Origin of the sequence: Flavobacterium sp., from assembly GCF_044341265.1 — a bacterium.
Lineage (GTDB): Bacteria > Bacteroidota > Bacteroidia > Flavobacteriales > Flavobacteriaceae > Flavobacterium.
The window spans coordinates 57,672-114,630 of sequence record NZ_JBIISA010000009.1; the positions used below are offsets into that span (position 1 = coordinate 57,672).

The window sequence follows — 56,959 nt, forward strand, 5'->3', positions numbered from 1 at the left end:
TGGATTTCTTTTTACTTTTGAAAATTTCTGGTGCAGGTGATGAATTACAAGGCATAAAACGTGGTATCATGGAAATGGCAGATGCAATTGTAATCAATAAAGCCGATGGTGATAATATTGCAAAAGCTAAATTAGCCAAAACGGAATTCAACAGAGCATTACATTTATTCCCAGCAAAGCAAAGTGGATGGATTCCAACTGCGGCAACTTGTAGTTCTTATACCAAAGAAGGAATTGATGAGGTCTGGAAAACCATTTCAGATTATTTCGAATTGGTAAAAACGAATCATTATTTTCAAGAAAAACGTCAAAATCAGAACCAATTTTGGATGATGGAAACTATAAATGAGCAATTAAAATCAAACTTCTACAATCATCCAGAAATTATTAAACAATTAGAAGAAAACAAAAAAGCAGTGCAAAACGATGAAATTTCACCCTTTGCAGCTGCTATGAATTTGTTGAAAAAGTATTTTAGATAATTACTCTTCGTAAGCTTCCATTTCTTTATCGTAGAATTCTCCTGCTAGTGTAATTAAATGTTCCATTTCCGATTCTAATTCGGTTTCGTCTTCTCCTTCTAAATCTTCTAAAAACTCCACTTCATCGTCTTTCAAATTGATTATAAAACGTGGAAAATCTAAATGTATAACGAATATATCATCTGGAAAATCGGAGTTGTCGGCTAGTACAAACTTTGGTAATTGCATAGTATTTATTTTTTAAACTTTAATGTGTCCCCAATTTTCACCGGTTCTTATGCGATATAATTGTTGGGTTGTGATATTGAATTGTTTTGCAATCATCACCAAACGAGTTTTATTGTCTGGTCGTTGCAACATTTTTTTTATTCTTATTACTTGTGTTGAAGTTAACTTAGCTCCATCAGCTTTTTTGTTAAATTCGATAATTCGAGCTTTATTTGCTATTACGTTAGGGTTTTTTGATTGAAAATCAATTTGTTCTCTTCTTGTTGCCCATATCAAATTTTCAACTCTATCATTGTCTTTACTAAAGTCTAAATGTATTACCATGGTTCGTTCTGGATTATCATTTGGAATAAAATATTGAGCTACTAATTTATAAACTAGAAAACCTTTGTCTTTTCGTTTGCCATTTTCTCTAGTTTGATACCTAAAAACTCTGAAACCTTCAGTTATCGCGCATTTTATTTCTCTTCCACTCAAAAAATCATCTGTATAACTAATGATTCTTCCTTGATTGGAAACAGCATATTTCTTTTGCAATGGATGTTCAATAATAATTTGTTTGAACTCTTCTCCTCTATTCAGTTGTATCATTTGAGGTTGATTTTAAACTATCTTTCAAAATTAATGATTTTGTTAGATAATGAAAACGAATGTACAAAAATAATGCAGCTGCTGTTAATCCTGCTAAAAGCCCTAACCAAACACCAACAGCTTTCAAATCAGTATATTCTCCTAAATAATAAGATATTGGAAACCCAATTATCCAATAAGCTACAAACGTAATATACATAGGAATTTTCACATCTTGCAATCCGCGTAAAGCTCCAAGAACCACCACTTGAATTCCATCAGAAATTTGAAAAACAGCTGCAACTAATAATAATTTAGCAGCAATAGTTACAACTTCGGTATTATCAACAAGTTGAACTTGGTCTTTCATATCCATAAATAATGGCGGTAAAATTTGATGAAAAGCTACAAACAATATGGCAAAAACTACTTCAATTATTATGGCTAATAAAAAAATAGAACGAGCAACCACAACCAAATTTCTATAATCTTGTAATCCTTTTTGATTACTAATTCTAATCATTGAAACTACGCTTAATCCCATAGCAAACATAAAGGTCATTGAAGCTAAACTCAAAGCAATTTGATTAGCAGCTTGACTCGTTTTTCCGATGTTTCCACAAAGCCAAATTGCTGCGGTAAATAATACTACTTCGAATAACATTTGCATTGCTGAAGGCAATCCTAGATTTACAATTTTGACAATGGTTGCTTTCTTAATTTCATCAAAACTAAATCCTTTAAAATACTGTTTCAAGCGTTCTTGTTTTGCCAAAATGAAGTGCATAAAAACTACCATCGCAATTCTGGAAATTACAGTTCCAAGAGCGGCGCCAATAATTCCCATTTTTGGAAAAATCCAAATTCCGTAGATTAATAAATAATTGATGATAACGTGAATAATATTTGCTCCAACAATGGCATACATCGAATATTTTGTCATTGACAAACCATCGGCAAACTGCTTGTATCCTTGATAAATTATTAGTGGAACTAACGAAAAAGCTACCCAATCTAAATATGGTTTAGCCAATTCAATCACTTCTTTTGGTTGGTGTAGCATTTCCATAATTGGTTTGGCCAAAACAACCATTCCGAATAATGCGAAACCTAAAATGGTACACAAAAGCATTCCGTGATGAAAAGCCGATCGAATTTTATCGTTATCTTTTTCTGCATCAGCTTCACCAACAATTGTTGTTAAAGCAGTTGAAAACCCTATACCAATTGACATCGCAACAAAAATTAAACTATTTCCAAGTGAAACCGCAGCCAATTCTGTTGAACCCAACTTTCCAACCATAATATTATCGACAATTCCAATCAACGTATGACCAAGCATACCCAAAATTACTGGATAAGCAAGTTGAAGGTTGTAACGAAACTCTTTGGTATATTGAGATAAATTCACGGTGCATTTTTTGAGTGCGCAAAGATAATAGAAAGGAACACAGATTTTAGAAATTTTAGAAATTAATAAAATCTTGTTTTTTTTAACCTTTCAATTGTTCTCTATAAACATCAATATTTGCTGCAACTTTTGGATCTAACTCTGGTTCGGTAATGTCTGTTAATTTTTGCATTTCTTCCCAAATGGTTTTCGCTACAATATAACGTGCAACACCTTTATCATCTGCAGGAATAACATACCAAGGCGCATAATCTTTAGAAGTCATGTTAATTGCTTCTTCGTAATACTTCATATAATCATCCCAACGTTCGCGCTCTTTTAAATCACCTGTTGAAAATTTCCAATTATCTTCTGGATTTTCCAAACGCTTTAATAATCTTAAACGCTGCTCTTCTTTACTCATGTGAAAATAAAATTTCAAAATTTTAGTACCATTCTGAGAGATATGTTTTTCAAAATTGTTGATTTGCTCAAAACGATTTTCCCAAAATTGTGGCGTAATATCTTCTACTTTTTCGATTCCAGGAAGGTTTTCAAATAAAATATATTCTGGATGAACTCTAGTCACCAATACGTTTTCATAATGTGTTCTGTTGAAAACAGCAAATTTCCCTTTCTCAGGTAAAGCCAAATAGTGACGCCATAAATAATCATGCTCCAACTCTGTAGAATTTGGGGTTTTAAAACTATGAACCACAACACCACGTGGATTAAATTCTTTAAAAACCTCACGAATCAAACTATCCTTTCCGCTGGTGTCCATTCCTTGCAAGCATATTAAAAAGGCATGACGATTGTGTGCATACATAGCATCTTGCTTTTTACTCAACTTTATCTGAACTTTGTCCAACTCTACTTCCTCTTGCTCTTTATCTGTATCAATATCTAATTTTGTTGGGATTTTTGACAAATTTATGTTTCCAACAACTTTAAAATCTTCTATGTTAATTGATTTCATTTTTAATTCATTTAATTATTGTAAAAATAGTATTTTTGGTTTCTCATACACTACACAAAATGGAAAAATTTCAACTTACACTATTATTTAAAATCATTGGTCTTGGCTCTGCTTCTGGATTGATTTATCAAGATAATACTATTTTTGCAATTGGAGACAATAGTTCGTATTTATATGAATATCAAATGTCTAACAATAAACTTGAACGCCATGCTTTGGCAGAAAACTCAGAAGAAAATATTCCTAAAAGTATTAAACCCGATTTTGAAGCCATTACAAAATATCAAGATAGTTTATACCTTTTTGGTTCAGGTTCAACAGCAAATAGAACTATTATGGTTCAAGTTGATGCTAAATCTAAAAGTGTAATTAAATCGCAAGATTTATCCGATTTATATTTGGCTATGCAATCTTTTGGAAAAATAGCAGAAGAAGATTTTAATTTAGAAGGTGCTATTTTTAATGGTGAAACTTGGTTTCTATTTAACAGAGGTAATGGAAAAACCAACAAAAATGTAGTTTTTACTATCGACGGAAAAAACTTAGCCAACGAATTTAGAATTGTAGCCAATGAATACAAACTACCTAAAATAAAAGGTATAAGAACCAGTTTTACAGATGCCATTTTGGTTGACGACAAAATATATTTCTTAGCAACTGCAGAGAATACTGACTCAACTTATAATGATGGTGAAGTTCTTGGAAGCATCGTAGGAAGAATTGATGTAAAGAAAATGAAAATTGATTTTACAAAGAAAATAACCGATACACAAAAATTTGAAGGAATAACGCTTTTCAAAAAATCGGAAAAAGAAATTGAATTTTTACTTTGCGAAGATAACGATACCGAAGTTTTAGAATCTAATATTTATAAGTTAGTGATTAGTAAATAGTGATTAGTTGTTAGTTGTTGGTCGTTAGTCAAGAGATAATCAGAATTTAATACTATAACTGAAAGTAAGGCGATTTTCTGAAAACTGAAAACCGTTAACTGAAAACTTTTTTCATCTCTTCCCAACCTTTTTATAAAAAATGTTCTCTTTATAATAAATACCTTTATTGTGATAAACGAAACGATACTTATTAACTGCCGAAAAATGCAACGCGATGCACAGCGACAAGTTTACGAACTGATGTCGCCTAAGTTGTATCGCACTTGTAAAAGGTATTTAAAAAAGGAAGAAGAAATTGAAGAAGTATTAGCCGATGCTTTCTACACTATTTTTACCAAAATGGATCAATTGAAAGAATTGGGTGCTTTTGAAGCTTGGGCAAGAAAAATTACTGTAAATCAATGTTTGCATCAATTGAAAAGAAATGTAAACTTTAATATATACATTGAAGACGCAAGTATCCAACTGCAACCTGAAACGTTGCCGGAAACTCATTTGGAAGAAGAAGATTTGTTGAATTTACTCAATTTTATTCCAGAAGGATGCAAAACTATTTTTAACCTCTTTGTGATTGAAGGTTACGGTCATAAAGAAATAGCAAACATGCTAAAAATATCGGAAGGAACATCAAAATCACAATTGAATGTGGCTAAAACCAAACTGAAAGAATTAGTCAACAATCATTATTATCAACAAGTAAAATAAGTCATGGACAATCAAGATAATTTATTCAACAAAATAAAATCGGCTGCTGAAAATGCTGAAACCAAAGATTTTCCCTCGATGGAAAAAGTTTGGTCGAGAATTGATGCAAAACTAGATACCAAAGTTGAAAAGAAACATAACAACAATTGGAAGAAACTTTTAGTTGCAGCCTCAATTGTATTATTAGTTACCATTGGTTATCAGTTTTTTAAAACCGAAAAAGAAATAGTTTCACCCAATAATGAAATCGTAACAAAAGAAGTTGAAAGGCCAATAATTCAAGATTCATTAGAAAATCAAAATGGCATAGTCTCTACAGAAATTGAAAATCCGAATATTAAAGAAAATGCGGATGAAATTTTGAAAGAGCAAATTGCAAAACCGAATACAGTAGTTATCGCTGATAAAGCCGAAGAAAAAGGTAATGCAAAGAGTTATAATGATGTTATGGAAGTACCAAGTGCAGTAAAGCATAATCAAGCTCCTAGAAATTCTAATACTACTTGGTATGGCAATAACAATTTTGAATCACGTGGAGTAACTTATGAAGAAGTTAAGGTTGAAAAGAAGGAGGATAATTTAAAAAAGAATAAGGATACTAAAAAACTAGATCCAATTGTTGTAGTAGATGGTGAAGTTACGAGAGATAAATTATCAAATATTACTGATGAAGATATAGAAATTATTTTAGAACTACCGGAACCTCTCTACATCATCAATAAAATATATTACACCGAGCAAGAATTATTTGGTCCGAATCCGACGAGTCCATATGCGCCTTTGAATAAACAAAAGATTGAAAGTATTTCTATTTTACCTCCAGAAAAAGCAGTTTCAATTTATGGAGAAAAAGGAAAAAAAGGTGTTGTAATTGTAACAACAAAAGACGGAAAACCTTTGCCTAAAAAGGAATAAACCATTTTATCATACTAAAAAAAATCAAACCATGAAAAGTCTTAAACTTATTTCATTAGCCATAACTATGTTTTGTTGTTTCCTTAGTTTTAGCCAAGAAAAAACAATAACAGGAACCGTTTCTGATGAAAACGCAGTACTTCCATTTGTAGTTGTTCAAATAAAAGAAACTAAAACGTTTACTCATACCGATTTCGATGGAAAATTTTCTATCAAAGCAAAGGTTGGAGAAACATTACTTTTTAGCTTTATCGGATACGATTCTGTTAAAGTAAAAATAAAGAAGCGAACAAATACCTTAAACATAGTTTTAATAAGTAATACCATTTTATTACAAGAAACTTATCCGATTGAGAGTTCCATTAGAAAACAAAAAAATCAAACAGAAATAATCAAAATTTCAAAAGAAGCTATTGAAAAAACGTAGCTAGAATAACACTTCACACATAGTCTAACCTTAAAATTTAATATTATGAAAAATTTAAAAGTATTTTCATCAGCCATTGCTATGCTTATATGTTTCTTAACATTTGGGCAAGAAAAAAACATCACTGGAATAGTCTCAGATGATTTAGTACCACTTCCTGGTATCAATGTATTTATAAAAAGTACAAATAAAAGTGTACAAACCGACGTTGATGGAAAATATTCCATAAAAGCTAAAGCAGGTGATATCTTAAGTTTTCAATACATCGGTTATGAAACAAAAAACATAACTGTTGGAAGTTCTGATGTAATTAATGTAAAACTAAATAAAAGTTCAACAGTACTAGAAGAAGTGGTTATAACACAAGGTTATCGTACAAAAATAAAAAAAACTGCTGCTGTTGCATCTTCTACCAAAGTTTCTTCTCAAACAATAGAAAATCGACCAAACAGTAACGTTATTAATACTTTACAAGGTCAGTTAGCAGGCGTAAATATCTCAACAGGGAATGGACAACCAGGAACTAAATCAACAGTAGTAATAAGAGGATTTGGTTCTACAGGAAGTAATATAGATCCTTTGTATGTTATTGATGGTTTCCCAGTTGATAGCAAAAAATTTAAATCTTTAAAACCAGAAAACATTGTTACTCTACAAGTTTTAAAAGATTCTAAAGCAATTTCAGAATATGGTTCTAGAGGATCGAATGGTGTTATAATTATTAGAACTGATAAAAATCTTTCTAAAAAAGAAATTGAAAAACTAAAATTAGAAGCAAATCAAAACTTACCTATTGATGTCCTTGCAAAATATGAAAGCCAAGAAGATTACGAATCATTTGTAGAAAACCCATTTGAAAGTCCGAAAACCGCACCGCTTTCAACTTTTTCTATCGACGTTGATAATGCTTCATATACAAATGTTCGTCGTTTTATTAATAACGGTCAAGTTGTTCCAAAAGACGCTGTAAGAGTGGAAGAAATGGTAAACTTTTTTAAGTATAATTACCCACAACCTTTGAGAGAAAATCCGTTTTCAATTAATACTGAATATAGTGATTGTCCATGGAATTCAAACAATAAATTGGTTCGTATTGGTTTACAAGGAAAAATAATTGAAACTGATAATTTACCATTATCTAATTTAGTTTTTTTAATTGACGTTTCGGGTTCAATGAGTGATCCTAACAAATTGCCATTACTAAAACAATCTTTAAAAATATTAGTAAAACAATTACGAAATGAAGATAAAATTTCAATGGTGGTCTATGCTGGTGCTGCAGGTTTGGTTTTACCTCCAACTTCAGGAAAAGACAAAAAAACAATCATCGATGCATTAGATAAATTACAATCTGGAGGAAGCACTGCTGGTGGTGCCGGAATTGAATTGGCTTACAAAGTAGCTCAAGAAAATTTCATAAAAGGTGGAAACAACAGAGTAATTCTTGCAACAGATGGTGATTTTAATGTTGGTTCTTCTTCCGATTCTGATATGCAAACGCTAATTGAAGAGAAAAGAAAATCAGGTGTTTACTTAACATGTTTAGGCTATGGAATGGGAAATTACAAAGACAGTAAATTAGAAACTTTAGCCGACAAAGGAAACGGAAATTATGCTTACATCGATAACATTCAAGAAGCTAATCGTTTTCTTGGAAAAGAGTTTAAAGGTTCCATGTTTGCCATTGCTAAAGATGTGAAAATTCAGATAGAATTCAATCCAAAACATGTTCAAGCCTATCGATTGATTGGTTATGAAAACAGAAAATTACGTGATGAAGATTTTACAAATGACACTATCGATGCAGGAGAATTAGGAAGTGGTCATACGGTTACTGCTTTGTATGAAATCATTCCACGTGGTGTGAAAAGTGATTTATATAACGAACCAACAGATTTAAAATACAGTGTTATGGCAGAACCATCATCTAAAAATTATAGTGAAGAATTAGCAACAATTAAATTCCGTTATAAAAAACCTGATGGCGATAAAAGTATTGAAATAGGTGCGATTATTGCCAATAAATCAAATGATTTACAAAGTACATCAGAAGATTTTAAATTTTGTGCTTCTGTAGCTTGGTTCGGATTAAAATTAAGAGATTCAAAACTAGTAGTAAATAAATCTAATGATGCTATTTTAGAGCTTGCTAATCAAGGTTTAACCAATGATACAGAAGGTTACAGATCTGAATTTATTAGATTAATTGAGAGTAGTACAAACTTATAAAAAGGCACAGTTATTGTGTAATAATAAAATTTAAAACAATTATTATGAAGTCTAGAATATTATTGTTAGTCATTCTTTTTACTGCTTCAAATCACTTTAGTAATGATTTTAATAAAAATAATAAATTGAATGATACTTTTTTAATTCAAAAATCAATTAAAATTTATTTATTAGGCGGAATAGTATCAGCTATTACTCAAAAAGAAATAGATTTTGCAAAAAAATATAACATTGTATTTCATGATTTTGGTTGTGTACCGCCAACAAATTTAGCTTTTTATGAGTCTGAAAATCAAAAAGCTTTTGACTTACTAAATTTAAAATTTGGAATTAAATGGCAAAACGAAATAAAAGAAAACGCATTAGGTTTTAAGAAATGGAAAGAAAAAAATAATTAGGTTAAATTGGTTAATTAAAAAAACCCGATAAGTTCATAGAATTTATCGGGTTTAATTTATAAGCTAGTCTTAATACTTAATACTAAAATCTTAATACTTAAAATTACTTCTCAATTTCTTTCAAAGAATCCATTTTCTTGTGAGCTAAGAAACCTTTTATGTCTTCAAAATGCTCTTTCACTCGTTTGTTTCCAAATTCAAATACTTTGGTAGCCAATCCGTCAAGGAAATCTCTATCGTGAGAAACTAAGATTAAAGTACCATCAAAATCACGCAAAGCATCTTTGATAATGTCTTTGGTTTTCATATCTAAGTGATTTGATGGCTCATCCAAAATCAATAGATTTACAGGTTCCAACAATAATTTTATCATTGCCAAACGCGTTTTTTCACCACCAGAAAGTACTTTTACTTTTTTGGTTGTATCGTCTCCATGAAACATAAAAGCTCCAAGAATATTTTTAATTTGAGTACGAACATCACCAACTGCAATGTTATCAATTGTTTCAAAAATAGTAGCGTTTTCGTCTAATAATGCAGCTTGATTTTGAGCAAAGTAACCAATTTGAGCATTATGACCAACCTCAACCGATCCACTATTGATTTCGATTTCTTTCATGATGGCTTTAATCATAGTTGATTTTCCTTCACCATTTTTTCCAACAAATGCTACTTTATCGCCGCGTTCAATTACGATATTGGCATCTTTGAAAATCAATTTATCGCCATACGATTTCTCTAAATCTTTAACAATTACTGGATATTGACCTGAACGAATTGATGGTGGAAATTTCAACTTCAAAGCCGAATTATCAATTTCATCCACTTCGATAGGAACAATTTTTTCTAACATTCTAACATGCGATTGAACGGCATCGGTTTTAGAAAAAGTACCACGAAATCTATCAATAAATGCCTGATTATCTGCTATGTATTTCTGTTGTTCATCGTATGCTTTTTGCTGGTGAACTCTTCTATCTTTTCTTAATTCTAAATAATGAGAATACTTGGCTTTGTAGTCATAAATTCTTCCCATTGTAACTTCGATAGTTCGGTTTGTAATGTTATCTACAAAGGCTCTATCGTGCGAAATTACCATTACGGCTTTAGCTTGATTGATCAAAAAATCCTCCAACCATTCGATACTATCCATATCTAAGTGATTGGTTGGCTCATCCAGAAGAATCAAATCTGGTTTTGTTAGTAAGATTTTTGCTAATTCAATTCGCATTCTCCAACCTCCAGAAAATTCTTTTGTTGGACGATTGAAATCTTCTCTTTCAAATCCTAATCCTTTTAATATTTTTTCAACTTCAGCTTCATAGTTTACTTCTTCAATTGAATAGTATTTTTCAGATAACTCCGAAACTCTTTCAATCAATTTCATATAGTCATCACTTTCATAATCGGTACGAATGGTCAATTGTTCGTTGATTTCGTCGATTTCTTTTTTCATATTCAACACCGCAGCAAACGCTTTTGATGTTTCTTCCATTACCGTACAATTATCTTCTGTTAATAAATGTTGAGGCAAATAGGCAACAACTGCATCACTTGGAGCTGAAATATTTCCGCGTGTTGGTTTATTTGCACCGGCAACAATTTTTAACAAAGTAGATTTTCCTGCTCCATTTTTACCCATTAAGGCAATTTTATCAGTTTCATTGATAGCAAATGTTACTTCACTAAAAAGAGTTGTTCCACCAAATTCAACGGCAATATCGTTAACTGTAATCATTTTAGATTGTTAGATTTTTAGATAATTAGATTATCAGATTTTTTTTTGAAGGTGCAAAGATAGATTAATTAAGGAATTTATCAATTTCAATATCAGAAAAAAAAGGTTTGTTTTTCAATGATTTATTAATTGAAATGCTAATTTTTTAAAGTTTAAATAATTCGGAAGATTTAGTTACACAATTTGAAAGGCAAAAAATAAATTTAGAGTAATTTTGAAAATCTAATGAACCCTTATGCCATTAATTGACTATAGTTTTTTAAGCAAAATTTTACCGAAAGCGAAGATTAAAAAATCCTTCCAAAAAGCGAAACAATCTTATCTTATTCGAATAAGAATAGCTACTTCATTATTTTTCTTCGGAATGGGTTTTTGCTTTGCAACTTGGGCAAGTAGAATTCCTGATTTAAAATTAAGCTTGAATTTAAGCGAATCTGATTTAGGTTCAATTTTATTTGCTTTACCGGCAGGTCAATTAATTGCTATGCCATTGTCCGGAATAGTTGTTGCAAAATATGGTAGTAGAAAAATAGCCATTTTAGGACTTTTTGTTTATGCTTTTTTCTTGACTTTATTGGGTTTACCGACAGAAAGTTGGCAATTAGCTTTAGGTTTATTTCTCTTCGGTTTTTTTGGTAATTTTTGCAATATTGCTGTTAATAGCCAAGGCGTTTTTACACAACAATTATTTGACAAACCTATCACAGGTTCATTTCATGGTTCATGGAGTTTAGCAGGATTTTCAGGAGCTTTATTGGCATTGTTGATGCTGTTTTTAAAACTAACTCCATTTCAACATTTCCTAATAGTTTTATTGATTATCACAATATTAATTGCAACTAATTATAATTATTTAGTAAAAGTCAAACCTCAAAAACCAGTAGAAAAAGAGAAAACCTCATTCTTCAAAATTCAAGATAAGACTTTGATTTGGTATGGATTGATTTGCTTTTTATGCATGGCAAGTGAAGGAATAATGTTTGATTGGAGTGGCGTTTATTTCAAAGAAATAGTAAAAGCTCCAGGCGCATTAGCTATTTTGGGTTACACTTCCTTTATGATAACTATGGCAATTGGACGATTTTTGAGCGATATTTTAGTTCGAAAATTTGGTTCAAGAAATGTGATTCTTACCAGTGGATTTGTGATATCAATCGGATTATATTGCGCTGTTTTATTTCCTTATTTGATTCCCTGTACAATGGCTTTTATGTTAGTTGGATTTGGAGTTTCCAATGTAATTCCGATTGTTTTTAATGCCGCTGGAAACAGTAAAAAAGTTACAACAAGTGTTGCATTGACAATAGTCTCAAGCATCAGCTTTGTCGGATTTTTAATTGGACCACCAATAATAGGTTACATCGCCGAACTTACAAGCTTGAAATATTCGTTTGCCTTTATTGGAGTTTTTGGCGTCTTAATTTCGACTTTATCCTATAAACTGAAGTTGTTTAGATAGAATTATTGAATATCCGAATTTTCAATTAATTTGATTAATTCTTCTTTCTTTTCAGAATATTTTTCAAAACCACAGTTAGTTCCCATTTTTGAATAATACTTTGTATAATTTTCAAATTGATTTTTATAATACTCAGATTTTAAATAAAAATATAAAGTTTCATTATCTAAAACATCTAATTTTTCTGAGGAAAGTTTGTTTAATTTGTATTCAGAATTAAGATTATTTATTTCTTTTATAAATTTGTCTTGAACAGTAACTTTCTCTTCTTTATTTTTTGACTTTAAGTCTATAAATAATTTATCAAGTTTTATTGTTATTTGATTTAATGTATCCAATTTCCCTGATTTATAACCAAAATCTTCTTGTTTTGCACTAATTGCTTCAGAAATTTGCTTAACTTGAATTTCATAAAAACTAGAAGTTTCTTTTAAATTTTCAAGAAGTAAACTTTCTGTAGTAAACTTTTCCTTCTTACAAGAAAAACATAGTAGAACTAAAAATAGAATTACAATTTTATTCATATATTCATAATTAGTTTTCTTTAAATAGCTTTTAATCAGCAACAAAATAATCTAAATCATTATGTCTTGGTACAATATAAACTCGTTCCCAAACATCTCCATCAAGAATTTTCCACGAATGACCTTCGCCATCAATATCTTTTGCAATTAGAATAATTCCTGGCTCAATTATAAACGTATTTCCTTCGGAAGTTGTGAACTCTAGTTTTCCTTTTAAAGTTACTACAAATTGTTCTCTTGGTGCTGTGTGTTGCTCTTGTTGCCAAGGTTCAATCTTGGTTTGAATGTTGAAATATTCGACTTCAATTTTATGGTATTCTGGCAAAGTTCCTGATTCAAAATAGGAATTTCCAAGATCATCATTTAGTAATCGAATTGCTTTCATATTTAATTTACAAACTCAATCTAAATTCCTCAATTACGGGACTTGCTTTTCCGTAATCAACTTCTTGGATAAATAATTCTGCTACTCTTGAAGTTTGAATACTTGGCAAAACATTCGCTTGATTGTTATGTCTTAAAACTGTATTTATCCCGACTGCTTCTATTTTTTCTTGTAATGAAATAGCTAGAACTTCTTCTCCTGAAAATATTTTGATTAAACCCATTTTTGTATTTTATATTGTATAGATGTATAATGTAAACTGCAACTTATTACTGAAAACTACTCCTCGTCTTCCATTTCGAAGAAAAGCGGTTCAATCATGATTTTATCTGCTAAAGTTTCTACTCTTTCAGTGATTTCTGAGCAAAAGAAAATGCGTTGTGTTTTCTCTACACTTGCAGAAAGTCTAAGAATTATTGCATCCATTCGGTTTCTGAATAGCATATCTGCGTCATCAACGATAAACATTTTTATTGTATTCATATTGAATCCTGCAGATGAAAATAAGGCGTTGATTTTATTTGGTGTTCCAATAAGTATATCTAAACCCATAGAAATTACATTTTTGTCATAATCGGTATCGCCTTTGTCATGAACTCCAAAAATACTTAAGTCAGTATAATTTCCGTATTTCAAGAAAAGCTCTTCCATTTCTAGAACTCGTTCTTTGTTTTCAACAATGATTAAGGCACGAGTACTTTCGTCGTGGGTTTTTTCTAATCGCTGAATCACATTTAAAACAATAGTTGTAGTTTTTCCTGTTCTGCTTGGTGATTGAATTACTGCGTCTTTTCCACTTTTAATAGTTGAAAATGTTTCTTGTTGCATTTCATTTGCTTCGATTAACTCGTTTTCAATTAGTGCTTGCTGTAAGTTTGGGTTTATTTTTTTTAATTGCATTTCTTTTAGTTGTCGGTTGTCAGTTGTCGGTTGTCAGTTCTTTTTAATGACTGATAACAGATAACTGACAACAATTTATTTACTTGCGAATAACTTCACGTCTGTTTCAGAAATTTCGTTTCCTCCTAATATTATTAAGCGTTCTACTACGTTTCTTAATTCACGAATGTTACCTGTCCAATCGTATTCTTGTAACAATTTGGTAGCTTCAGTTGAAAATGTTTTTTGAGCATTTCCTTGTTCTTCAGCTATTTTTGAGGCAAAATGTTCGATTAGCAAAGGTATGTCATCTCGTCGATCATTCAATGCTGGAACTTTAATTAAAATTACCGCCAATCTGTGGTATAAATCTTCACGGAAACGTCCTTCTTCAATTTCTTTTTTCAAATCTTTGTTGGTTGCAGCAACTACACGAACATTGACTTTTATATCTTTATCAGCACCAACTCTTTGAATCAAACTTTCTTGTAAAGCTCTTAAAACTTTAGCTTGTGCTGCCAAACTCATATCTCCAATTTCATCAAGAAAAATAGTTCCACCATCGGCTGCTTCGAATTTTCCTGCACGGTCTTTTACAGCTGATGTAAACGCACCTTTTACGTGACCAAACAACTCACTTTCAATCAATTCGGATGGAATTGCAGCACAGTTTACTTCGATTAATGGATAAGCCGCTCTTTCGCTTTTTTCGTGTAATTGATGAGCTACTAATTCTTTTCCAGTTCCGTTTGGACCTGTGATTAAAACTCTTGCGTCAGTTTGAGCTACTTTTTCAATCATCTGTTTGATGTGATTGATTGGTTCTGAATTTCCAATCATTTCGTAGTTTTTGCTGACTTTTTTCTTTAGAATTTTGTTTTCAACAACCAATTGTTTTTTGTCTAAAGCATTACGAACTGTATTCAAAAGACGATTTAAATCGGGTGGTTTTGAAATATAATCGAATGCTCCAAGACGCATAGTATTGATAGCTGTTTCCATATCACCGTGACCTGAAATCATTACGATTGGAATTTCGGGTTTGATTTTTTTTACGGCTTCTAATAATTCTTCGCCGTCCATTTTTGGCATTTTGATGTCGCAAAGTACCAAATCGTAATCTGAATTTTTTATTTTTTCAAGTCCTTGAACGCCATCTTCGGCTTCTTCTACTTGGTAAGTATCATTTTCTTCAGAAAGAATTTTGGTTAAAACTCTTCTGATGGATGCTTCGTCTTCTATTATTAATATTTTTGACATACTTTTTTATATGTTGTAAATTGGATATTGAGTGTTCAAAGGTAACAAAAATTAAAATGGTTTTTCTCTTAGCCCTGATTGGAGCAGTTACCTTGTAACGCGGAAAGCAGGAATAAGGATTACTGATAAAGCCCAAGCTATTCGCTTCAAATAATTTTACTTTTTCTTTATAACAGCAATACCTGAAAAGGATACCGCTTGAAAAGTTTGATTAGGTTCTGTTGTAAAAACCAATCCCATTTCTCTTGTTACATAACCTTTTTTAATTCCGATTACGGCATCACAACATTTTGATTTTGCTAGATTAGTAAGTGTTTTTAGTTGGTCTTCTTCTCTTCCTGTGTATTCAGCTTGTACCTCTATTAAACCTATTCTTTCATATTCAAAATTAACTGGTTCGCCTTCAAAAAGTAATTGAACTTCGGTTGGTGGTGATGGACAATTATCTTTGTAATCAGTTTTTAACGGAGTAAAAATTTCATGAGGACTATATCCAACACACGAATGAAGCAAAATAGATACAATTGCTAAAGAAAATAATCGAAAAAAGATTTTCATTTTAATTAATATTTAAGCCATTTATAAAGTTCTTTCCAAGATGGTTTTTTACCGTACATTAGAATTCCGACGCGGTAAATTTTACTTGCGAACCAAACTACACCAAGAAATGTACCAAAAAGTAAGGTCATTGAAATGGCAATTTGCCACCAAGGCACGCCAAAAGGAATACGCATCATCATTACGATTGGTGATGTAAGTGGAATCATTGAAAAAACAGTTGCCACAGTTCCGTGAGGATCGTTTATTACAGTGAAAAATCCAATATAAACTCCAAGAATTAAAGGCATTATTATTGGCAGCAAGAATTGTTGCGAATCAGTTTCATTATCAACAGCTGCACCAATGGATGCGTAAAATGAACTATAAAGAAAGTAGCCACCAATGAAGTAGAAAATGAACGAAACTAGAATGGTTGCTATTGGCAAATTCCACAACTCTTTGATATACATTTGAATATTGCTACCCATTCCTTTTTGAGCCATTTGCATTGCTTCTTGAGTTTGTGCCGATGATGTTGCTCCCATTTGAACTCCAAAAATAGACGACATTATAAACATCGCTGTCATACCAAGTAATGCCCAAATCATGAATTGCAAGATTCCTGCTAATGAGGTTCCAATAATTTTTCCCATCATTAATTGGAAAGGTTTTACTGATGAAATGATTACTTCAATAATACGAGACGTTTTTTCTTCAATAACGCTTCGCATAACCATATTTCCGTAGATAACAATGAACATCATGATTAAATATCCGAAAGCACCACCGATTCCTATTTTGATTTCGTTTAACCCTTTCAAGGCAGTTTCACCCGATGCTTTGTTTAGTTTTATAGAAACATCTGCTTTCGATTGATTGATTTTTAAGGTATCTAAACCTTGTTTTTGATAATTTTCAGCCGTAATTCTTTTAGCTATCACGTCTTCAATATCTTCAACGAACATCACACCTGGACTATCATTTGAAACATATTGAATGTTCTTTTGAAGTGAAGTATTATCAGTAGATTTTGGAATGATTAGAAGCCCTTCATAGCTTTCGCTGATGATGCTGTCTTTTAAAATTTTTAAATCTACATTGGATAGATTTAGGTATTTGTATTCGTCATCGCTTTTGAAATCATTGAAAAATCTTCCGGTTTCGTCGTGTATGGCAATGGTTTTTAAATCAGCTTTCATTTGACTCAGATAACCAACAAAAACTCCAATTCCGACAAATAACAACGGACTCAAAAACGTCATTACAATGAAGGATTTATTGCGAACTTTGGCAATGAATTCTCTTTTTATGATTAGTAGTAGCTTGCTCATTTTTTAGATTATTGGATTTTTAGATTATTGGATTATTGGATTTTTAAGCTTGATAAAGAAATCAGAAAATCCAAAAATCTAACCATCTATTCAGTAACTGTTTTAATAAAAATATCGTTTACACTTGGGATTTTTTCCATAAAATGGGTTACTTGTCCGCGTTGAATTAAGGTATTTAATAATTCATTTGGAGTTGCAGTTCCAAGGTTGATTTCTAGTTTTAATTCATCGTTTAGTGATTTGAAATCAGTTTGAGAAAGTGTGAATTTTTGTGATAAATCATACATCAAACCTTCGATATTGTTGCTTAGAATTCCGACTTCGTAACTGTTGGTTCTGAATTGTTTTTTGACATCGGTTAATTTTCCTTCAATCAATTTATTGGATTTGTGAATTAATGCAATGTAATCGCACATTTCTTCAACGCTTTCCATTCGGTGTGTTGAAAAAATTACAGACGTTCCTTGCTTGTTCAATTCGATGATTTCATCTTTAATCAAATTGGCATTTACTGGATCAAATCCTGAGAAAGGTTCGTCTAGAATTAATAATTTTGGTTTGTGTAAAACCGTTACTACAAATTGCACTTTTTGAGCCATTCCTTTGGAAAGTTCTTGCATTTTCTTATTCCACCAACCTTGAATTTCTAATCGATCAAACCAATAATCTAATTGCGTTTTGGCTTCTTGCTTAGTTAAACCTTTTAGTTGAGCTAAATACAAGCATTGCTCACCAACTTTCATAGTTTTGTACAAACCACGTTCTTCTGGCATATATCCAATGAAGGCAACGTGTTCTGGTTTTAAAGGTTCGCCATCTAGGATTACTTCACCACTATCGGGCATTGTAATTTGGTTGATGATTCTAATTAAGGATGTTTTTCCGGCGCCATTTGGACCAAGAAGTCCGTAGATGCTGCCTTTTGGAACTGAAAGAGAAACTTCGTTTAGCGCGGTATAATCACCATATTGCTTTACGACATTTTTTACTTCAAGTATATTGCTCATTATGAAAATTAATTTGTGTAAAAGTACAGAATTAGTAGCTATTTGAAAGTTTTTGTTACAAAAAAAACCCACCCTTATTTTGACACAAGGATGGGAAAAATTGCTATGAAAAAGAAATTACCTGTTTCCAAGTAATTAGTCAAATGTAGAAATAATTTTATAATTATGAAAACATATCTTTAACTTTTTCAAAAAAAGATTTATCGCTCTTTTCTGGATGCGGAATAAAGTTATCATCAGTCAGCGATTTCTCAAAGAATTGTCGTTGTTCTTTGTTTAATGTCTTTGGTGTCCAAACGTTTACGTGAACTAATAAATCACCACTTCCGTAGCTGTTTAAACTCGGAATTCCCTTACCTTTTAGTCGTAAAATCTTACCCGACTGGATTCCTTCTTCTAGTTTGATACGAACTTTTCCGTTTACGGCTTCAATTTCTTTAGAAACTCCTAAAGCGGCTTCTGGGTAACTTATATATAAATCATAGTGAAGATTTTCACCTTCACGTTTCAAAAATTCGTGTTCTAATTCTTCAATTGCTACAATTAAGTCACCTGCAATTCCGTTTCCTGGTGCGTCATTTCCTTTTCCAGAAACTTTAAGCTGCATTCCATCAACAACTCCTGCTGGAATTTTGATTGAAACAGTTTCATCTTCGAGAATCATTCCGTGCGCATCAGCATTGTTGGGTTTGCTTTCAATAGTTTGTCCTGCACCACCACATGTTGGACAAGTAGTAGCTGTTTGCATTCTACCCAAAATAGTGTTAGTAACTCTCAAAACCTGACCTTGACCATTACATGCCGAACAAGTTTTATATTTAACGCCTGGCGCTTGTATTTTTCTTTTAACTTTTACTTTTTTCTCAACACCATTGGCAACTTCTTCTAAAGTTAATTTAACTTTGATACGAAGATTGCTTCCTTTTACACGACGTTGTCCACCTGAGTTTCCACCGAAACCACCACTGAATCCGCCACCGCCAAAAGCACTTCCAAAAATATCACCGAATTGGCTGAAAATATCATCCATATTCATGTGACCGCCACCACCATAACCTCCAGCGCCATCGAATGCTTGATGTCCGTATTGGTCGTATTTTGCTTTTTTGTTTGGATCGCTTAAAACTTCGTATGCTTCTGCACAAAGTTTGAAATTTTCCTCTGCTTCTGCATTTCCTGGATTTTTATCAGGATGAAATTCTATAGCTTTCTTTCGATAGGCTTTTTTAATTTCTTCTGGTGTGGCACTTTTTGTGATGCCTAATATTTCGTAAAAATCTTTTTTCATGTTCTTGTATTAAGATTTAAGTATTAAGAATTAAGACCAAGTCAAAACCCAATACATAAAAATATATTATTGTCCTAAAATAACCTTTGGGAAACGAATTATCTTGTCTCCTAATTTGTAACCTTTTTCTATTACGTCAACGATTTTTCCTTTTAAATCGTCTGATGGTGCTGGAATTTGGGTAATTGCTTCTGCAAAATCGGCATTGAAAGCATCACCTGTTCTAATGTCAAGTTCTTCTAATCCTTTGGAAACTAGTGTTGATTTTAATTTTTCATGAATTAATTCAACTCCTTTTAATAAAACCTCGTCTTCAGATTTTGCTATTTGAATCATAGCTCTGTCAAAATCGTCAAGAACTGGCAACATGGCTTGTAGCACTTCTTGATTGGCAGTTCTAAATAAATCGATGCGTTCTTTTGATGTACGTTTTTTATAGTTTTCGAATTCCGCAAAAAGGCGTAGAAATTTATCTTTTTCTTTTGCTAATTCTTCTTCTAATTTTTGCTCAACGGTTAATTCTTCAGCGGCTTCAACTCCTGGAGTTGCTTCTTCAGTAGGATTTCCTTCTGATTGGGTTGCCATTTCATTTTCATTTTCAAGAATTTCTTTATCAGTATTTTCAGTACTCATTGTGCTTTTATTTTTAAATATATTTTTGATGTTCATTGTTGGTTTTTTGTTCCGAAGAATTTGGTTGCAAAAGTACTGCCATTTCTTTAAAAATGTCAAATTGTCACATATTTTTTACCACAAAGTCACGAATAAAATACAAAGAGCATAAAGTTAAAATTTGTTATTTTATGAAAATATCTTGTAGAAAACTGAATTTAGAAGCCTAAAGATTGAGTTTAGCCGTGATGGGATCTCGTCTATTGGGACGAGAGGACAGCGCGAAAATGGATTAAAAAATGCCTGAAGTGATGCTTCTTAAAAACTTTAATAAAACTTTAAGAGTTTTGCTACTCGAAATCGTTATATTTGGATTTATAAAAGGTTATGATTCGCTGAAAAGCAAAAGATATTATTAATTCAAGTTGAAAAAAGTTCTAGTAAAAGCTAGAACTTTTTTTATTTTATGATATTTTCAAGCGCTTCTTTAACTGTTGGAAATTGAAATTTGAATCCTAATTCTTGTGCTCTTTTTGGAAGAATATTCTTGTTGTTGAAAAGCAGAATATGCATTTCACCAAGGATTAATTTCATTACGAATTGAGGAACATTTGGCAAAAACAAAGGTCTTTTTAGCTGTTTTGCAATGGCTTTAGTTAACTCTTGATTGCTAATTGGATTTGGTGAAACTGCATTGATAATACCTTCTGTTTGATTTTGAATCACAAAATAATAAAGATTGGCAACATCGGTTAAATGAATCCATGATTGCACTTGTTTTCCGGAGCCAAAACCTGAACCAACATACATTTTGATAGGTTTTATCATTTCGATAAGCGCACCACCTTTTTCGGAAAAAACAACGCCAGTTCTAAGTTTAGCTACTTTTAAATTTAATAGTTTGAATTGATCGGCGCTTTCCTCCCATTTTATAACAACATTACCTAGAAAAGTAGTGTCGATTTCTGTAGACGACTCATCATATATTTTAGAATAACTATCAGGATAAATGGCTGTTCCTGATGCTGAGATAAAGTGTTTTACTTGATTGGGTGCTTTCCTTATCAGATTGAAAAGTAAATTAGCAGATAATACACGACTTTCTATCAACTCTTGTTTGTAAGCATTTGTCCAACGTTGTGAAATAGATGCACCAGCAAGATGCACAATAGTATCAACACCATCGAGGCAATTGTCATCGATTTTTCCTTCTTGTGGATTCCAATAAAAGCCGTAATAATTGGTTTTATTTTGGATTTTTTGTGGTGACGTTGTAAGATAGTGAACGACATGATTGTTTTCAAGAAGCAACGCTACCAATTCTTTACCTATTAAACCTGTTGCACCTGTAATTAAAACTTTCATTTTCTTTTTTATTCAAAATTACGATTTATGATTCTAAAATGTACGTTAATTGTTATTGGTTTAACTTTTGTTGAATTATTGAAAATAAAAAATCCCAACTTTCGCTGGGATTTTCGTTACAACTAAAACTATAAATAAATTCTAAATACTTGAAGAAACACTTCCTCCTGAATCTTCTTTTTTGATGATGGTTTTGGGTTTGGAATTGTATTCAATTGAACCTCCACTATCGGCATCAGCATTTAAACTTACAATTGGATGAACAGTTATTGAAGCTGCGCTATCTGCATGAGAAGTTACTTCGTTTGCTAATAAATTTGATGCATCAATGTTTGCACCACTATCAGCATGAGTTTTAAGTTTTAATGCTTTTCCTTCTGCTTTAATTTCAGCACCACTATCGGCATGAAGTTCTATAGCATCATATTCTAAAACAACATCTATATTTGAACCGCTATCTGCTTCTAATTTGATAGTTGTATTTCCTAGCAAAGTGTTTTTGCTTGTAACTTCTGCTCCACTATCTGCAGAAATACCTTCAATTTTAGGCATACGAATTCTAACAGTTTCAGCACTTGTATTATTGATACTTCCTTCAAATTTTACAATTAATGTTCCATTTTCAACTTTGGTAATCAATTGTTTCTGAAGATTTTGATCGGTTTCTACCTCAACCATTATATTTTCTCCTTGCTCTAAAATAAGTTCAATTCCGTGACTAACATCAACTTTAGTGAATTTATCAGATATGATTCTTTTCTCTTTAGTCACATTTCCATTTCCCTCAATTCCCATTTGATATTTACAAGAGGAAAACAATACTGCTACAACAGCTGCGACCAATATTTTTGTACAAAAAACTATAAATTTTATCATAACTATTTAGTTTTAATGATTATTCCGTCTTTGTTGATTGTTAAGCTTCCTGGCTCATTTTTTCCTGTAGTGGTTTGAATCACTTCTTTACCATTTACTTTTACAGAAACCGTTTTGATAGAATCATTTTCTTCAATTACACTAATGTCTTCTGTTTCGCCTTCATTGTTTTGAGAATCATCATTTGGACAATTTAAACAATCTAGTTCGGTACCTTTTACTTTATATTTATAACCTTCTGGACCATAGTAGTAATCGAAATCTGCATTGTGTCCGCTTAAATAAGCTTGTACATTTTCGTTTGGATAATAAACAATTCCTTCAGGTAAATAAAGATAAACCTCAACCATTTGACCTCTAAATTTATTTTTTGTTTCTGTAGTAAAATAGTTATCTAAAATTAATTCATTACCAACTATTTTGTAATTGTATTTAATTTTTTGAGCTCTTTGATTTGCTTCAGTAAACGATTTTCCTTGCGCTAATTTCTCAATTTGAACATATGGGAAAGCTTTATCCGTTTTTTTCAAATGAATGGTAACATTCGTAGAGTGAATTACTTCATTTCCAAGTGAATCTTGTACAATTCTATATTCGCTTCTATCTTCAATTCTTTTTGAATAAAAATCATTGTAAGCAAAACTTACTTTCAAAGTATCCGTTGCTGCAACAGTCATACTTTGTTTTTCTAATGCTTTTCCTGAATAAGCTAATTGATTCGCTTCGCTGATAATAATTGATATTGATATTCCAATAGCAATAATCCAAATGGCTAACAAACTATATTTAGCAATGCTTCCAATTGATTTTAAGTTAGTTACTAATAATTTTAAACCTAAAATTAGAAGAAAAAACAATGGAATTCCTGCTGCGAAAAAAAATAATATTCCTTGAGCCCAAATTGGAGTTTCTAATCCAATTGGAGTTTTAATAAATTCAACAATCTTGTTATCTGGCATTGATGATGAAAATAACATTACCACAGATGTAACTGAAACAACCAATAAAACAATTGAAGAAAAAACAACTATTAAAGCACCTAAGACTTTAGCAAAAGCTCCAAAAACTGATGTAAAAGCACCTCCTAATTTAGAACCTGCTGATTCGGCTGTTGACTTTAAATGGTTTCCCATTTTATCGTAATCTGCATTTTTTATTTTATCAGATACGTTTTCAAACTCTTCTCTAACTTTTTTTTCAATGTTGGAAATCGTTACCGGTTCGCCTGTCATTTCTAATTTTTCAGAGGTTGTAATGGCTTTTGGAGTGGCAATCCATAGAATTAAATACACTATTAAAAACCAACCTGCTGTAGCAAGAGTAAGAATTATAAAAATTACTTTTATCCAAACTGCCTCAATACCAGTATAATAACTTAATCCTGTACAAACTCCAGCAATCAAACCTCGATCTTTATCGCGGTACAATTTTTTAGTTTTATTTGGAATATAAAATGATTCACTTTTTGGAGTTTCAGCATCATCGTCAATACGATAATCTTCTGGTTGTCCCATAACGGCAACTACTTGATCAACATCAACATTATTGATAACATGTTTGTCGCTTTTTTGTCTTTCTGTAAAAAGCTCAGCCACACGCATTTCAATATCTTTCATGATTTCATCTTTACCTGATGAATTAGAAAGTGAACGTTTTATAGCATCAAAATATCTTGATAACTTTTGGTATGCATCTTCATCTATGTGAAAGAATAAACCACCTATATTAATATTTACTGTTTTGTTCATGATTGTTATTTTTGATTGGTTATGATGTTTACGGCGTCAGAAAGTTCTGTCCAAGTTCCGTTTAATTCGTTTAAAAATGTTTTTCCTAATTCGGTCAACTCATAATATTTTCTTGGCGGACCTGAAGTTGATTCTTCCCAACGATAGTTGAGTAAACCGTCATTTTTTAATCTTGTCAATAGCGGATAAACTGTTCCCTCTACTACAAGCAATTTTGCGTTTTTTAAAGTGTCTAGTATTTCAGATGTGTAGGCTTCTTTTTCTTTTAAAACAGATAAGATGCAGAACTCTAAAACACCTTTTCGCATTTGGGCTTTTGTGTTTTCAATGTTCATAATTCGATTTTGATTTTTTAATTAAACTGTTCATTTTTTTTGATTGATTTTATTGATGATTGAAACTTATTATTTAAAGAAAGGTATTGTTAAAGGATATTTATAACGCTCACCATTAGAAGCTTTTACTGCGGCATATATAATTAGTATGAATTCAAATACTTTTAGAAACATAAAAAGTACAAAGGCTACAATTGCAATCCCGATGAAGGTTGTGATTTCTTGATTTCTAAAACTATTGAATTCAATTTCAAAATTACTAAAGGTGCAATTGGTTCCTATCAAATCTACAAATCCATAGATTAAAAGCGGTAAAGAAATTAAAACTAAAATTAAACTATACATAAAAACGCTTAACTGAAAATTCAATATTTGTTTTCCGTTGTAGTCTACAAATTCAGAATCATTTTTTTTAGCACTCCATATAATTATAGGAGCAATAAAATTTCCTAATGGAAAAACATATTGAGCAAAAGAGCTCAAATGTGTTACTGATGCAATGGTACGTTCGTTGTTTGATGTCATTTTATTTTGATTTATGATTGATGATTAAAATTTGATTTCAACAATACTATAGATAGCTTATTAATTTCTTATACAAAGATACAACCAAAAAAAGGTATTATGCATTACAAAGTACTTAAATTTAACATTTTATTAACATTAAGGTTTTAGTATGAGTGCATACTATTTTTTGTATATTTACAACAAAATCAATACTTCATGGAATTTTCACCTTTAAAATTGAATACTTTTTTATTTTTCAAATTACCTTCTGCATTTTGGTGCGGAGTAAGAACAAAATACATTTCACCTGAAAAATGTGTTGCGACAGTAAAACACCGTTGGTTTAATCAGAATCCGTTTAATTCAATGTATTTTGCGGTTCAAGCTATGGCAGCAGAGCTTACTACTGGTGCTTTAGTTATGTATCAAATAAAGAAAAGTGGTAAAAATATTTCGATGTTAGTGGCTAATAACAAAGGTAATTTCACAAAAAAAGCAAAAGGAAGAATTACTTTTACTTGTAATGATGGCACTATAATTGAAGATGCTATCAAGAAAACCATAGCAACTGGAGAAGGACAAACACTTTGGCTAAAATCAATAGGCGTTGATGAAAAAGGTGACCAAGTTTCTGAAATGGATTTCGAATGGAGTGTCCGTGTGAAATAATTATGATAGATTTTATAATTCTATTAACATTGCTTTTTATAAATTTGACCTCAAATTAAATACCTAATGAAAAAAACAATCTTCCTTACCTTATTATTGATAACTACTCTCTCCTATTCTCAGAAGAAAGAAAAAGTAAAAGGTTCAAAAATTGTAACTACAGAAATTAAAAAAATAGAGCCTTTTGAAGCTATAGAAGTTTTAGATAATATCGAAGTTTTTATTGTAAAAGGAACTGAATGTGGATTAGAAATTGAAGCCGACGATAATTTACATGATGCTATTGATATTGTTTTAAATGGTTCAACTTTAAAATTATCTACTTTAAAAAATGCTTTTGGTTATAAAAAATTAAGTGTTAGAATTACTTATAATGACAGTTTCAAATCAATTATTACAAGAAATGAATCTAGTGTAACCGCACTAGCTGATATTGAACTAGAAAATATTACTCTTAAAAGTTATGATGAATCCAAATTGTTCATCAATTCAAAAGCAAAGAATTTTACTTTAATTATGGATGATAAATCTAAAATTGAATTGAATTCAAAAGCGGATAAATCTGCCATAACTTTAAGTAAAAACGCTAAACTAAAAGCTTTAATTACTTCAAAAGATTTAACCTTTGACATGTATCAAAAAACGGATGCTGTTGTAGAAGGAGATGTTGACGATTTAAAACTTCGTTTAGATAATAATGCAACATTTGATGGAAAAAAATTAACTTCAAAAAATGTTTCCGTTATTTCGGAATCATACACTAATGTTAGTGTTTTATGTACTTCAAATATAATTATAGAAGCATCAGGAAAATCGGAAATTGATTTGTATGGTGATCAAAAAGTAGAATTAAAACGATTTGTTGACAGTGCTGTTTTGAAGAAAAGGCCGACAAAATAAATTTTTCTAAAAAATAGTTTTCAAAATCTTTGTAAACTTGATTATTGTTATATATTTGCACTCGGAATTTATAACAAATTTCGGGGTGTAGCGTAGCCCGGTTATCGCGCCTGCTTTGGGAGCAGGAGGCCGCAGGTTCGAATCCTGCCACCCCGACAAAAAGCTGAACTTTTATTAGTTCGGCTTTTTTTATTTTCAATAATTAAAATTTATATTAAAATAGTTTTTTGTCAACTACTTTACATTAAAATATTTTAAGAAAAACTTACCTTTGCATTTCATAAAAACAAACTAGTCATGTCTGATACAATAGAAAAAGTAAAATGTCTTATAATAGGTTCTGGTCCTGCTGGTTATACAGCGGCAATTTATGCAGCTAGAGCTAATATGAATCCGGTTCTTTATCAAGGAACGCAACCTGGTGGTCAATTAACAACTACCAATGAAGTAGAAAACTGGCCTGGAAATCCTGAAGGAATCACTGGACCACAAATGATGGTTGGTATTGAAGAACAAGCCAAACGTTTTGGTACTGATGTTCGTGATGGTTGGGCTACAAAAGTAGATTTCTCTGGAGATATTCATAAAGTGTGGATTAATAACACTAAAGAAATTCACTGTGAAACCGTAATTATATCAACTGGTGCAACGGCAAAATATTTAGGTCTTCCATCTGAACAACATTATTTGAATATGGGTGGCGGAGTTTCTGCGTGTGCGGTTTGCGACGGATTTTTCTACAGAAATCAAGAAGTTGTTATTGTTGGCGCAGGTGATTCTGCTTGTGAAGAAGCACATTATTTATCTAAATTGTGTAAAAAAGTTACGATGTTGGTAAGAAGTGAGAAATTTAGAGCTTCTAAAATCATGGAACAACGTGTTAGAAATACTGAAAATATCACAATTTTAATGAACCACGATACCGTTGAAGTATTAGGTGATGGTCAAGTTGTTACTAGCGTAAAAGCTTTAAACAAAACTACCAATGAAGAAATTGAAATACCTGCAACTGGATTTTTTGTAGCTATTGGACACAAACCAAATACTGATATTTTTAAAGACTATTTAACATTAGACGAAACAGGTTATATTATTAATATTCCTGGAACTTCTAAAACTAATGTTGCTGGAGTTTTTGTAGGCGGTGATGCTGCTGATCACGTTTACAGACAAGCTATTACTGCTGCTGGAACTGGTTGTATGGCGGCTTTGGATGCTGAAAGATATTTAGCTGCTAAGGAGTAATTTTTTCACACGAATTTCACGAATTTTCACGAATGCTTTAAACATAGATTTACTACGTCTGTTCGACCTTTGGTCTCGAGTCACGAATTATAAAAGCTGTTCCTATTTTGGAATGGCTTTTTTATTTAGAAAAAAGTCTTTTGAAAACTGATTTAGAATTTAAAGTATATCTATTAGCCCTGATAGTAATGAAAATTATTTTTTTTGTTGCCTGAGGCTCTCGAAGGCAACAAAAGAAATGATTGTAATGGATAGCAGGAAAACGGAAACCAAAAACTCCCAAGCATTTCGCTACTGATATTTATCAGCACAAGTCCTAAAAACAAAAAAACCGAACATTACTGCTCGGTTATTGTATATTGAATAATTGAAATTAGTCATTCATAGAAATCAAAAACTCTTCATTATTTCTAGTTTTCTTGATTTTATCGTTTATGGTATCCATTGCTTCTACTGGGTTCATGTCGGCTAGGAATTTACGTAGAATCCACATGCGTTTTAATGTGTTTTCGTCTAATAATAAATCGTCGCGACGCGTACTCGATGAAGTTAAATCGATGGCTGGGAAAATTCTACGATTAGCAATTTTTCTGTCTAATTGTAATTCCATATTACCTGTTCCTTTGAATTCTTCGAAGATTACTTCGTCCATTTTTGAACCGGTTTCAGTTAAAGCCGTTGCGATGATACTCAACGAACCACCGTTTTCTACATTACGAGCTGCTCCGAAGAAACGTTTTGGTTTTTGCAATGCATTGGCATCAACTCCACCCGAAAGTACTTTTCCTGATGCAGGTTGAACCGTATTGTAAGCTCTTGCCAAACGTGTAATCGAATCTAAAAGAATCACTACATCGTGACCACATTCTACCAAACGTTTCGATTTTTCAAGAACAATATTAGCGATTTTAACGTGTTCCATTGGTTCACGGTCGAAAGTTGAAGCGATAACTTCACCACGAACGCTACGTTGCATATCGGTAACCTCTTCTGGACGTTCGTCTATCAATAAAACAATTAAATAAACCTCTGGATGATTAGCAGCAATGGCATTGGCAATGTCTTTTAACAACATTGTTTTACCTGTTTTTGGTTGCGCCACAATCATTCCACGTTGTCCTTTTCCTATTGGTGAGAATAAATCGATTATTCTTGTAGAAGTGCTGGCTTGTCTGTCGGCAATTCTGAATTTTTCTTGAGGAAATATTGGGGTTAAATGATCAAACGAAACTCTATCACGAACGACTTGCGGATCGTGACCATTTATTTTTAAAACTCTTACTAATGGGAAAAACTTTTCACCTTCTTTTGGAGGACGCACCACTCCTTTTACAGTATCACCAGTTTTTAATCCGAACAAACGAATTTGTGAGGTTGACAAATAAATATCATCTGGTGAAGCTAAGTAATTATAATCTGATGAACGCAAAAATCCGTATCCATCGGGCATCATTTCTAAAACGCCTTCACTCTCAATGATTCCGTCAAATTCGTAATCAGCATCACGGAAGTTGGGTTTGTTTTTATTCTTGAAATTAGGATTTTGATTCGGATTCTGATTTGGATTTCCGTTACCATTACCGTTTTGATTTGGATTCTGGTTTGGGTTTTGATTCGGATTTTGGTTTTTATGCTTCTGATTCGGATTTTGATGTTTTACAGGAGCATTTTCTGTACCTTCTTGAATTCCTTCAGTTGAAGTTTCTTCTTCTTTTGGAGTAATTTCTGCTGTATTTTCTTCTGATGTAACCTTTGTAGGTTTTACAAACTTAGGTTTCTTTTGAAATTTTTCAGGTTTGGAAGCTACTTCGTTTATAGGAGCAATTTCTTCCTGAATTGAAGGTTCTACTTGTTCAACAGGAGTTTCAGAAAATAAGTCTTTCGATTTTTTTTCAATTTTCGGAGAAGCATCAGGAGCGATTCTAGCTCTTTTTGGTTTTTCTTCTTTTGGTGCAGCTACTTTTTCCTGAGAAGTATCAGATGAAGTTGCGGCTTGATGTTGTAAGATTTGCTCAATTAAAGCATCTTTCTTTACACCGTTAAATTTTATGGTTTTGGCCAATTTGGCAATTTCTTGAAGTTCAGATAACTTCATTCCTTTTAATGCAGAACTATCAAACATAAATGTTTATATATATTTTAATGGATTGAATGACAATACAAAATGTGTGGTGATTTTTTTTATTGGAACCTCCGTGTTTTTGAAGTACTTACGGATTTGTTATGCAATAATACGAATAATTTTCTATCAAGCAATAGTTTTTTAAAAAAAGAAAATATATTTTTGCGTTATAAATAAGTAATAATGTTACAAAGAATTCAAACCGTTTATTTAGCTATTGTATTCATTCTTGTAGGAGTGCTTCCATTTGTATTTCCGCTTTGGAAATTTGAAGGTGGAAAAGAATTCTATTTTATGAGTGAAATGCTATACCAAATTTTGTTTGGATTGAGTACAGCTCTAACTGTTTTGAGTATAATATCGTTTAAGAAAAGACAACAACAATTTGTTTTTAACAGATTGAATATGATATTAAATTTAATTTTATTAGGATTATTTGTTTATCGTTCACTAAATTTATCTGGAGAAACTCCTGTAGTTTCTGAGAAAGGTATTGGGATGTTTCTACCTATCATTTCTATCGTTATGCTGGTTTTGGCCAACAAAGCCATCAAGAAGGATGAAGATCTCGTAAAATCTGTTGACCGATTGAGATAAACCTATAAACTTAGTTTATTAGTGCGAAGAAAATCCTGAACGAAAGTTTGGGATTTTTTTGGTTTAATCTGAACTTGTTTCAGATTCTAAAATATATAAACTACATACAGATAAACGTGTATTTACTTCAAAATTCTAGATATTGAAAAAAGGCTATTAGCTAATATTTTTTTTAATCTTTATTTGTCTTATTTGATTATCAAGTAGGTTAACATATAGGATTTTCCCTTCCAATACATCTTCAAGATTCAAAATAACCTTAATTGTTTCGGTCGTAATATAACTACCAATTATTCCACAAATAGGGCTAATTACACCTATTTCAGAACAACTTTCACTTTTTAAGTAGTCGTTAAAATCAAAAATATCTTTCAAACTAAAGTCATTTAAATAATGAAAAACTGTTATATATCCTTGCCAATCTGAAACTGCTCCATGAACTAATACTTTTTTATGTTCAGCACAATAATCATTTATTATTGTTCTACTCATACCTTGATCTGTGCAATCGCAAATTATTTGATACTTTTTAGCAATTTCTGTAACAGAATTTTTCTCAATCTTTTTCTCAATTCTATTTATAATAATATTAGGATTTTGCAGTCTTAGTTTTTCCGCCAATACCGAAACCTTGCTTTTTCCAATATCGCTAGGTGTAAAAAGTATCTGCCTATGTAAATTAGATACTTCTACTTTATCAAAGTCACATATACCGATAGTTCCTACTCCCATTGCAACTAAATATGATGCAACAATAACTCCTAAACCACCTGCTCCAGCTATTAAAACAGAGGCATTTGCTAAATGTTTCTGCCCAGATTCACCTATTTCAGGAAGAATAATTTGCTTTTGGTATCTTTCTGTCATCTATTTATTTGCGAGGTGATTGTAGTATCAGTTATCTTATCATCATTGGCAAGTAAAAGTGCTTTAGATATAATTACCGACAATCCGTTATCGCCTTCAAAAGGTAAAAACAAATTATTATTTGTTTCTTTTAAACTTCTATCGGGAACGATACATAAATATTGGTCATTAGGTTCCATCAAAATATTAGTACTCCCAATATGAATTTTATAGGTTCTTATTTTGCCTTTAACAACCACAAATCTATCCTCAATGTGCGTTACAGAAGCTATTTTTAATCTAGGAATAAGTCCAAGTAAAATCTCTTTTCTGTTTTTGGCAATTTCTGATAAATCACCAAAAGAATAAGACTGCCAATAATCTCTGTAAGTAGGTAAGCCTCCTGAGTCGCTCCAAGTAGGATCGTTACCAACGCTAGATACACCCACAAACAAATCAACATCTCGCATAACTTCTGAAAATGCAATAGCTGGAATATCAACTAAATCAACTAATTCATTCGTTTCCGTATTTATGAAACGTATTTGGTCTGTTGTAACATAATTCCAAATTCCAGTTGCATTGAATTGGTCATCTGCATTTAAACTATTTACCCAAAATTCTGCACAAAGCTTATATTCAGGTAAATATAGTTTAGCAACATCATCGTCACCACCATCCCATGCACCTATTAATTTAGCTTTCCAATTTCTTCCTTTTGCTAGAGTAACATATTGATGTTGCTTCAAAATATGCGATGCCATCCGATTGCTATATGTCCTAGTGTTAACTTCGGCATCAGTTAACAAATAAATTTCTCGGTAAGCTTGCTTAAATGGTTGTTGAATTTGACCTTCCATTAAGAAATTTCTCCAATTTTTAACTTCTTGAGTGCTACTAGTAGCCGGATGCCAAAGTGAAACATGAGTGAACTTTTCTAATTCCAACTCTTCAAAATCAATTGTATAGAATTGATCTTTTAGGTAAATTGCCAAAACATTTTTTGAATTATTTGAAAAATTAAAAATTATTTTTTGAATCACAAAAGAGAGTAATCCATGTTGTTGATATTTTTCTTTAAAGTAATCTAAACTCATTACTCTGTCGCATCTAAGCATCCTGTCAATACGTTCCTTTTGTGCAGATGTGGTTTGGTCAATTTGCTTTTGTATGCTTTTTAGTTTTTTTAATTTGGCATCAAATTTATCTTTAACCAATTGCGGAACAGATTTCTGCTCTGTACCATCGGCTTTATACCATTTGATAATTGATTTACCCATCCCGATGAGCGAAAGAGTTCCTTTAATTTCATCAAATTGATAAGTAAATTCATGATTTTCTAGTTTAAAATCATCTACAGCTAAATCTTCAATTTCTGAGGAAGAAACCCCTAATTTAGTAGCTGCTTCTGCTATATACTTTTCAATTAATGCTAAAGTATTATTTTGTTTAATTTTTAATCTTAACCTAGATAATTGTGCTATACCGTCTAAACCTTTTGAAGCAAATAAAGTATATAAACACGCATTGCCTAATCCAGCCGAAGCTGGTCCTTTTTCGGGAATTTTTTTAAAACATCTTTCAGATAACTTACTTATAGTAATTATAGTGTTGCTATCATAATACCATGAAGACATCCATACAAAGCCTTTTAAAATATCTACATTCGGACTTGATAAAAATTCTATTGAATTATATTGGTATTCTTGTTTATAATAAATTTGAGTATGTGTAGTAATTGTTTCCTTTAAATTTATGATTTCTTGAAACCATTCTTGTGTTACTTTTTTAAACTTATCCGAACCTATTTTATCCATTGTTATTTTGGCTTCAGCTAAAAATTTTTGTGTAGGTTTTGCACCTGTAGCTTTTTGAGCCAATTGCATAAGTGTAAACCAATTTTGCTGGTCTTCCTTTTTGATTTGATCTAAAATTGCATTTCCAATATTTTTAAAATTGTCTTCACCAACAAAATATGTTGGTTTTACTGAATTCTCGTCATTTTCACTTTTAAATAAAAAGGATTTTATTTTTTCTTCTAATTTTAGTTGGTCTTTGTAATAATAAGAATTTGTCTCTTTTTCAAAACTTAAAATATCTTCCAGTATCGTTTTGATTGTGTTAGGAATATCAACATCAGGGTAATTAAACTCAATTTGTTTAAAAAAACCTGCTAAAGGCCACCAATGCATTTTATCATAGCCTTTCTCTGGAAAACTATTTTTAAAGGAACTGTACAAAGAAACAATTGTTCCTTCTGTAAATTTCATTTTACTTCTAAAAAGTGCGGGAATCATTTGGTTGGCCAATTGAAAATCTTTAGTTTCTTTTTTGGAACCTTTTTGATAGCCTTTAAAGTTGCTATTCAAGGATTCTGTCAAGAAAACTATAAATAATCCTTTTTTCTCGTCATCCCATTTTTTGATTATCTGGTTGTAACTTTCAATATTGGAGAAATTAACAGTATAAAAATAAGAGGATTCTTTTGTAGCTTCTTCAACACAATTTTCGAAAACTGTGATGAATTCATTTGATTGCTGTTCTCCTTGGATTCCAAAAGCAGATTTTAATTTATCTAAAATTCCCATAATTTAAAAAATTAACCACCGACCAAAGGTGTAAGTTTAACAAAAGAAATAATTGATTGATTATTTAGATTTACTATTTGACTTAATTCTTCTAATTGTTGATTGTCAACTAATATAAAAAAACCATTTTTTTGAAATGCATCTAAAGCAACATATATTTGTTTTTCAACATCGATGATTTGCTTCGGCTTTAGTTTAAAACCATTAAGAGTCCTTTCAGCATCTGAAGGTTTCACCAAACCATTGAAATAATCGGGAAATTTCTTATTGTAGATTTCTATTTCATGCGTTACTCTCTTTTCTATGAGTTCTTGGGTTGTAATGGATAATCTTTCGATTTCTATTTCAAATTGATTGGTAACTGTTCCATTTAATTGTTCGTCTTTGATAAGTACATTCATATATTTTACGTTTTAAAATATCAGCTAACATCAAAAATATGCGTAATTTCCGCAAATTGCAGTATTAAACTTTCTCAAAGTAACAAATTATTTTCAACTTAAAAAAACCTGACATCAGGAATATATAGATAGTTCGCGAACTGTCACTATCGTTTCCCTATTTCCACAATCTCCAAACTCTGAATTTTATCTCCATCGATTTCAAATCGTAACATTGTTCGCACTTGATGAAATCCTGAAATACCACACGCACCTGGATTCATGTGTAGTAAATTCAATGTTTTATCAAATTGCACCTTTAATATATGGGAGTGTCCGCAGATGAACAATTTTGGAGGATTCAATTTTAGTTCCTCACGAACAGCCTGATTGTATTTTCCGGGATAACCTCCAATATGTGTAATCCAAACATCAACTCCTTCGCACAAAAATCTATTATTTAATGGAAATTCCATTCTAGCTTTGTCGTCGTCTATGTTTCCGTAAACCGCTCGAAGTGGTTTTAGTTTTTTGATGGTATCGGTTACAACCAAATCACCAATATCGCCAGCATGCCAAACTTCATCTGCTTGATTTACATATTTTAAAATAGTATCATCTATATGACTGTGCGTATCGGAAAGTAAAAGGATTTTTTTCATTTATGCTGAACTTGTTTCAGTAATTATTTGCCACAAAGACACTAAGTCGCAAAGTTAATTATTTAGGAAAACTTTAAACATTCAATCTATTAAAATCTTTGTAAATTTGCAAAAGTGTTTTAAACTGAACACTGCCAACTGAACACTGAATACTAAATTTTGAGATACTTTCTAGAATTTGCTTACAAAGGAACTAACTATCACGGATGGCAATATCAGCCAAACGCAACTTCTGTTCAAGAAACTTTGACCAAAGCACTTTCCACGATTTTGAAAACAGAAATTGAATTAGTTGGTGCAGGCCGAACGGATTCTGGTGTTCATGCCAAGCAAATGTTTGCACATTTTGATTTTGACCAAGAAATTGATATTCCTTATTTAAGTCATAAACTCAATTCATTTTTACCAAAAGATATCGCCATTTTGAACATACATAAAGTTCACGATGAAGCTCATGCCCGATTTGACGCAAAAAAACGAACTTACGAATACCATATTCATACCAAAAAAGATGCATTCGAAAGTGACGATTCATGGTACTATCAAAATGATTTGAACCTTGACAAAATGAATGAAGCTTGCAAAATTCTATTCAATTACATTGATTTTGAGTGTTTTTCAAAAGTACATACGGATGTAAACACTTTTAACTGTAAGATTTTTGAAGCTAATTGGACCAAGAATGATAATCGATTAGTATTCACAATTTCAGCAGATCGATTTCTGAGAAATATGGTTCGAGCAATTGTTGGAACTATGGTAAATATAGGATTAGAAAAAGTATCTTTGCAAGACTTTATTCAAATAATTGAAAGCAAAGACCGAAAAAAAGCTGGATTTTCAGTTCCTGCACACGGATTGTATTTGACGAAAGTGGAATATCCTTATCTAGTGATTAGTGAAAAGTAAAGAATGAATATTAAAGATACTGAAACAAGTTCAGCATAAATGAAAGCAAAAGCATTCGACATACGTTTATTTAAACGTATTTTAAAATATACAAAACCCTATAAAACAGTTTTTTATGGTGTAATTGCTGCTGCGGTTTTGTTAGCGATTTTTGCTTCATTACGACCATTTTTATTGAAACAAACCGTTGACCATTATATAAAACCTCATGATCAAAATGGGTTGTTACTTTATGTTTCATTGATGGGTGTTGTCTTATTATTAGAAGGTGTTTTCCAGTTTTTCTTTGTTTTATGGGCAAATTTATTAGGTCAAAATATTATTAAAGATATTCGTTCTAAACTTTTCAAACATATGTTGAGTTTTAGAATGAAATATTTTGACAATGCACCTGTTGGACAATTAGTTACGCGTTCCGTTTCGGATATTGAACAAATTGCGAGAATCTTTAGTCAAGGTTTGTTTATGATTATCAGTGATTTGCTAAAAATGCTTGCTTGTCTAATCATTATGTTTTACATGAATTGGAAACTAACTTGGATTGTAATTGCAGCTATGCCAATTTTGGTTTACATCACAAGAATTTTCCAACGTAAAATGCAAGTGGCTTTTGAAGAAGTAAGAAATCAAGTGGCAAATTTGAATACGTTTGTTCAAGAACGTGTAACCGGAATGAAAATCGTGCAACTGTTTAATCGTGAAGATATTGAATATCAAAAATTTAAAGACATTAATCAAAAACACAATGTTGCTTGGATTAAAACCATTTTATACAACTCTATTTTCTTTCCCATCGCCGATATTATTTCGTCGTTAACATTAGGATTTGTAGTGCTTTATGGAGGTTTCCATATTTTAGATGGCGATAAGTTTACTACGTTTGGAGATTTATTCTCCTATACAATGTTCATTGGTATGTTGTTCAATCCGTTGCGTCAAATTGCAGATAAATTCAACGAGATGCAAATGGGAATGATTGCTGCCAACAGAGTTTTTGATATTTTAGACACAGAAGAAGATGTGCAACAAACTGGAACTATCGAAGCCAAACATTTTGCTGGAAACATCCGTTTTGAAAACGTTCGATTCAGTTACATTAAAGATGAGGAAGTTTTAAAAGGTATTTCATTGGAAGTAAAATCAGGTGAAACTATCGCGATTGTGGGTTCAACAGGTGCTGGAAAATCTACAATTATTAATTTGTTGAATCGTTTTTACGAAATCAATTCAGGAACAATATCAATTGACAATCAAGATATTAACACCTTTACTTTAGAAAGTTTACGTGCACAAATTGCAGTGGTTTTGCAAGATGTATTCCTATTTGCTGATACAATCTATAACAATATTACTTTAAATAATACTAATGTTTCTCGTGAAGAAGTTATTGCTGCTTCCAAGAAAATAGGTGTTCACGAATTCATTATGAGTTTGCCTGACGGTTATGATTATAATGTAAAAGAACGCGGCGTGATGTTATCGTCTGGGCAACGCCAATTGATTGCTTTTTTACGTGCTTATGTTAGCAATCCGAGTATTCTTATTTTGGACGAAGCTACTTCTTCTATTGATACCTATTCTGAAGAATTGATTCAAAGAGCAACAGAAACTATTACAAAAGATAGAACTTCTATAGTGATTGCGCATAGATTGGCAACCATTGTAAATGCTGACAAAATTATCGTTATGGATAAAGGTCAAATTGTAGAATCTGGAACGCATCAAGAATTGGTTACCAAAGAAAATGGTTATTACAAGAACTTGTACGATTCACAATTTTCTGAAGCAATCTAAAAACCATTTCGTTTTTATTATATTTGATAAAAATTAAATAAAACTATGGCATTTACTATTGCAATTTCAGACGAAAGAACTCCTTTAAAAAACAATACTTGGTTAAAAATTTTCATCGGATTTTTTCTGATAAATTGGATTAATTCATACGTAGGAAATACCGATACAGCCAATTGGATTTTAGAAAACACCTTAGTCTTTCTATTTCTAGGTTTTATGATTTTTACCTATAAAAAATTCATATTCAGCGATTTAAGTTATTTATTAGTTTGCATTTACTTATGTCTTCACGTTTATGGTTCCAAATATACATATGCAGAAAACCCTTTTGGCTATTGGCTGAAAGATGCTTTAGATTTATCTCGAAATCATTATGATAGAATTGTTCATTTTAGTTTCGGATTTTTATTGGCTTACCCAATGCGCGAAATGTTTTTGAAATGGTTAAAATTTCCTTCGTGGGTTGCTTGGACATTACCTATTGAAGTTACACTTTCTATTAGTGGTTTTTACGAGTTGATAGAATGGGCTGTTGCAGATGTTTTCTTCAAAGCGCAAGGTGATGCGTATCTTGGAACTCAAGGCGATATTTGGGATGCACAAAAAGATATTTTCTTAGCATTTTCAGGAGCCATTATTGCGACAACTATTGTTTCTATAATTAAAAGAATGATTTCAAAATAAATGGTATTTTTATGAAATTTAAAAAAATTAAATCAAGAATTGAAGTCTTTCACAGAGAGGGAAAAACAATTGAAGCAGCTAAATGGTTGCTGAAAATGTTTGATATTCAAGATCATAATTTAAAAGGATTTGCACTTAGAGAAAAAGCGGAACCAAATTACATTCTCTTAACTGCAGAAGGCGATTTTGGAGAACAACAAGTCATAAGAGTCCCTGAAAATATTTTTCAATTTTCGTTACCTTTAGTTCTTACACTAATTACGCACGAAATGGTTCATGTGCGTCAAAAATCAAGAAAACCATATGTTGAAGACCGATTAGAACGTGAATGGCAGGCCTATTACGAAATGCTTTTTCATAAAATCTTTCCAAATTATCTAGAAGTTTCTAATTTTCACAAACGTTTTTTTGCCAACAAAGCATATGATTACTATAGAAGAATGGGTGAAGGTTCCGAATTACAAGCAAAATATGCCAATCAAAAAAAGGAAATGGAAGATTTGATTGCTTCTTTAGGCTAGAAGTTGTAACCATTTAAACACTTAAACTTTTAAACTATTAAACTCATATACTTTTAAAGTTTTTTACTAATTTTGCAATCTAAATTAATTAAAAAATCACACGTATAATGACACGAGCGCAAGCGACTGCATTTTGTACAAATAAAAAATAAACACGAACAAAATGAAATACGATATTATTGTTTTAGGAAGTGGTCCAGGCGGTTATGTTACAGCAATCCGTGCTTCACAATTGGGCTTTAAAGTAGCTGTTATTGAAAAAGAAAGTCTTGGTGGAATTTGCCTTAATTGGGGTTGTATTCCAACAAAAGCGCTTTTAAAATCGGCTCAAGTATTTGATTACCTAAAACATGCTTCCGATTATGGATTAATTATTAAAGAATTTGACAAAGACTTTTCTGCTGTTGTAAAACGTTCACGTGATGTTGCCGACGGAATGAGCAAAGGAGTTCAATTCTTAATGAAAAAAAATAAAATCGATGTTATTGATGGTTTTGGTAAAATAAAACCAGGTAAAAAAGTAGATGTAACAGCTGCTGACGGAAAAGTTACTGAATATTCTGCAGACCACATCATTATTGCAACTGGAGCTCGTTCAAGAGAATTACCAAATCTTCCTCAAGATGGTGTAAAAGTTATTGGATACAGACAAGCAATGACCTTACCTACTCAACCAAAGAAAATGATTGTAGTTGGTTCTGGTGCGATTGGAGTTGAATTTGCTCATTTCTACAATTCAATGGGAACAGAAGTTACTATTGTTGAATTTATGCCAAATATTGTTCCGGTTGAAGACGAAGATATTTCGAAACAAATGGAACGTTCTATGAAGAAAGCTGGTGTAAATATCATGACAAATTCTTCTGTAGAGCGCATTGACACTTCTGGAAATGGGGTAAAAGCTTATGTAAAAACAGCTAAAGGTGAAGAAGTTCTTGAAGCTGATATTTTACTTTCTGCAGTTGGAATTAAAACAAATATCGAAAATATTGGTCTTGAAGAAGTTGGAATTGCAACAGATAGAGACAAAATTTTAGTAAACGCGTACAACCAAACTAATGTTCCAGGATATTATGCTATTGGCGATGTAACTCCAGGTCAAGCCTTGGCACACGTTGCTTCTGCTGAAGGAATTAATTGTGTTGAAAAAATTGCAGGTTTACACGTAGAACCAATCGATTACGGAAACGTTCCTGGTTGTACTTATGCAACTCCAGAAATTGCATCTGTTGGTTTAACTGAAAAACAAGCTAAAGAAAAAGGATACGAATTGAAAATTGGTAAATTTCCATTCTCAGCTTCAGGGAAAGCCACTGCTGCTGGAACAAAAGATGGTTTTGTAAAAGTAATTTTCGATGCAAAATATGGTGAATGGTTAGGTTGCCACATGATTGGTGCTGGTGTAACGGATATGATTGCAGAAGCAGTTGTAGCAAGAAAACTAGAAACTACTGGTCACGAAATTTTAAAAGCAATTCATCCACATCCTACTATGAGTGAAGCTGTTATGGAAGCTGTAGCTGCTGCTTATGATGAAGTAATACATTTGTAAGTAAGAAATACAAAGTTTAAATCAATCCGTTTAGTTTAATAGCTAAACGGATTTTTTATTTTGAGGAAATGTATAAATTGACCACAAAATTATGTAACAAAGTAAGTTTAGTTAAAGTTAGCTTTGCACCGCTAAAAATAGCATACCTTTACAAGAATAGAAATTAGAAAAGTATATGATATAAATCAACAACTAGCTAATACGCTACTGTAAAATAGATTTATATTATGAAAATACACATAAAATACATGGTTTCACTTCGTTGTAAAATGGCAGTGAAGGAAGAACTAGACAAATTAAAACTGAAACACACTTCAATAGAGCTAGGTGAAGTAAATCTAAAGAAAGATATTTCTGGTGATGAAAGAGAATTTTTAAGAAAAGGACTTTTAAAAAAAGGACTTGAACTCATAGATGACAAGAAGTCATTGCTTATTGAGAAAACTAAAACTACTATTATTGAGATTATTCACTATTCTGAAAAATATCCCAAAGTGAACTATTCGGATTATATAAGTGAAAAATTAGACTATAACTACAACCATCTTGCTTCTCTTTTTTCTGAAATTAATGGTACTACAATTGCCAATTATATCATCATAAATAAAATTGAACGAGTAAAGGAATTGTTATTATATGACGAATTAAGTCTTACAGAGATTAGTTTAATGATGGAATACAGTAGCGTAGCCCACTTGTCGCATCAGTTTAAAAAAATTACTGGTTTAACTCCTACTTATTTCAAAAAAATAAAAAAACACAAAAAAAGAATCATGTTGGAGGAATTATAGAATTTCTTTATTACTTCAAAATAATTAAATCTGTTTGTTTACTCAAATAGATTTTTTTGTTCATTTTTTTTACAATATATTCAATAAAATGTTGTAACTTTATTATAATCGTTTCATAATGAAACTAATTCTTTAAAAATGGACATGATTTCGAAGTTTATAGAATCTTTAAAATCGTTCTTTATTGAAATCGGTGAACTCTCCTATTTCACTGGTAAATTTTTTGTTGAAGTTTTCAAACGTCCATTTGAATTCAAAGAATTTATTCGACAATGCTACTACATGGGAAATCGTTCCTTATTACTAGTTGGAGTAACTGGATTTATTATCGGATTAGTTTTTACCTTACAATCACGACCAACTTTAGAAGAATTTGGTGCTGCTTCCTGGATTCCTTCAATGGTGAGTGTTTCATTAATTCGTGAAATAGGTCCAATTATAACAGCTTTGATTTGCGCAGGAAGAATTGGATCAGGAATTGGAGCCGAATTGGGTTCTATGCGAGTTACAGAACAAATTGATGCCATGGAAGTTTCGGGAACAAATCCTTATAAATATTTAGTAGTTACTCGAGTTTTAGCCACAACATTGATGCTACCTCTTTTAGTCTTTTTTGGAGATGTAATAGGAATTTATGGTTCTTATTTAGTTGAGAATCTCAAAGCGGATGTCTCTTTAACACTATATATCAATCAAGTAATAAATATTTTAGAATTTAGTGACGTAATTCCATCAACTATCAAAAGTTTTTTCTTTGGATTTGCCATCGGAATTGTAGGATGTTTTAAAGGATACAATTGTAAAAAAGGAACTGCAGGAGTTGGAAAAGCAGCTAATGAAGCAGTTGTTTTCATTTCTATGTTGCTGTTTATTATTGACTTCATAGCGGTTTTTGTAACTAATATATTTTATGATTTATGATGCAAAAAACGAACATAAAACCAATTATAGAAGTAAAAGATTTACACAAAAGTTATGGAACGAATCATGTTTTAGATGGATTTCATTTAGACTTATATGAAGGTGAAAATCTTGTAGTTATGGGTAAATCGGGTTCAGGTAAATCGGTGATGATAAAATGTTTAATCGGATTAGAACAATCTGATAGCGGTTCGATTATTATCATGGACAAAAACATGAACGATATTCATAGAGAAGATTTAGATGAAATTAGAACCGAAGTTGGATTTCTTTTTCAAGGAAGTGCTTTGTATGATTCAATGTCAGTAAGAGAAAATTTAGAATTTCCGTTACGAAGACATACCAAAAAATTTGGAGTAATTGAAGATACAACTCCACTTGTCATGGAAGCTTTAGAAAATGTAGGCTTGGCAAATACAATCAATTTAATGCCAAACGAACTATCTGGCGGAATGAAACGAAGAATAGCTTTAGCACGAACTTTAATTCTAAAACCTAAAATAATTTTATACGATGAGCCTACAACTGGTTTAGATCCAATCACATCAAAAGAAATTATTATGTTAATGAAATCAATTCAAGAAAAATATAAAACTTCATCAATTATAATTACGCATGATATTGACTGTGCAAGAGTTATTGCAAATCGAATGATTTTATTAATCGACGGAATTAATTATGCTGAAGGAACTTTTGCAGAATTGTCTGCCTCTAAAGATCCTAAAATTGAAGCTTTTTTTAAATAAAATATAAAATGGAAAAAACAACAAATCAAAAAATCAAGCTTGGAATATTTGTCATAATTGGCTCATTATTTTTCATAATTGCTATCTATTTTATTGGCAATAAAAAAGATATGTTCAATGAAACTATTCAAATAAGTGCTGTTTTCAAAAATGTAAATGGTTTACAACATGGAAATAACGTTCGTTTTTCAGGAATAAACGTTGGAACTGTGAAAAAAATAATTATTGTAAATGATTCACTTATAAAAGTTGATATGCTAATCGAGGAAGATATTGCATCCCATATTAAAAAAGATGCGATGGCTTCAATAGGTTCAGATGGTTTGGTCGGAAACATGATTGTAAATATAATTCCAGGTAAAAAATCTAATGAAATGGTTAAAGATGGTGATGTCATTTTATCAGAAAATAAAGCATCAACCGACGAGATTCTGAAAACTATAAATTCTACAAGTGAAAATGCTAAGTTAATTACAGATAATTTAGTAAAAATCACCAATCAAATTAATAGTAAAAAAGGTACTATCGGAATGTTAATAAACGATACCGTAATGAGTGACGATTTGAAACAAACAATTTATAATTTAAAAGTTACAACCCAAAGTACTTCAAAATCAATGGCTAATTTGAATAAAATAATCAATGATTTAAACAATAAAGACAACGTTGTTGGAGCATTAAAAGATACTGTCACAGGAAGAAAAATCAAAATGATTATTGTGAATTTAGAAAAATCTAGTGAACAAATCAATAAAACAATAACTAATTTAAAAGACGGAAAAGGAGCTTTAAATTACCTTTCAAATGATCCTAAATTGGTAAAACAAATTGATTCAACTATGATTAATTTAAACCAAGCAAGTAGTAAACTGAACGAAAACTTGGAAGCTTTGAAGCACAATTTCTTTTTCAGAGGATATTTCAAAAAACAAGAAAAAGCTAAAGCTAAAGCCGCAAAAAAATAAAACACAACATCAACTTACAAAGATATAATCCTCAATTACAAAAGTAGTTGAGGATTATTTTATACTATTTAATAAAATATATCGTTTTCAGAGGAAATCAAAACTATAACCAAATGAAAAACTTTTTCTTATTAATTTGTTGCTTATTTAGCAGCATTGTATTCTCTCAAAACGCTATTAATGATGACAATACCATAAGTGTTGTTGGAGTTGGAACCAAATCAACTTTTCCAAATGCTGCACATATTACTATTGCCGTTAGATTTGTAAAACCAGCACTTCGTGATGCTATGAACGAAACTCAAAAAACTTCAAAAGACGTACTTACAATAATTAAAAAATACGTTTCAGACACTACTGATATTAAGGTAAGTCTTATCTATACTGACAAAGAATTCAAATATGACAATGCTCAAAAGAAAGAAGTTTTTGTAGGTTTTGAATCCAATCAAAAAATTATTTTTACTCTCAAAGACATCAAAAGAATGCAAGATTTTACCGAAGAAATTCTAAAAACTAAAATCTACGAAATTGAAAAAGTAGCTTATTTCCATACAGAAGCTGCTACTTTTATGAAACAAGCTCAAGAACTTGCCGTTGCTGATGCGATTGAAACAACCGAAAGATTAGCTAGAGCCGCAAAACTAAAAGTTGGAAAAATTACATATCTTAAATCCACTAACAGTCCTGTGAATGCAATTAATATGTCGGTAAACTCAGGAAATCTTCAAACGTATAATAAAAGTATGGGAGGCGAAGGCGTTTCGGCAAGCGGACAATTACTGAATTATACAGCAAATGTAAATATGAATACCAAGATTGATTAATATTTTTGATGCCAAATACGAATCCTCAATTGCAAAAGTAGTTGAGGATTTTTTTATATTTGATAGATTAAAATACAACAAATGGACAAACCAAAATCTACCGACGAGTACATTTCTAGCTTTCCAGCAGCAACACAAATTATCTTACAAGAAGTTAGAAAAACTATAAAAAGTGCCGCACCAAACGCCAATGAAAGCATTAGTTATGGAATGCCTGCTTATAAATTAAATGGAAAAGCTTTGGTCTATTTTGCTGGTTACAAAAACCATATTGGATTTTACGCAACACCAACTGGACATGCTGAATTTACTGAAGAATTAGCTAAATATAAACAAGGTAAAGGTTCGGTTCAGTTTCCTATAAACGAACCAATGCCATTAGATTTGATAACAAAAATTGTGAAATTTAGAGTTTCAGAAGTACTCAAAAAATAATTTAAATCCCTTTCAAACCATCAATCAAAGCATCAATATCTTCTTTGGTATTGTAATGACTGAAAGAAATTCTTAAACTTGGTTTTTTCAAATCTTCTTCTGCTAGAATTTCTGATAATACGTGTGATGGTTTTACGCTTCCGCTTTGGCAGGCGCTTCCGCGAGAAACAGCGATTCCTTTCATGTCTAAATTAAATAAAATCATAGCCGTTTTTTCTTCTGAAAAAGGAAGTAAAACATTCAAAATATTATAAAAAGTATCACTTCCGTTAACTTTAATTTCTGGAAAATGGAGTTTTAATTGTGTTTCACAATAGTTCTTCAAATCTGAAATAGCTTGTCGTTCTTCCACTAAATGTTCATAAGATAGTTCTAATGCTTTAGCCATTCCAGCTACTTGATGCACCGCTTCAGTTCCGGCACGAAGTCCTTTTTCTTGCTCGCCACCATATAAAAAAGGCTGCAAAACAATACCTTTCTTTACATAAGCAAATCCTGCTCCTTTTGGTCCATGAAATTTATGCGCACTTGCAACTGCGAAATCAATAGGAAGTTCGTGTAAATTAAACTCCTTTTTTCCAACAGATTGCACCGTATCACAATGAAATAAAGCATCATGCTGATGACAAATTCTACCTACTTTTTCAATATCTAAAACAGCACCAATTTCATTATTCACGTGCATTAATGTTACTAAAGTCTTTCCGCTTTTAGCCAATAACGTTACCAAATGCGTAATATCAATAGTTCCAGAAGGCAAAATATTTACGTAATCAACTTCTATTCCGAATTGCTTTTGCAAATTTTTAACCGTGTACAAAGTAGCGTGATGTTCTACCTTACTAGTTATGATTCTTTCTACTTTCAAGTCATTTACAGCGCTTTTAAGAATCCAATTGGTAGCTTCGGTAGCATTAGCGGTAAAAATAATTTCTTGCGCATTACAACCCATAAGTTTGGCAACAGACTTTCTTGAAGTTTCTAAAATCGTTTTTGCACTTCTACCAAAACTGTGTGTAGACGATGGATTTCCAAAATCATTTTGAAGTACACCAATCATCTCATTGATTACTTCTTGTCGAACTTGTGTTGTTGCAGCGTTATCGAGGTATATTTTTTTCATGAATTCTAAACTAGTTTCAACATCTTTTTGTGTTGAATTTACATTTCTATTTGGATATTATAAATGCAAAAATACTGATTATTATTTTACATTTTGCTTAAAATAAACTTCAGTTGCACCCAATCCATATTTTTGATAATTGGCATCTTGGAACGAAATATTCTCATATCGTTTTAACATAAAATCCAATTCGGCTTTCAAAACTCCTTCACCAACACCATGTATAAAAACGATTTTCGGAATGCGATTTCTTATAGCAAATTCAATGTGTCTTTTTGCTGTTTCTGTTTGTATATTGAGGATATCAAAATTGTTCATTCCACGAAAATTTTTAACTAATTTTTCGATGTGCAAATCAAATTCTGGGATGCCTTTTTCGATCTTATCCGACTTAAAAACCGAAACATTATTCTTTTTTTTAGGTGTTGAATCAATATTTTTTTTATGTAAAGCATCAGTTGTATTGATTGAACCTAAATAATTGGTATTGTTTTCTTTAATCAATTCGTTGACAAAATATGTCATCATAAATCCATCTGTAGTTTCGATGGTTACATCATTATTTTCAACAGCAATAACAACTCCATTTATTGCCTCATCTAAAACCGAAACCTTATCGCCTACTTCAAATTTTTTCGCTGTCATTTTCATCATCTTTTGGTGGAACTTTTGCTGATAATTTCATCATGCCAAACATAAAAATTAGGACGGCAATTATCGTGATATACAGGTTTGGCTTCTCACTATTTTGGTTCCAAAAAGCAACAAAAAAAGCAATCAGCAAAATGGGAATTAATAATTTTTTCATCATCATTATTTTAAAAAATCAAAAATAGAAAACTTAATATTAGAATGATGTATTTTAATTTTTTATTTGTAAAATTGTAGAGTAATAAATCAGAACGATGGAAGAATATATGCTGCCTTGTTTTTTTAAATCCTACACCGGACTAGATTGTATTGGTTGTGGAATTCAACGCTCCATTAATTTTCTGTTTCATGGAGAGTTTATAAAAGCACTCGAGATTTTTCCGGCTATTTATACCACAATCCTATTCTTTGTATTTATTGGATTGCACCTTTTAGACAAAAGAAGAGAATACCATAAAATGGTAATATTTTTAGCTATTGCAAATGCTAGTATTATGATTATTTCTTATGTTTACAAAATGAAATTTCTTTATTAAACTTTAAAACCAAAAACTATATAAAAATGGAAAATCGAAAATTACCCAACGCAACCGCAGTTTTAGTCTTAGGAATATTATCAATTCTTTTATGTTGGTGCTATGGTATCATAGGATTGATTCTAAGTATCATAGGACTAGCTATTTCAAGAAAAGATTTTGCAATGTACAATGCTGCTCCTCAAGATTTTGACAATTATCAAAACTTGAACATCGGTAGAATTCTTTCAATAATTGGAATCGTTCTGAACATTCTTGTACTTGCTTATTTCATTTGGATTATTTCAATGATTGGAATGGATGCATTAAGTGATCCTGCAGTATTACAAGAAAGAATTAAAGAATTACAAGGAAACTAATTCACATAAAAAAACCGTCTCGTTTTACACAAGACGGTTTTTTTTTATATTATTTTTTAAAATTTACATTCCACCTGCCATTGAAGCAAAGAAAGCAATCATCCCTATAGCAATGATTATGTATAAAGAAATTAAAACAATAATCATTATTCCTAAAAATTTGTGATGTTTACCTAATTGAACAAAAGCTTCTGATAGCGTATCTGAATTTCTATAATTCAAAGCATCTTTCATTTTTTTTGCATAATTGTAAAGATACAATATTGGAAAAAAATATATAACTGCCATCACAATATAGAAAATAGATATAAATCCTTTCATAGCACCAAAAGGATTCATTCCTGTTCTGCTATACGGATCTTCTGGTATCAAAGCCATTGCTGAACCCATAAAAATAGCCGCAAGAACCATAAAACCGACTCCTATAAATCCGATAATAGCTAAAAAAGTTGACCATTTAGCACTTTCTCTTAATCCTGCAACCGCTTGTTCATTTAATTGTAAGTTGATTTGGTTTTCCATAAAATAGTTGTTTTGGTTATTGGTTGGTTAAAATTTTACTTTTCAAATTGCTTCAAAGTAGTGATAATAATCGAAATACAATCAAACAATTGTTCTTCGTTCATTACTAATGGCGGAGCAAAACGAATAATGTTTCCGTGAGTTGGTTTAGCTAACAAACCGTTATCTCTCAAAGCAAGGCAAATATTCCAAGCTGTGTCACTTTCTTCAGTATCGTTGATTACAATCGCATTCAATAATCCTTTTCCACGAACTAAAGTTGCGATATTGGATGATTCAACAAATTCTCCTATTTTTTCTCTGAAAATTTTCCCTAAACGACGTGCATTTTGAGATAAATTTTCATCATTAACAACTTCCAAAGCAGCAATAGCAACAGCTCCTGCAACAGGATTTCCACCAAAAGTAGAACCATGCTGACCTGGTTTGATAACATTCATAATGTGATCATTAGCCAAAACAGCCGAAACTGGATAAGCACCACCTGATAAAGCTTTTCCAAGAATCAAAATATCTGGAGCTACATAAGTTGCTTGTTTTTCGCAGGCATTTTCGCAAGTACAATTTCCGCAAACTGCCAATATTGAACCTGTTCTTGCAATTCCGGTTTGAACCTCATCTGCGATAAACAAAACGTTGTTAGCTGAACAAAGTGCTTTAGCTTTCGCCAAATAATCTTCTGCTGGTGTATAAACTCCAGCTTCACCTTGAATTGGTTCTACAAGGAAACCTGCAATATTTTTAGACGATTTAAGCGCGTTTTCTAACGCTTCGATGTCATCGTAAGGAATTTTGATAAATCCTGCTGTATAAGGTCCGAAATTCTTTCTTGCGTTTTCATCATTTGAAAAAGAAATGATAGTCGTAGTTCTTCCGTGGAAATTTCCGTCACAAACGATAATTTGTGCTTCGTTTTCATTAATTCCTTTTTTCTCATACGCCCATTTTCTACAAAGTTTCAAAGCCGTTTCTACCGCTTCAGCACCAGTATTCATTGGAAGTACTTTATCAAATCCGAAGTATTTTGTTACAAATTCTTCATAAACTCCCAACTTATCGTTGTAAAAAGCTCTTGAAGTTAAAGTTAAAGTCTGCGCTTGATTAACCATTGCTCCCACAATTTTCGGATGACAATGCCCTTGATTTACAGCAGAATAAGCCGAAAGAAAATCGTAATATTTTTTTCCTTCAACATCCCAAACATAAACACCTTCTCCTCTACTCAAAACTACTGGTAGTGGATGATAATTGTGAGCTCCATATTTATCTTCTAATGCAATAGCATCGGCAGAACTCATTTTTTCTAAAACTGACATAATTTTTCTTTTTTTACCCAAACTCGTTATGGGCTATTCTAAAATATCAATTCCTTCTTGTGGAGAGAAATCATCCATAAACTTTAGCAAAAGTAGTAAAAAAGATTGTTAGATTATTAGATTGTTAGACTCTTAGATTCTTTTTATTATTTCTTAATTTTTTCCAAAATATCATTCATCATTTCGATTTGCACTTTTTGAATTTCGATTAATTCTTGTTGTTGGTGCATGATTAGATGATCTAATTTTTCGTCGAGCATTCTTATTTCGAGTTCCGATTTTAGGTTTATCATGTAATCTTTTTTGGCTCTTTCTCGGTCTTTTTCTTCTTGACGGTTTTGACTCATCATGATAACTGGAGCTTGAAGCGCCGCCAAACAAGACAAAATCAAATTCAGTAAAATAAATGGATAGGGATCAAATCCTTTGTTCATCAACAAGTATACATTGGACGCTATCCAAATCACAATAAAGATAAAAAACGAAATTATAAACGTCCAACTTCCACCAAAAGCAGCTACTTTATCAGCAATCACTTGACCATACGTTCGATTATCTACTTTATCTTCTACTTTGTTTACAAAAGACTTATTGCCTTTAATAGATTTGACAACTTTCTTTTGTAAATCAGTAAGTTCACCAACTTCCGATTGAAGGAATTTAGAAATATACTTCTCACGATAAATGTTCAATTCGCTATCTGCAATAAATTGATTGGAATCGAAGTCGGGATGCTCTTCTTTGATAATATTCAAAATAGGAATGCGTATAGAATTTCCCAAAACTTTTTCTTTCTGTGGGAATTCTATTCCTGAAATAGCGCTAGTAAATGTTGCTTTATCTTTCATAAATAATTTATTGATTTGCTTGTACAAACTTCAAGCTAATAATTTCAAATTTTAAATTCTTGCTAATTTACGATATTTTAAAAACAAAAAACCTCACTTCAATTAAGAAATGAGGTTTCTATTAACTATTTAAATCAATTAAACTAAAGTAGCCGTTGAAGTGATTTCTGTGTTGAACAACTTAGAAATTGGGCAATTTTTCTCTGCTTTAGTAACTAATGCTTGAAAATCTTCGTCAGAAATTCCTGGAATTTTTGCTTCAACTGTTAAATGTGAACTTACAATGGAACCAGTTACTAAATTGATATCACATTTGGTTTGAATATTTTCTACTGTAAAACCATCTTCTGTAAAAAATGCTGACAATTGCATAGTAAAACAACCTGCATGAGCAGCAGCAACCAACTCTTCTGGATTAGTTCCAACGCCATCTTCAAAACGTGAATTGAATGAATATTGTGTATTATTTAATGTGGTACTTTGAGTAGTAAGCGAACCTTTTCCTTCTTTTACCGAACCTTGCCATTGGGCTGTTGCATTTCTTTTCATAACTTTTTAATTTTAAATTTTACCAAAATTAAATAATGTTTGTTACAAGAATGTTACATAATTATTGTTATTTCTAATAAAAGAATAGCTTTTTCCTTCTGGAAGTTACATTTGTAGTCTCTTATAACTTTTTACTTTTTACTTTGTACTTCGTACTTTCTACTCATACATTTCTAACAACTTTGTAACCGTATTCCAATTTCTGATGGTTGCAGTTACGTTTAGTTTTTTCTCGATGTATTTTTGGTCAAGTCTGGTTTTTCCTGCGCCTATGTCGTATTTTATGAAAATTCTGTTGCCATCGATTACAGCTTCATCGGGTTTGAATTGGCTGATTTTTAATTCGTTTATAGCGGAACTTGACAATTCTTTAGAAATAAAAGCCACATACAATTTCTTAGTATCAACGTCTTTTTGTTTCAAAAAAGGATTGTTTTTAAAACACAATTCCAAATCATTTTTACCGATTACAATCACCGGAACTTCGTGACCAAAGGTTTTGAAGATTTCTTGTTTGATTTTGAAACCCACACCAAAACCGCTTTCTTCCTCGGTTTCTACAAAGACATTGCCACTTTGGATATAAGTAACCACATTAGTAAACCCAATGGTTTCTAAGGTAGTTTTTAATGCTTCCATTTTTATCATGTTGTGTCCTGAGACGTTGATGCCGCGAAGTAATGCTAGGTGTTTAGTCATAGTTACAAAATTATCAATATTATTAACCCATATGGAATAATTGCAAAATTACAGAAAGCAAACTACAAGTTCTTATCAATTACATTTTATTAATCCCGTAGGGATAAAATTTGGGTAAAGAAAATAACTTCCTTAAGAAAAAATCCCGTAGGGATGATATTTAGATTGGTTCTTTAAAAATATAATGCTCATCATACTCTATTTCAAATACTTTCAAAAATTTCAGATATTCGTCTCTAAAAGTTTCTTTTTTGTGATGATTCTCTTGATTTTGAATGTAATTAATGACATTATTGACGTGTGATTTGGAATATGAAAATGCGCCATATCCTTCTTGCCATTCAAATTTTACTTTTAAAAACTTCTTTTCATTTATCCATTTGGAAGAACTGCCTTTAATATCTTGCAATAAATCAGAAATTGATTGTGTTGGTCGCATTCCAATAAAAATATGCAAATGATCAGGCATTCCATTAATAGCAAGTAATTTATGATTGTTAGCTTTAATAATACCTGAAATATATTGATATAATTCCTCTTTGAATGATGCATGGATTAGTCCGTTACGGAATTTTACTGCAAAAACAAATTGAACATGTATTTGTGTGTAGGTATTTGCCATTTTTAAATATCGTCCCTATGGGACTTCGCATACTATTGAATTAATTTTATCTACCAGAATTTAATCCCTAACGGGATTTAGTGAATTGCTAAATTATAAAAATACTTTTATTCATTGTTACTTTAAATTTTAGGATATTGATAATGAAACTAATTTTCATAAAAACATAAAATAAATAAAATTTTCCTAAACCCAATCCAAAAAACAAACCAATACATTATTTTTGCCTCATGGGAAAAAAGAAGACAGACAGAATTATATTTGAAAACGTTACCGTGCTTGATGCTGGTGCCAAAGGTGTTTCGGTAGCCAAAGCTCCTGAAGGACAAGTAATATTTATACCAAACGTTGTGCCTGGCGATGTGGTGGATGTGCAAACGTTCAAGAAACGTAAATCGTATTTTGAAGGAAAAGCAATAAAATTTCACTCCTTTTCAGAAAATCGTATTGAACCAGTTTGTGAGCATTTTGGTGCTTGTGGCGGTTGTAAATGGCAAAACATGAAGTATGAACAACAATTGTTTTATAAAAATAATGAAGTCTTCAATAACCTAAAACGCATTGGCAAAATCGATTTGCCTGAATTTGAACCTATTTTAGGTTCAGAAAAACAATTGTTCTACAGAAACAAAATGGAATTCGGATTTTCTGACACACGTTGGTTGACCGAAAGTCAGATTCAATCGAGTGATGAAAATTTGAGCAAGAAAAATGCTTTAGGTTTTCACGTTCCGAAAATGTGGGACAAAATTCTAGATATTGAAAAATGTTGGTTGCAAGAAGATCCATCAAACGATATTAGAAATTCGATAAAAGAATTTGCCGATAAAAACGGAATGACGTTCTTCAATGCTAGAAATCACGAAGGTTTGTTGCGAACTTTAATGATTAGAACCGCTTCGACTGGTGAAATTATGGTGTTGATTCAGTTTTTTGAAGACGACAAAGCCAATCGTGAGTTGATGATGGATTTCATTCACGAGAAATTCCCACAAATTACTTCGTTGCAATATGTAATCAATAGCAAAGCTAACGACACACTTTACGACCAAGACATCAAATTATATAAAGGAAGAAATTATATTTTGGAAGAAATGGAAGGTTTGAAATTTAGCATCAACGCTAAATCATTTTACCAAACCAATTCCGACCAAGCGTATGAATTATACAAAATCACAAGAGATTTCGCTGGTTTAACTGGCAACGAAGTAGTTTATGATTTATATACTGGAACTGGAACCATTGCGCAATTTGTTTCTAAAAAAGCGAAAAAAGTTATTGGTGTAGAAGCCGTTCCAGAAGCAATTGCCGATGCTAAAGAAAATGCGAAACGCAATGAAATTACCAATTGTGAGTTTTATGTTGGAGATATGAAAAACGTTTTCAATGACGATTTTATAGCAAAACATGGCAAACCAGACGTAATTATCACCGATCCACCAAGAGACGGAATGCATAAAGACGTTGTTGAAATGTTATTAAAAACTGGCGCTCCAAAAATTGTTTATGTAAGTTGTAATTCGGCTACACAAGCAAGAGATTTGGCTTTGATGGACGAAATGTATAAAGTTACTCGTGTGCGACCTGTAGATATGTTTCCTCAAACGCATCACGTGGAAAATGTTGTACTTTTGGAACTTAGAAAATAGTGTTCAGTATTCAGTCGCAGTGTTCAGTTATTTAGTTTGAAATTAAACCTATGAAAAAGATATTTTTGTTATTGTTTGTGTTTTCGCTTTTAGGATGTGAGAAGGATGATATTTGTGATGAAAATACGCCTACTACACCTAGATTAGTCATTGAATTTTATGATTTTAATGCATCCACTGAGACTTTGAAGAGTGTAACTAAACTTAAAGTTAAAAGTGATGATGTAGCTGAAGGAGTAATTTTTAATGAGTCACTTACAACTCCAGATAGATATTTATCAAACTCATCAAAAATATTTTTACCTCTTAAAACTACTGATGTAACAACAAAATATAGTTTTACCCATAATTTTGGTGTCGCTGGCAGTGAAAACACCGATATTTTAGAATTCAAATACTCAAAGCAAGATTTTTATGTTTCACGCGCTTGTGGTTTTAAAACTTTATTTACATTAATTCCAACAAATCCAATAATTCAAACTGAACCTGTTGTAGCTGATGGTACTTGGATAAAAAATATAGTTATTGTAAAATCAAATCTAGAAAACGAAAATGAAGTACATGTTAAAATATTCTTTTAGTCTACTATTGCTTGTAGCTTCGTTTTTGGGAAATGCTCAAGAAGTGAAAGTCAAAGACAGTATCAAACCAAAAACAGAACGTTATGGTTTGAGAGTTGGTGTTGATTTATTCAAATTAACGCGTTCCTTTTATGAAAAAGACTATCGTGGAATTGAATTAGTTGGTGATTTTAAATTGACTAGAAAGCACTACATAGCAGCAGAAATTGGAACAGAAAACAAAACTGTAGATGATGACCGATTGAATTTTACTACCAAAGGAACTTACTTAAAAGCAGGTTTTGATTTTAATGGATATGAAAATTGGTTAGGCATGAACAACATGCTATACGTGGGTATGCGCTACGGATTTAGTTCGTTTAGCCAAACCTTAAACTCTTACACTATTTACAATCCGAATCCTTATTTTGGACAAGCTCCAGAAATACCATCAGGTGAAAAATTCAATGGACTTACAGCGCAATGGGTTGAAGTTTTAGCTGGTGCAAAAGCAGAAATGTTTAAAAATTTCTATGTTGGAATGAGTGTACGATTAAACTATTTAGTTTCCAACAAAAAACCAGATGGATTTGATAATCTTTACATTCCAGGTTTTAATAGAACCTATGACGGAAAATTTGGCGTAGGAATAAACTACACTGTTTCTTATTTTGTTCCTATTTTTAAATCTGAGGTTAAACCTAAAGAAGGAAAAAAGAAATAATTAATTTATCTCCTTCACTCCTTTTACAAAGATAACTTTCATAAACAATTTTTCACCGTCTTTGGTTTTAACGGCTTGAAATTTTGGCGCAAGTATTGTTGCTATAACAAAAGCTACAATCAAAATCCAAATTCCTTTCAAATCTGTAAACGCTTGGATAGCCACTTGCAACGGCAAAAAGAAAGCCGCAAAACTTAACATGTTGTAAATAAATGATTTTGTTGATTTACTCATTTGTCTATAGTGAAATTATATATTGTACTTTTATAAAACTGCTATTCGCCTTCTGCTATCTGAAACTTTGTTCGTTTACTTCCTTCATACATTTCGTATTTTACCAATCGCGCTTCTAAACTTCCGTTAAAAAGTTTAATTTTTCTCGAAGGTTTTAGTCCAACATGTTTCAATGCTTCTAAGTTTGCTGTAATAAACCAAGCATGAGTTCCTGGATAATTTTGTTTCATGGTATCACCCATTTCTCTGTAAAAACGTTCTAAATCAATATCCAAACGTTCACCATAAGGTGGATTGAAAACCATTTGCAAAGGCCCAGAAGTTTCTTTTTTAGTGTCAAAGAAATTTTGTTGTTCTACTTTAATGTAATCATCAAGATTGGCGTTTTTGATATTATCAATAGCTTTATTGACAGCACTTGGCGCTTTATCGTATCCTTTTATAGTGTAATGAAATTCACGTGTGCGTTTCATTAGTGCATCAATAATTTGATCAAACAAATCGTTATCCCAATCGTTCCATTTTTCGAAAGCAAATTCTTTTCTATTGATGTTGGCTGGAATATTACAAGCAATCATTCCGGCTTCAATAAGAATTGTTCCCGAACCACACATTGGGTCTAGAAAATCAGTTTTTCCCTCCCAACCTGCTAACAATAACATTCCTGCGGCAAGAACTTCGTTTATTGGAGCAATGTTCGTTGCTGTTCTATAACCTCTTTGATGCAAAGAATTTCCAGAAGTATCTAAAGCCACCGAAACTTGGTCTTTATCGATGTGGATATTGATTCTTAAATCTGGATATTCCTTATCAATACTTGGACGAACTCCTGTTTTCTCACGAAATTGATCTACAATAGCATCTTTAGCTTTTTGCGATACAAATTGAGAATGTTTGAAAAAATCAGAGTGAATGGTAGTATCAATTACAAAAGTTTGATTGGCATTCAAATACTTACTCCAATCAATTCCTTGTATTCCTTTGTAAAGTAACGCATCGGTTTTTGCTCTGAAATAATAAATTGGTTTTAAGATTTTTAAAGCGGTTCTCAAAGATAAATTGGCTTTATACATAAAACCTTTATCACCTTTAAAACTTACCATTCTTGTACCTATTTCAACATCTTGAGCACCTAAAATGCGTAATTCTTGAGCTAATATTTCTTCAAAACCAAAGAAGGTTTTGGCAATCATTTTAAAATTTTCCATCTTTATAAAATCCAATATACAAATAACAAATTCCAAATAAATTTCAAAAGATAAAATATCAAACTTCAAACTTGGAATAACTTCTGCAAAAATACACTAAATTTGCACGCTAGGAATTTTATGAACAAGAATTAA

The 56,959-nt window shown here is 31.6% G+C and carries 65 protein-coding genes and 1 tRNA gene (2 of these 66 only partly in view); 30 read left to right on the forward strand and 36 right to left on the reverse strand.

The window, feature by feature from the left end:
* On the forward strand, positions 1–482 hold the 3' portion of the coding sequence (gene meaB / locus ACIQ06_RS06325; protein WP_396144592.1) for a methylmalonyl Co-A mutase-associated GTPase MeaB. It extends 601 nt beyond the left edge of the window; 482 of the gene's 1,083 nt are visible here — the last part of the coding sequence; the start codon falls outside the window, past its left edge; its stop codon occupies positions 480–482.
* Here the strand turns inward: meaB and ACIQ06_RS06330 are convergent, their stop codons facing one another.
* The 4 genes from ACIQ06_RS06330 to ACIQ06_RS06345 all read right to left on the reverse strand — a co-directional run bounded on the left by ACIQ06_RS06330 (position 483) and on the right by ACIQ06_RS06345 (position 3,649).
* A complete protein-coding gene (locus ACIQ06_RS06330; RefSeq protein ID WP_298115261.1) occupies positions 483–710 on the reverse strand; it encodes a hypothetical protein in 228 nt (75 codons plus the stop codon).
* A gap of 12 nt (positions 711–722) precedes the next feature.
* The gene (locus ACIQ06_RS06335) at positions 723–1,301 is read right to left on the reverse strand and encodes a hypothetical protein (RefSeq protein WP_396144595.1); all 579 of its coding nucleotides are present in this window, start codon (positions 1,299–1,301) and stop codon (positions 723–725) included.
* On the reverse strand, positions 1,285–2,691 hold the full coding sequence (locus tag ACIQ06_RS06340; protein ID WP_396144597.1) for an MATE family efflux transporter: 1,407 nt from the start codon (positions 2,689–2,691) through the stop codon (positions 1,285–1,287). Before ACIQ06_RS06340 ends, ACIQ06_RS06335 begins: the two co-directional genes overlap by 17 nt.
* Positions 2,692–2,773: 82 nt before the next feature.
* Positions 2,774–3,649: a PPK2 family polyphosphate kinase gene (locus ACIQ06_RS06345; protein WP_396144599.1), complete on the reverse strand. Its 876-nt coding sequence runs from the start codon at positions 3,647–3,649 to the stop codon at positions 2,774–2,776.
* Between the two features lie 59 nt (positions 3,650–3,708).
* Between ACIQ06_RS06345 and ACIQ06_RS06350 the strand changes: the two genes are divergently transcribed.
* From ACIQ06_RS06350 to ACIQ06_RS06375, 6 genes are all read left to right on the forward strand, one after another.
* A complete protein-coding gene (locus tag ACIQ06_RS06350; RefSeq protein ID WP_396144602.1) occupies positions 3,709–4,542 on the forward strand; it encodes a DUF6929 family protein in 834 nt (277 codons plus the stop codon).
* A 204-nt stretch (positions 4,543–4,746) separates the two neighbouring features.
* Positions 4,747–5,247: an RNA polymerase sigma factor gene (locus ACIQ06_RS06355; protein ID WP_396144605.1), complete on the forward strand. Its 501-nt coding sequence runs from the start codon at positions 4,747–4,749 to the stop codon at positions 5,245–5,247.
* Between the two features lie 3 nt (positions 5,248–5,250).
* The gene (locus ACIQ06_RS06360; RefSeq protein WP_396144606.1) at positions 5,251–6,162 is read left to right on the forward strand and encodes a hypothetical protein; all 912 of its coding nucleotides are present in this window, start codon (positions 5,251–5,253) and stop codon (positions 6,160–6,162) included.
* A 31-nt stretch (positions 6,163–6,193) separates the two neighbouring features.
* Complete coding sequence (locus tag ACIQ06_RS06365) at positions 6,194–6,589, forward strand: carboxypeptidase-like regulatory domain-containing protein (protein WP_396144608.1); 396 nt, start codon at positions 6,194–6,196, stop codon at positions 6,587–6,589.
* 45 nt (positions 6,590–6,634) lie between these two features.
* A complete protein-coding gene (locus ACIQ06_RS06370) occupies positions 6,635–8,818 on the forward strand; it encodes a von Willebrand factor type A domain-containing protein (RefSeq protein WP_396144610.1) in 2,184 nt (727 codons plus the stop codon).
* 44 nt (positions 8,819–8,862) lie between these two features.
* Positions 8,863–9,216 (forward strand): hypothetical protein, encoded by a 354-nt coding sequence (locus ACIQ06_RS06375; protein WP_396144612.1) that lies wholly within the window; start codon positions 8,863–8,865, stop codon positions 9,214–9,216.
* A 103-nt stretch (positions 9,217–9,319) separates the two neighbouring features.
* Here the strand turns inward: ACIQ06_RS06375 and ACIQ06_RS06380 are convergent, their stop codons facing one another.
* A complete protein-coding gene (locus ACIQ06_RS06380) occupies positions 9,320–10,954 on the reverse strand; it encodes an ABC-F family ATP-binding cassette domain-containing protein (protein ID WP_396144614.1) in 1,635 nt (544 codons plus the stop codon).
* Between the two features lie 235 nt (positions 10,955–11,189).
* Between ACIQ06_RS06380 and ACIQ06_RS06385 the strand changes: the two genes are divergently transcribed.
* The gene (locus ACIQ06_RS06385) at positions 11,190–12,413 is read left to right on the forward strand and encodes an MFS transporter (protein WP_396144618.1); all 1,224 of its coding nucleotides are present in this window, start codon (positions 11,190–11,192) and stop codon (positions 12,411–12,413) included.
* A gap of 2 nt (positions 12,414–12,415) precedes the next feature.
* Here the strand turns inward: ACIQ06_RS06385 and ACIQ06_RS06390 are convergent, their stop codons facing one another.
* The 15 genes from ACIQ06_RS06390 to ACIQ06_RS06460 form a co-directional block, all read right to left on the reverse strand.
* Positions 12,416–12,937: a hypothetical protein gene (locus tag ACIQ06_RS06390; RefSeq protein ID WP_396144621.1), complete on the reverse strand. Its 522-nt coding sequence runs from the start codon at positions 12,935–12,937 to the stop codon at positions 12,416–12,418.
* Between the two features lie 31 nt (positions 12,938–12,968).
* Positions 12,969–13,322 carry a hypothetical protein gene (locus tag ACIQ06_RS06395; protein WP_396144624.1) on the reverse strand — a complete coding sequence of 118 codons (354 nt, stop codon included), beginning with the start codon at positions 13,320–13,322 and terminating at the stop codon, positions 12,969–12,971.
* A 7-nt stretch (positions 13,323–13,329) separates the two neighbouring features.
* Positions 13,330–13,545, reverse strand: a complete 216-nt coding sequence (locus ACIQ06_RS06400; RefSeq protein ID WP_396144627.1) for a DUF2007 domain-containing protein — start codon at positions 13,543–13,545, stop codon at positions 13,330–13,332.
* A 56-nt stretch (positions 13,546–13,601) separates the two neighbouring features.
* Complete coding sequence (locus ACIQ06_RS06405) at positions 13,602–14,222, reverse strand: DEAD/DEAH box helicase (RefSeq protein ID WP_396144630.1); 621 nt, start codon at positions 14,220–14,222, stop codon at positions 13,602–13,604.
* A gap of 75 nt (positions 14,223–14,297) precedes the next feature.
* A complete protein-coding gene (locus tag ACIQ06_RS06410) occupies positions 14,298–15,461 on the reverse strand; it encodes a sigma-54 dependent transcriptional regulator (RefSeq protein ID WP_298307046.1) in 1,164 nt (387 codons plus the stop codon).
* Positions 15,462–15,617: 156 nt separating this feature from the next.
* A complete protein-coding gene (locus ACIQ06_RS06415) occupies positions 15,618–16,019 on the reverse strand; it encodes a hypothetical protein (RefSeq protein WP_396144633.1) in 402 nt (133 codons plus the stop codon).
* Between the two features lie 5 nt (positions 16,020–16,024).
* Positions 16,025–17,332, reverse strand: a complete 1,308-nt coding sequence (locus tag ACIQ06_RS06420; RefSeq protein WP_396144635.1) for an ABC transporter permease — start codon at positions 17,330–17,332, stop codon at positions 16,025–16,027.
* 86 nt (positions 17,333–17,418) lie between these two features.
* Entirely contained in the window at positions 17,419–18,339 is a 921-nt protein-coding gene (locus ACIQ06_RS06425) for an ABC transporter ATP-binding protein (RefSeq protein ID WP_396144637.1), read from the reverse strand.
* 163 nt (positions 18,340–18,502) lie between these two features.
* Positions 18,503–19,627: a molecular chaperone DnaJ gene (gene dnaJ / locus ACIQ06_RS06430; RefSeq protein WP_396144639.1), complete on the reverse strand. Its 1,125-nt coding sequence runs from the start codon at positions 19,625–19,627 to the stop codon at positions 18,503–18,505.
* A gap of 66 nt (positions 19,628–19,693) precedes the next feature.
* Positions 19,694–20,212 (reverse strand): nucleotide exchange factor GrpE, encoded by a 519-nt coding sequence (locus ACIQ06_RS06435; protein ID WP_396144748.1) that lies wholly within the window; start codon positions 20,210–20,212, stop codon positions 19,694–19,696.
* A gap of 486 nt (positions 20,213–20,698) precedes the next feature.
* Positions 20,699–21,604 (reverse strand): TIGR01777 family oxidoreductase, encoded by a 906-nt coding sequence (locus tag ACIQ06_RS06440; protein WP_396144642.1) that lies wholly within the window; start codon positions 21,602–21,604, stop codon positions 20,699–20,701.
* A 141-nt stretch (positions 21,605–21,745) separates the two neighbouring features.
* Positions 21,746–22,480: a head GIN domain-containing protein gene (locus tag ACIQ06_RS06445; protein ID WP_396144644.1), complete on the reverse strand. Its 735-nt coding sequence runs from the start codon at positions 22,478–22,480 to the stop codon at positions 21,746–21,748.
* A gap of 2 nt (positions 22,481–22,482) precedes the next feature.
* Complete coding sequence (locus ACIQ06_RS06450; protein ID WP_396144646.1) at positions 22,483–24,228, reverse strand: PspC domain-containing protein; 1,746 nt, start codon at positions 24,226–24,228, stop codon at positions 22,483–22,485.
* Between the two features lie 5 nt (positions 24,229–24,233).
* Positions 24,234–24,563: a PadR family transcriptional regulator gene (locus tag ACIQ06_RS06455; protein ID WP_035126226.1), complete on the reverse strand. Its 330-nt coding sequence runs from the start codon at positions 24,561–24,563 to the stop codon at positions 24,234–24,236.
* Positions 24,564–24,632: 69 nt separating this feature from the next.
* Entirely contained in the window at positions 24,633–25,088 is a 456-nt protein-coding gene (locus ACIQ06_RS06460; protein ID WP_396144648.1) for a DUF4870 domain-containing protein, read from the reverse strand.
* 198 nt (positions 25,089–25,286) lie between these two features.
* Here ACIQ06_RS06460 and ACIQ06_RS06465 point away from each other — a divergent pair, with 198 nt between their 5' ends.
* The 4 genes from ACIQ06_RS06465 (at position 25,287) to trxB (ending at position 27,884) form a co-directional block, all read left to right on the forward strand.
* A complete protein-coding gene (locus ACIQ06_RS06465) occupies positions 25,287–25,739 on the forward strand; it encodes a DUF4442 domain-containing protein (RefSeq protein WP_396144650.1) in 453 nt (150 codons plus the stop codon).
* A 66-nt stretch (positions 25,740–25,805) separates the two neighbouring features.
* A complete protein-coding gene (locus ACIQ06_RS06470; RefSeq protein WP_396144652.1) occupies positions 25,806–26,639 on the forward strand; it encodes a GIN domain-containing protein in 834 nt (277 codons plus the stop codon).
* Between the two features lie 81 nt (positions 26,640–26,720).
* Positions 26,721–26,795: transfer RNA gene (locus tag ACIQ06_RS06475), tRNA-Pro, on the forward strand.
* Positions 26,796–26,936: 141 nt separating this feature from the next.
* On the forward strand, positions 26,937–27,884 hold the full coding sequence (gene trxB / locus ACIQ06_RS06480) for a thioredoxin-disulfide reductase (protein WP_396144655.1): 948 nt from the start codon (positions 26,937–26,939) through the stop codon (positions 27,882–27,884).
* A 373-nt stretch (positions 27,885–28,257) separates the two neighbouring features.
* Here trxB and rho read toward each other — a convergent pair whose 3' ends face one another.
* Positions 28,258–30,006: a transcription termination factor Rho gene (rho, locus tag ACIQ06_RS06485; protein WP_396144657.1), complete on the reverse strand. Its 1,749-nt coding sequence runs from the start codon at positions 30,004–30,006 to the stop codon at positions 28,258–28,260.
* A gap of 183 nt (positions 30,007–30,189) precedes the next feature.
* On the opposite strand from rho, the gene ACIQ06_RS06490 reads away from it, so the two are divergent.
* On the forward strand, positions 30,190–30,603 hold the full coding sequence (locus ACIQ06_RS06490; protein ID WP_396144659.1) for a DUF4293 domain-containing protein: 414 nt from the start codon (positions 30,190–30,192) through the stop codon (positions 30,601–30,603).
* A gap of 156 nt (positions 30,604–30,759) precedes the next feature.
* Here ACIQ06_RS06490 and ACIQ06_RS06495 read toward each other — a convergent pair whose 3' ends face one another.
* The 4 genes from ACIQ06_RS06495 to ACIQ06_RS06510 all read right to left on the reverse strand — a co-directional run bounded on the left by ACIQ06_RS06495 (position 30,760) and on the right by ACIQ06_RS06510 (position 35,079).
* Positions 30,760–31,470, reverse strand: a complete 711-nt coding sequence (locus ACIQ06_RS06495; protein WP_396144661.1) for a HesA/MoeB/ThiF family protein — start codon at positions 31,468–31,470, stop codon at positions 30,760–30,762.
* Entirely contained in the window at positions 31,467–34,037 is a 2,571-nt protein-coding gene (locus ACIQ06_RS06500) for a DUF4132 domain-containing protein (RefSeq protein ID WP_396144663.1), read from the reverse strand. Before ACIQ06_RS06500 ends, ACIQ06_RS06495 begins: the two co-directional genes overlap by 4 nt.
* Before the next feature lie 11 nt (positions 34,038–34,048).
* The gene (locus ACIQ06_RS06505) at positions 34,049–34,438 is read right to left on the reverse strand and encodes a hypothetical protein (RefSeq protein ID WP_298306810.1); all 390 of its coding nucleotides are present in this window, start codon (positions 34,436–34,438) and stop codon (positions 34,049–34,051) included.
* 146 nt (positions 34,439–34,584) lie between these two features.
* Positions 34,585–35,079 (reverse strand): metallophosphoesterase family protein, encoded by a 495-nt coding sequence (locus ACIQ06_RS06510; protein ID WP_396144665.1) that lies wholly within the window; start codon positions 35,077–35,079, stop codon positions 34,585–34,587.
* 159 nt (positions 35,080–35,238) lie between these two features.
* Between ACIQ06_RS06510 and truA the strand changes: the two genes are divergently transcribed.
* The 11 genes from truA (at position 35,239) to ACIQ06_RS06565 (ending at position 45,224) form a co-directional block, all read left to right on the forward strand.
* Positions 35,239–35,988 carry a tRNA pseudouridine(38-40) synthase TruA gene (truA, locus tag ACIQ06_RS06515; RefSeq protein ID WP_396144667.1) on the forward strand — a complete coding sequence of 250 codons (750 nt, stop codon included), beginning with the start codon at positions 35,239–35,241 and terminating at the stop codon, positions 35,986–35,988.
* Positions 35,989–36,027: 39 nt separating this feature from the next.
* Positions 36,028–37,782, forward strand: coding sequence for an ABC transporter ATP-binding protein (locus tag ACIQ06_RS06520; protein ID WP_396144671.1), 1,755 nt, complete (start codon positions 36,028–36,030; stop codon positions 37,780–37,782).
* Between the two features lie 45 nt (positions 37,783–37,827).
* Positions 37,828–38,466: a DUF2238 domain-containing protein gene (locus ACIQ06_RS06525; protein ID WP_396144673.1), complete on the forward strand. Its 639-nt coding sequence runs from the start codon at positions 37,828–37,830 to the stop codon at positions 38,464–38,466.
* A gap of 11 nt (positions 38,467–38,477) precedes the next feature.
* Positions 38,478–38,987 (forward strand): hypothetical protein, encoded by a 510-nt coding sequence (locus ACIQ06_RS06530; RefSeq protein ID WP_396144675.1) that lies wholly within the window; start codon positions 38,478–38,480, stop codon positions 38,985–38,987.
* A 163-nt stretch (positions 38,988–39,150) separates the two neighbouring features.
* On the forward strand, positions 39,151–40,539 hold the full coding sequence (gene lpdA / locus ACIQ06_RS06535) for a dihydrolipoyl dehydrogenase (protein WP_396144677.1): 1,389 nt from the start codon (positions 39,151–39,153) through the stop codon (positions 40,537–40,539).
* 227 nt (positions 40,540–40,766) lie between these two features.
* Positions 40,767–41,330, forward strand: coding sequence for a helix-turn-helix domain-containing protein (locus tag ACIQ06_RS06540; protein WP_396144679.1), 564 nt, complete (start codon positions 40,767–40,769; stop codon positions 41,328–41,330).
* A 138-nt stretch (positions 41,331–41,468) separates the two neighbouring features.
* The gene (locus ACIQ06_RS06545; protein WP_298306790.1) at positions 41,469–42,251 is read left to right on the forward strand and encodes an ABC transporter permease; all 783 of its coding nucleotides are present in this window, start codon (positions 41,469–41,471) and stop codon (positions 42,249–42,251) included.
* Positions 42,248–42,997 carry an ABC transporter ATP-binding protein gene (locus ACIQ06_RS06550; protein ID WP_396144681.1) on the forward strand — a complete coding sequence of 250 codons (750 nt, stop codon included), beginning with the start codon at positions 42,248–42,250 and terminating at the stop codon, positions 42,995–42,997. The genes ACIQ06_RS06545 and ACIQ06_RS06550 overlap by 4 nt, the downstream gene beginning before the upstream one ends.
* Before the next feature lie 8 nt (positions 42,998–43,005).
* Positions 43,006–43,962 carry an MlaD family protein gene (locus ACIQ06_RS06555; RefSeq protein WP_396144683.1) on the forward strand — a complete coding sequence of 319 codons (957 nt, stop codon included), beginning with the start codon at positions 43,006–43,008 and terminating at the stop codon, positions 43,960–43,962.
* Between the two features lie 113 nt (positions 43,963–44,075).
* Positions 44,076–44,789 (forward strand): SIMPL domain-containing protein, encoded by a 714-nt coding sequence (locus ACIQ06_RS06560; protein ID WP_396144685.1) that lies wholly within the window; start codon positions 44,076–44,078, stop codon positions 44,787–44,789.
* 81 nt (positions 44,790–44,870) lie between these two features.
* Positions 44,871–45,224 (forward strand): iron chaperone, encoded by a 354-nt coding sequence (locus tag ACIQ06_RS06565; protein WP_396144687.1) that lies wholly within the window; start codon positions 44,871–44,873, stop codon positions 45,222–45,224.
* 1 nt (position 45,225) lies between these two features.
* Here ACIQ06_RS06565 and ACIQ06_RS06570 read toward each other — a convergent pair whose 3' ends face one another.
* The 3 genes from ACIQ06_RS06570 to ACIQ06_RS06580 form a co-directional block, all read right to left on the reverse strand.
* A complete protein-coding gene (locus tag ACIQ06_RS06570; protein WP_396144689.1) occupies positions 45,226–46,347 on the reverse strand; it encodes a cysteine desulfurase family protein in 1,122 nt (373 codons plus the stop codon).
* Between the two features lie 81 nt (positions 46,348–46,428).
* Positions 46,429–46,992, reverse strand: a complete 564-nt coding sequence (locus tag ACIQ06_RS06575) for a Smr/MutS family protein (protein ID WP_396144691.1) — start codon at positions 46,990–46,992, stop codon at positions 46,429–46,431.
* On the reverse strand, positions 46,973–47,155 hold the full coding sequence (locus ACIQ06_RS06580) for a hypothetical protein (RefSeq protein ID WP_298306772.1): 183 nt from the start codon (positions 47,153–47,155) through the stop codon (positions 46,973–46,975). Before ACIQ06_RS06580 ends, ACIQ06_RS06575 begins: the two co-directional genes overlap by 20 nt.
* A gap of 97 nt (positions 47,156–47,252) precedes the next feature.
* On the opposite strand from ACIQ06_RS06580, the gene ACIQ06_RS06585 reads away from it, so the two are divergent.
* Both ACIQ06_RS06585 and ACIQ06_RS06590 read left to right on the forward strand, forming a co-directional pair.
* Entirely contained in the window at positions 47,253–47,534 is a 282-nt protein-coding gene (locus tag ACIQ06_RS06585; protein WP_298306769.1) for a DUF2752 domain-containing protein, read from the forward strand.
* 26 nt (positions 47,535–47,560) lie between these two features.
* Positions 47,561–47,893 (forward strand): CCC motif membrane protein, encoded by a 333-nt coding sequence (locus ACIQ06_RS06590; RefSeq protein ID WP_298306765.1) that lies wholly within the window; start codon positions 47,561–47,563, stop codon positions 47,891–47,893.
* A gap of 63 nt (positions 47,894–47,956) precedes the next feature.
* On the opposite strand, the gene ACIQ06_RS06595 is transcribed toward ACIQ06_RS06590, so the two are convergent.
* From ACIQ06_RS06595 to tnpA, 6 genes are all read right to left on the reverse strand, one after another.
* A complete protein-coding gene (locus tag ACIQ06_RS06595; protein ID WP_396144695.1) occupies positions 47,957–48,415 on the reverse strand; it encodes a DUF5362 family protein in 459 nt (152 codons plus the stop codon).
* Between the two features lie 35 nt (positions 48,416–48,450).
* The gene (gene rocD / locus ACIQ06_RS06600; protein WP_396144697.1) at positions 48,451–49,731 is read right to left on the reverse strand and encodes an ornithine--oxo-acid transaminase; all 1,281 of its coding nucleotides are present in this window, start codon (positions 49,729–49,731) and stop codon (positions 48,451–48,453) included.
* Positions 49,732–49,877: 146 nt separating this feature from the next.
* Entirely contained in the window at positions 49,878–50,579 is a 702-nt protein-coding gene (locus ACIQ06_RS06605; protein ID WP_396144699.1) for a DUF1003 domain-containing protein, read from the reverse strand.
* Between the two features lie 138 nt (positions 50,580–50,717).
* A complete protein-coding gene (locus ACIQ06_RS06610; protein ID WP_396144701.1) occupies positions 50,718–51,128 on the reverse strand; it encodes an OsmC family protein in 411 nt (136 codons plus the stop codon).
* Positions 51,129–51,287: 159 nt separating this feature from the next.
* Entirely contained in the window at positions 51,288–51,827 is a 540-nt protein-coding gene (locus ACIQ06_RS06615) for a DUF1697 domain-containing protein (RefSeq protein ID WP_396144703.1), read from the reverse strand.
* 160 nt (positions 51,828–51,987) lie between these two features.
* Positions 51,988–52,449, reverse strand: a complete 462-nt coding sequence (tnpA, locus tag ACIQ06_RS06620; protein ID WP_298306748.1) for an IS200/IS605 family transposase — start codon at positions 52,447–52,449, stop codon at positions 51,988–51,990.
* A 230-nt stretch (positions 52,450–52,679) separates the two neighbouring features.
* Between tnpA and rlmD the strand changes: the two genes are divergently transcribed.
* From rlmD to ACIQ06_RS06635, 3 genes are read left to right on the forward strand one after another with little or no spacing between them, the layout of a single operon-like run.
* The gene (gene rlmD / locus ACIQ06_RS06625) at positions 52,680–54,098 is read left to right on the forward strand and encodes a 23S rRNA (uracil(1939)-C(5))-methyltransferase RlmD (protein WP_396144706.1); all 1,419 of its coding nucleotides are present in this window, start codon (positions 52,680–52,682) and stop codon (positions 54,096–54,098) included.
* Positions 54,099–54,148: 50 nt separating this feature from the next.
* Positions 54,149–54,679 carry a DUF6452 family protein gene (locus ACIQ06_RS06630; RefSeq protein ID WP_396144709.1) on the forward strand — a complete coding sequence of 177 codons (531 nt, stop codon included), beginning with the start codon at positions 54,149–54,151 and terminating at the stop codon, positions 54,677–54,679.
* Positions 54,651–55,382 carry a DUF6048 family protein gene (locus ACIQ06_RS06635; RefSeq protein WP_396144711.1) on the forward strand — a complete coding sequence of 244 codons (732 nt, stop codon included), beginning with the start codon at positions 54,651–54,653 and terminating at the stop codon, positions 55,380–55,382. Before ACIQ06_RS06630 ends, ACIQ06_RS06635 begins: the two co-directional genes overlap by 29 nt.
* Here ACIQ06_RS06635 and ACIQ06_RS06640 read toward each other — a convergent pair whose 3' ends face one another.
* Complete coding sequence (locus ACIQ06_RS06640) at positions 55,383–55,616, reverse strand: hypothetical protein (RefSeq protein ID WP_344814988.1); 234 nt, start codon at positions 55,614–55,616, stop codon at positions 55,383–55,385. It abuts the gene before it with no gap.
* A gap of 41 nt (positions 55,617–55,657) precedes the next feature.
* The gene (locus ACIQ06_RS06645; RefSeq protein ID WP_396144714.1) at positions 55,658–56,824 is read right to left on the reverse strand and encodes a class I SAM-dependent RNA methyltransferase; all 1,167 of its coding nucleotides are present in this window, start codon (positions 56,822–56,824) and stop codon (positions 55,658–55,660) included.
* Positions 56,825–56,958: 134 nt separating this feature from the next.
* Here ACIQ06_RS06645 and ACIQ06_RS06650 point away from each other — a divergent pair, with 134 nt between their 5' ends.
* Position 56,959 carries a 1-nt sliver of a class I SAM-dependent methyltransferase gene (locus ACIQ06_RS06650; protein ID WP_396144716.1) on the forward strand. Its footprint extends 764 nt past the window's final position, so just 1 of its 765 coding nucleotides falls inside the window; the start codon is cut by the window's right edge — 1 of its three bases falls inside, at position 56,959; its stop codon lies off the right edge, out of view.

Bases quoted from the DNA above. Each gene is read 5' to 3' on its own strand.
- ACIQ06_RS06330 (WP_298115261.1), bottom strand. From the start codon at position 710: ATGCAATTACCAAAGTTTGTACTAGCCGACAACTCCGATTTTCCAGAT.
- ACIQ06_RS06335 (WP_396144595.1), bottom strand. From the start codon at position 1,301: ATGATACAACTGAATAGAGGAGAAGAGTTCAAACAAATTATTATTGAA.
- ACIQ06_RS06345 (WP_396144599.1), bottom strand. From the start codon at position 3,649: ATGAAATCAATTAACATAGAAGATTTTAAAGTTGTTGGAAACATAAAT.
- ACIQ06_RS06350 (WP_396144602.1), top strand. From the start codon at position 3,709: ATGGAAAAATTTCAACTTACACTATTATTTAAAATCATTGGTCTTGGC.
- ACIQ06_RS06355 (WP_396144605.1), top strand. From the start codon at position 4,747: ATGCAACGCGATGCACAGCGACAAGTTTACGAACTGATGTCGCCTAAG.
- ACIQ06_RS06360 (WP_396144606.1), top strand. From the start codon at position 5,251: ATGGACAATCAAGATAATTTATTCAACAAAATAAAATCGGCTGCTGAA.
- ACIQ06_RS06365 (WP_396144608.1), top strand. From the start codon at position 6,194: ATGAAAAGTCTTAAACTTATTTCATTAGCCATAACTATGTTTTGTTGT.
- ACIQ06_RS06370 (WP_396144610.1), top strand. From the start codon at position 6,635: ATGAAAAATTTAAAAGTATTTTCATCAGCCATTGCTATGCTTATATGT.
- ACIQ06_RS06375 (WP_396144612.1), top strand. From the start codon at position 8,863: ATGAAGTCTAGAATATTATTGTTAGTCATTCTTTTTACTGCTTCAAAT.
- ACIQ06_RS06380 (WP_396144614.1), bottom strand. From the start codon at position 10,954: ATGATTACAGTTAACGATATTGCCGTTGAATTTGGTGGAACAACTCTT.
- ACIQ06_RS06385 (WP_396144618.1), top strand. From the start codon at position 11,190: ATGCCATTAATTGACTATAGTTTTTTAAGCAAAATTTTACCGAAAGCG.
- ACIQ06_RS06390 (WP_396144621.1), bottom strand. From the start codon at position 12,937: ATGAATAAAATTGTAATTCTATTTTTAGTTCTACTATGTTTTTCTTGT.
- ACIQ06_RS06395 (WP_396144624.1), bottom strand. From the start codon at position 13,322: ATGAAAGCAATTCGATTACTAAATGATGATCTTGGAAATTCCTATTTT.
- ACIQ06_RS06400 (WP_396144627.1), bottom strand. From the start codon at position 13,545: ATGGGTTTAATCAAAATATTTTCAGGAGAAGAAGTTCTAGCTATTTCA.
- ACIQ06_RS06405 (WP_396144630.1), bottom strand. From the start codon at position 14,222: ATGCAATTAAAAAAAATAAACCCAAACTTACAGCAAGCACTAATTGAA.
- ACIQ06_RS06410 (WP_298307046.1), bottom strand. From the start codon at position 15,461: ATGTCAAAAATATTAATAATAGAAGACGAAGCATCCATCAGAAGAGTT.
- ACIQ06_RS06415 (WP_396144633.1), bottom strand. From the start codon at position 16,019: ATGAAAATCTTTTTTCGATTATTTTCTTTAGCAATTGTATCTATTTTG.
- ACIQ06_RS06420 (WP_396144635.1), bottom strand. From the start codon at position 17,332: ATGAGCAAGCTACTACTAATCATAAAAAGAGAATTCATTGCCAAAGTT.
- ACIQ06_RS06425 (WP_396144637.1), bottom strand. From the start codon at position 18,339: ATGAGCAATATACTTGAAGTAAAAAATGTCGTAAAGCAATATGGTGAT.
- dnaJ (WP_396144639.1), bottom strand. From the start codon at position 19,627: ATGAAAAAAGATTTTTACGAAATATTAGGCATCACAAAAAGTGCCACA.
- ACIQ06_RS06435 (WP_396144748.1), bottom strand. From the start codon at position 20,212: ATGGCAACCCAATCAGAAGGAAATCCTACTGAAGAAGCAACTCCAGGA.
- ACIQ06_RS06440 (WP_396144642.1), bottom strand. From the start codon at position 21,604: ATGAAAGTTTTAATTACAGGTGCAACAGGTTTAATAGGTAAAGAATTG.
- ACIQ06_RS06445 (WP_396144644.1), bottom strand. From the start codon at position 22,480: ATGATAAAATTTATAGTTTTTTGTACAAAAATATTGGTCGCAGCTGTT.
- ACIQ06_RS06450 (WP_396144646.1), bottom strand. From the start codon at position 24,228: ATGAACAAAACAGTAAATATTAATATAGGTGGTTTATTCTTTCACATA.
- ACIQ06_RS06455 (WP_035126226.1), bottom strand. From the start codon at position 24,563: ATGAACATTGAAAACACAAAAGCCCAAATGCGAAAAGGTGTTTTAGAG.
- ACIQ06_RS06460 (WP_396144648.1), bottom strand. From the start codon at position 25,088: ATGACATCAAACAACGAACGTACCATTGCATCAGTAACACATTTGAGC.
- ACIQ06_RS06465 (WP_396144650.1), top strand. From the start codon at position 25,287: ATGGAATTTTCACCTTTAAAATTGAATACTTTTTTATTTTTCAAATTA.
- ACIQ06_RS06470 (WP_396144652.1), top strand. From the start codon at position 25,806: ATGAAAAAAACAATCTTCCTTACCTTATTATTGATAACTACTCTCTCC.
- trxB (WP_396144655.1), top strand. From the start codon at position 26,937: ATGTCTGATACAATAGAAAAAGTAAAATGTCTTATAATAGGTTCTGGT.
- rho (WP_396144657.1), bottom strand. From the start codon at position 30,006: ATGTTTGATAGTTCTGCATTAAAAGGAATGAAGTTATCTGAACTTCAA.
- ACIQ06_RS06490 (WP_396144659.1), top strand. From the start codon at position 30,190: ATGTTACAAAGAATTCAAACCGTTTATTTAGCTATTGTATTCATTCTT.
- ACIQ06_RS06495 (WP_396144661.1), bottom strand. From the start codon at position 31,470: ATGACAGAAAGATACCAAAAGCAAATTATTCTTCCTGAAATAGGTGAA.
- ACIQ06_RS06500 (WP_396144663.1), bottom strand. From the start codon at position 34,037: ATGGGAATTTTAGATAAATTAAAATCTGCTTTTGGAATCCAAGGAGAA.
- ACIQ06_RS06505 (WP_298306810.1), bottom strand. From the start codon at position 34,438: ATGAATGTACTTATCAAAGACGAACAATTAAATGGAACAGTTACCAAT.
- ACIQ06_RS06510 (WP_396144665.1), bottom strand. From the start codon at position 35,079: ATGAAAAAAATCCTTTTACTTTCCGATACGCACAGTCATATAGATGAT.
- ACIQ06_RS06520 (WP_396144671.1), top strand. From the start codon at position 36,028: ATGAAAGCAAAAGCATTCGACATACGTTTATTTAAACGTATTTTAAAA.
- ACIQ06_RS06525 (WP_396144673.1), top strand. From the start codon at position 37,828: ATGGCATTTACTATTGCAATTTCAGACGAAAGAACTCCTTTAAAAAAC.
- ACIQ06_RS06530 (WP_396144675.1), top strand. From the start codon at position 38,478: ATGAAATTTAAAAAAATTAAATCAAGAATTGAAGTCTTTCACAGAGAG.
- lpdA (WP_396144677.1), top strand. From the start codon at position 39,151: ATGAAATACGATATTATTGTTTTAGGAAGTGGTCCAGGCGGTTATGTT.
- ACIQ06_RS06540 (WP_396144679.1), top strand. From the start codon at position 40,767: ATGAAAATACACATAAAATACATGGTTTCACTTCGTTGTAAAATGGCA.
- ACIQ06_RS06545 (WP_298306790.1), top strand. From the start codon at position 41,469: ATGGACATGATTTCGAAGTTTATAGAATCTTTAAAATCGTTCTTTATT.
- ACIQ06_RS06550 (WP_396144681.1), top strand. From the start codon at position 42,248: ATGATGCAAAAAACGAACATAAAACCAATTATAGAAGTAAAAGATTTA.
- ACIQ06_RS06555 (WP_396144683.1), top strand. From the start codon at position 43,006: ATGGAAAAAACAACAAATCAAAAAATCAAGCTTGGAATATTTGTCATA.
- ACIQ06_RS06560 (WP_396144685.1), top strand. From the start codon at position 44,076: ATGAAAAACTTTTTCTTATTAATTTGTTGCTTATTTAGCAGCATTGTA.
- ACIQ06_RS06565 (WP_396144687.1), top strand. From the start codon at position 44,871: ATGGACAAACCAAAATCTACCGACGAGTACATTTCTAGCTTTCCAGCA.
- ACIQ06_RS06570 (WP_396144689.1), bottom strand. From the start codon at position 46,347: ATGAAAAAAATATACCTCGATAACGCTGCAACAACACAAGTTCGACAA.
- ACIQ06_RS06575 (WP_396144691.1), bottom strand. From the start codon at position 46,992: ATGACAGCGAAAAAATTTGAAGTAGGCGATAAGGTTTCGGTTTTAGAT.
- ACIQ06_RS06580 (WP_298306772.1), bottom strand. From the start codon at position 47,155: ATGAAAAAATTATTAATTCCCATTTTGCTGATTGCTTTTTTTGTTGCT.
- ACIQ06_RS06585 (WP_298306769.1), top strand. From the start codon at position 47,253: ATGGAAGAATATATGCTGCCTTGTTTTTTTAAATCCTACACCGGACTA.
- ACIQ06_RS06590 (WP_298306765.1), top strand. From the start codon at position 47,561: ATGGAAAATCGAAAATTACCCAACGCAACCGCAGTTTTAGTCTTAGGA.
- ACIQ06_RS06595 (WP_396144695.1), bottom strand. From the start codon at position 48,415: ATGGAAAACCAAATCAACTTACAATTAAATGAACAAGCGGTTGCAGGA.
- rocD (WP_396144697.1), bottom strand. From the start codon at position 49,731: ATGTCAGTTTTAGAAAAAATGAGTTCTGCCGATGCTATTGCATTAGAA.
- ACIQ06_RS06605 (WP_396144699.1), bottom strand. From the start codon at position 50,579: ATGAAAGATAAAGCAACATTTACTAGCGCTATTTCAGGAATAGAATTC.
- ACIQ06_RS06610 (WP_396144701.1), bottom strand. From the start codon at position 51,128: ATGAAAAGAAATGCAACAGCCCAATGGCAAGGTTCGGTAAAAGAAGGA.
- ACIQ06_RS06615 (WP_396144703.1), bottom strand. From the start codon at position 51,827: ATGACTAAACACCTAGCATTACTTCGCGGCATCAACGTCTCAGGACAC.
- tnpA (WP_298306748.1), bottom strand. From the start codon at position 52,449: ATGGCAAATACCTACACACAAATACATGTTCAATTTGTTTTTGCAGTA.
- rlmD (WP_396144706.1), top strand. From the start codon at position 52,680: ATGGGAAAAAAGAAGACAGACAGAATTATATTTGAAAACGTTACCGTG.
- ACIQ06_RS06630 (WP_396144709.1), top strand. From the start codon at position 54,149: ATGAAAAAGATATTTTTGTTATTGTTTGTGTTTTCGCTTTTAGGATGT.
- ACIQ06_RS06635 (WP_396144711.1), top strand. From the start codon at position 54,651: ATGAAGTACATGTTAAAATATTCTTTTAGTCTACTATTGCTTGTAGCT.
- ACIQ06_RS06640 (WP_344814988.1), bottom strand. From the start codon at position 55,616: ATGAGTAAATCAACAAAATCATTTATTTACAACATGTTAAGTTTTGCG.
- ACIQ06_RS06645 (WP_396144714.1), bottom strand. From the start codon at position 56,824: ATGGAAAATTTTAAAATGATTGCCAAAACCTTCTTTGGTTTTGAAGAA.